Annotated in this window: 49 protein-coding genes (2 of these 49 cut by a window edge); 26 read left to right on the forward strand and 23 right to left on the reverse strand. The window is 55.4% G+C overall.

What is annotated here, in order from left to right:
* On the reverse strand, positions 1-552 hold the beginning of the coding sequence (locus CLV58_RS04075; protein WP_106136506.1) for a tetratricopeptide repeat-containing sensor histidine kinase. The gene continues 1,398 nt to the left of window position 1, outside the view; only the first 552 of its 1,950 coding nucleotides appear in the window; it begins with the start codon at positions 550-552; the stop codon falls past the left edge of the window.
* Positions 553-727: 175 nt separating this feature from the next.
* The gene (locus tag CLV58_RS04080; protein ID WP_106136507.1) at positions 728-2,290 is read right to left on the reverse strand and encodes a S8 family serine peptidase; all 1,563 of its coding nucleotides are present in this window, start codon (positions 2,288-2,290) and stop codon (positions 728-730) included.
* A 113-nt stretch (positions 2,291-2,403) separates the two neighbouring features.
* On the opposite strand from CLV58_RS04080, the gene CLV58_RS04085 reads away from it, so the two are divergent.
* On the forward strand, positions 2,404-3,699 hold the full coding sequence (locus CLV58_RS04085) for an aminopeptidase P N-terminal domain-containing protein (RefSeq protein ID WP_106136508.1): 1,296 nt from the start codon (positions 2,404-2,406) through the stop codon (positions 3,697-3,699).
* 76 nt (positions 3,700-3,775) lie between these two features.
* Here the strand turns inward: CLV58_RS04085 and CLV58_RS04090 are convergent, their stop codons facing one another.
* The 3 genes from CLV58_RS04090 to CLV58_RS04100 all read right to left on the reverse strand — a co-directional run bounded on the left by CLV58_RS04090 (position 3,776) and on the right by CLV58_RS04100 (position 5,540).
* Complete coding sequence (locus CLV58_RS04090; RefSeq protein ID WP_106136726.1) at positions 3,776-4,396, reverse strand: TetR/AcrR family transcriptional regulator; 621 nt, start codon at positions 4,394-4,396, stop codon at positions 3,776-3,778.
* Positions 4,397-4,556: 160 nt separating this feature from the next.
* Complete coding sequence (locus CLV58_RS04095; RefSeq protein ID WP_106136509.1) at positions 4,557-5,000, reverse strand: WapI family immunity protein; 444 nt, start codon at positions 4,998-5,000, stop codon at positions 4,557-4,559.
* A gap of 108 nt (positions 5,001-5,108) precedes the next feature.
* Entirely contained in the window at positions 5,109-5,540 is a 432-nt protein-coding gene (locus CLV58_RS04100; protein WP_106136510.1) for a WapI family immunity protein, read from the reverse strand.
* Positions 5,541-5,751: 211 nt separating this feature from the next.
* On the opposite strand from CLV58_RS04100, the gene CLV58_RS04105 reads away from it, so the two are divergent.
* The 3 genes from CLV58_RS04105 to CLV58_RS04115 all read left to right on the forward strand — a co-directional run bounded on the left by CLV58_RS04105 (position 5,752) and on the right by CLV58_RS04115 (position 8,161).
* Positions 5,752-6,960, forward strand: a complete 1,209-nt coding sequence (locus CLV58_RS04105) for a saccharopine dehydrogenase family protein (RefSeq protein WP_106136511.1) — start codon at positions 5,752-5,754, stop codon at positions 6,958-6,960.
* 71 nt (positions 6,961-7,031) lie between these two features.
* On the forward strand, positions 7,032-7,229 hold the full coding sequence (locus CLV58_RS04110; protein ID WP_106136512.1) for a hypothetical protein: 198 nt from the start codon (positions 7,032-7,034) through the stop codon (positions 7,227-7,229).
* A gap of 200 nt (positions 7,230-7,429) precedes the next feature.
* Positions 7,430-8,161 (forward strand): hypothetical protein, encoded by a 732-nt coding sequence (locus tag CLV58_RS04115; protein ID WP_106136513.1) that lies wholly within the window; start codon positions 7,430-7,432, stop codon positions 8,159-8,161.
* A 76-nt stretch (positions 8,162-8,237) separates the two neighbouring features.
* Here the strand turns inward: CLV58_RS04115 and CLV58_RS04120 are convergent, their stop codons facing one another.
* From CLV58_RS04120 to CLV58_RS04130, 3 genes are all read right to left on the reverse strand, one after another.
* Complete coding sequence (locus CLV58_RS04120) at positions 8,238-9,515, reverse strand: DUF5009 domain-containing protein (protein ID WP_245882200.1); 1,278 nt, start codon at positions 9,513-9,515, stop codon at positions 8,238-8,240.
* A gap of 79 nt (positions 9,516-9,594) precedes the next feature.
* On the reverse strand, positions 9,595-10,173 hold the full coding sequence (locus CLV58_RS04125; protein WP_106136514.1) for a hypothetical protein: 579 nt from the start codon (positions 10,171-10,173) through the stop codon (positions 9,595-9,597).
* A 12-nt stretch (positions 10,174-10,185) separates the two neighbouring features.
* Complete coding sequence (locus tag CLV58_RS04130) at positions 10,186-10,578, reverse strand: hypothetical protein (protein WP_106136515.1); 393 nt, start codon at positions 10,576-10,578, stop codon at positions 10,186-10,188.
* Between the two features lie 339 nt (positions 10,579-10,917).
* Here CLV58_RS04130 and CLV58_RS04135 point away from each other — a divergent pair, with 339 nt between their 5' ends.
* The 4 genes from CLV58_RS04135 (at position 10,918) to CLV58_RS04150 (ending at position 17,544) form a co-directional block, all read left to right on the forward strand.
* Positions 10,918-12,033, forward strand: coding sequence for a glutaminyl-peptide cyclotransferase (locus CLV58_RS04135; protein WP_106136516.1), 1,116 nt, complete (start codon positions 10,918-10,920; stop codon positions 12,031-12,033).
* Between the two features lie 178 nt (positions 12,034-12,211).
* Entirely contained in the window at positions 12,212-15,235 is a 3,024-nt protein-coding gene (locus tag CLV58_RS04140; RefSeq protein WP_106136517.1) for a SusC/RagA family TonB-linked outer membrane protein, read from the forward strand.
* A gap of 19 nt (positions 15,236-15,254) precedes the next feature.
* Entirely contained in the window at positions 15,255-16,643 is a 1,389-nt protein-coding gene (locus tag CLV58_RS04145) for a SusD/RagB family nutrient-binding outer membrane lipoprotein (protein ID WP_106136518.1), read from the forward strand.
* Between the two features lie 253 nt (positions 16,644-16,896).
* Positions 16,897-17,544, forward strand: coding sequence for a class I SAM-dependent methyltransferase (locus CLV58_RS04150; protein WP_106136519.1), 648 nt, complete (start codon positions 16,897-16,899; stop codon positions 17,542-17,544).
* Between the two features lie 44 nt (positions 17,545-17,588).
* Here CLV58_RS04150 and CLV58_RS04155 read toward each other — a convergent pair whose 3' ends face one another.
* The 4 genes from CLV58_RS04155 to CLV58_RS04170 all read right to left on the reverse strand — a co-directional run bounded on the left by CLV58_RS04155 (position 17,589) and on the right by CLV58_RS04170 (position 21,116).
* Positions 17,589-18,506, reverse strand: coding sequence for a helix-turn-helix domain-containing protein (locus tag CLV58_RS04155; protein WP_106136520.1), 918 nt, complete (start codon positions 18,504-18,506; stop codon positions 17,589-17,591).
* Between the two features lie 4 nt (positions 18,507-18,510).
* On the reverse strand, positions 18,511-19,485 hold the full coding sequence (locus CLV58_RS04160) for an NADP-dependent oxidoreductase (RefSeq protein ID WP_106136521.1): 975 nt from the start codon (positions 19,483-19,485) through the stop codon (positions 18,511-18,513).
* A gap of 209 nt (positions 19,486-19,694) precedes the next feature.
* Complete coding sequence (locus tag CLV58_RS04165; protein WP_106136522.1) at positions 19,695-20,210, reverse strand: DinB family protein; 516 nt, start codon at positions 20,208-20,210, stop codon at positions 19,695-19,697.
* A gap of 150 nt (positions 20,211-20,360) precedes the next feature.
* Positions 20,361-21,116 carry a ThuA domain-containing protein gene (locus CLV58_RS04170; RefSeq protein WP_245882201.1) on the reverse strand — a complete coding sequence of 252 codons (756 nt, stop codon included), beginning with the start codon at positions 21,114-21,116 and terminating at the stop codon, positions 20,361-20,363.
* A 416-nt stretch (positions 21,117-21,532) separates the two neighbouring features.
* Between CLV58_RS04170 and CLV58_RS04175 the strand changes: the two genes are divergently transcribed.
* From CLV58_RS04175 to nspC, 7 genes are all read left to right on the forward strand, one after another.
* Entirely contained in the window at positions 21,533-24,739 is a 3,207-nt protein-coding gene (locus tag CLV58_RS04175) for a SusC/RagA family TonB-linked outer membrane protein (protein WP_106136523.1), read from the forward strand.
* A 69-nt stretch (positions 24,740-24,808) separates the two neighbouring features.
* Complete coding sequence (locus CLV58_RS04180) at positions 24,809-26,458, forward strand: SusD/RagB family nutrient-binding outer membrane lipoprotein (RefSeq protein ID WP_106136524.1); 1,650 nt, start codon at positions 24,809-24,811, stop codon at positions 26,456-26,458.
* Between the two features lie 35 nt (positions 26,459-26,493).
* Positions 26,494-27,060, forward strand: a complete 567-nt coding sequence (locus tag CLV58_RS04185; protein ID WP_106136525.1) for a hypothetical protein — start codon at positions 26,494-26,496, stop codon at positions 27,058-27,060.
* A gap of 113 nt (positions 27,061-27,173) precedes the next feature.
* The gene (locus CLV58_RS04190; RefSeq protein ID WP_106136526.1) at positions 27,174-27,611 is read left to right on the forward strand and encodes an energy transducer TonB; all 438 of its coding nucleotides are present in this window, start codon (positions 27,174-27,176) and stop codon (positions 27,609-27,611) included.
* Positions 27,612-27,622: 11 nt separating this feature from the next.
* Positions 27,623-28,063 carry an energy transducer TonB gene (locus CLV58_RS04195; RefSeq protein ID WP_106136527.1) on the forward strand — a complete coding sequence of 147 codons (441 nt, stop codon included), beginning with the start codon at positions 27,623-27,625 and terminating at the stop codon, positions 28,061-28,063.
* Positions 28,064-28,073: 10 nt separating this feature from the next.
* The gene (locus tag CLV58_RS04200) at positions 28,074-28,514 is read left to right on the forward strand and encodes an energy transducer TonB (RefSeq protein ID WP_106136528.1); all 441 of its coding nucleotides are present in this window, start codon (positions 28,074-28,076) and stop codon (positions 28,512-28,514) included.
* Between the two features lie 36 nt (positions 28,515-28,550).
* Positions 28,551-29,744 (forward strand): carboxynorspermidine decarboxylase, encoded by a 1,194-nt coding sequence (nspC, locus tag CLV58_RS04205; protein ID WP_106136529.1) that lies wholly within the window; start codon positions 28,551-28,553, stop codon positions 29,742-29,744.
* Between the two features lie 59 nt (positions 29,745-29,803).
* Here the strand turns inward: nspC and CLV58_RS04210 are convergent, their stop codons facing one another.
* From CLV58_RS04210 to CLV58_RS04245, 8 genes are all read right to left on the reverse strand, one after another.
* Positions 29,804-31,291 carry a reverse transcriptase family protein gene (locus CLV58_RS04210; RefSeq protein WP_106136530.1) on the reverse strand — a complete coding sequence of 496 codons (1,488 nt, stop codon included), beginning with the start codon at positions 31,289-31,291 and terminating at the stop codon, positions 29,804-29,806.
* 403 nt (positions 31,292-31,694) lie between these two features.
* Positions 31,695-33,338, reverse strand: a complete 1,644-nt coding sequence (locus tag CLV58_RS04215; RefSeq protein ID WP_106136531.1) for an SWIM zinc finger family protein — start codon at positions 33,336-33,338, stop codon at positions 31,695-31,697.
* A gap of 13 nt (positions 33,339-33,351) precedes the next feature.
* Positions 33,352-34,791 carry a WGR domain-containing protein gene (locus tag CLV58_RS04220; RefSeq protein WP_106136532.1) on the reverse strand — a complete coding sequence of 480 codons (1,440 nt, stop codon included), beginning with the start codon at positions 34,789-34,791 and terminating at the stop codon, positions 33,352-33,354.
* Between the two features lie 29 nt (positions 34,792-34,820).
* A complete protein-coding gene (locus tag CLV58_RS04225; protein WP_106136533.1) occupies positions 34,821-38,006 on the reverse strand; it encodes a WGR domain-containing protein in 3,186 nt (1,061 codons plus the stop codon).
* A gap of 394 nt (positions 38,007-38,400) precedes the next feature.
* A complete protein-coding gene (locus CLV58_RS04230; protein WP_106136534.1) occupies positions 38,401-39,099 on the reverse strand; it encodes a hypothetical protein in 699 nt (232 codons plus the stop codon).
* 75 nt (positions 39,100-39,174) lie between these two features.
* Positions 39,175-39,570: a hypothetical protein gene (locus CLV58_RS04235; protein ID WP_146141355.1), complete on the reverse strand. Its 396-nt coding sequence runs from the start codon at positions 39,568-39,570 to the stop codon at positions 39,175-39,177.
* A gap of 277 nt (positions 39,571-39,847) precedes the next feature.
* The gene (locus CLV58_RS04240) at positions 39,848-40,828 is read right to left on the reverse strand and encodes a UDP-glucuronic acid decarboxylase family protein (protein ID WP_106136536.1); all 981 of its coding nucleotides are present in this window, start codon (positions 40,826-40,828) and stop codon (positions 39,848-39,850) included.
* 99 nt (positions 40,829-40,927) lie between these two features.
* Positions 40,928-42,259: a UDP-glucose dehydrogenase family protein gene (locus CLV58_RS04245; protein ID WP_106136537.1), complete on the reverse strand. Its 1,332-nt coding sequence runs from the start codon at positions 42,257-42,259 to the stop codon at positions 40,928-40,930.
* Positions 42,260-42,628: 369 nt separating this feature from the next.
* Between CLV58_RS04245 and CLV58_RS04250 the strand changes: the two genes are divergently transcribed.
* On the forward strand, positions 42,629-43,768 hold the full coding sequence (locus CLV58_RS04250; protein ID WP_106136538.1) for an acyl-CoA dehydrogenase family protein: 1,140 nt from the start codon (positions 42,629-42,631) through the stop codon (positions 43,766-43,768).
* A gap of 228 nt (positions 43,769-43,996) precedes the next feature.
* On the opposite strand, the gene CLV58_RS04255 is transcribed toward CLV58_RS04250, so the two are convergent.
* Positions 43,997-44,239, reverse strand: coding sequence for a GlsB/YeaQ/YmgE family stress response membrane protein (locus CLV58_RS04255; protein ID WP_106136539.1), 243 nt, complete (start codon positions 44,237-44,239; stop codon positions 43,997-43,999).
* A 59-nt stretch (positions 44,240-44,298) separates the two neighbouring features.
* Positions 44,299-45,081, reverse strand: coding sequence for a peptidoglycan editing factor PgeF (gene pgeF, locus CLV58_RS04260; RefSeq protein WP_245882202.1), 783 nt, complete (start codon positions 45,079-45,081; stop codon positions 44,299-44,301).
* A 173-nt stretch (positions 45,082-45,254) separates the two neighbouring features.
* Between pgeF and CLV58_RS04265 the strand changes: the two genes are divergently transcribed.
* The 7 genes from CLV58_RS04265 to CLV58_RS04295 all read left to right on the forward strand — a co-directional run bounded on the left by CLV58_RS04265 (position 45,255) and on the right by CLV58_RS04295 (position 53,366).
* Complete coding sequence (locus CLV58_RS04265; protein ID WP_106136541.1) at positions 45,255-45,650, forward strand: T9SS type A sorting domain-containing protein; 396 nt, start codon at positions 45,255-45,257, stop codon at positions 45,648-45,650.
* Positions 45,651-45,774: 124 nt separating this feature from the next.
* On the forward strand, positions 45,775-47,286 hold the full coding sequence (locus CLV58_RS04270) for a S8 family serine peptidase (RefSeq protein ID WP_106136542.1): 1,512 nt from the start codon (positions 45,775-45,777) through the stop codon (positions 47,284-47,286).
* Between the two features lie 99 nt (positions 47,287-47,385).
* Complete coding sequence (locus CLV58_RS04275) at positions 47,386-47,622, forward strand: hypothetical protein (protein ID WP_106136543.1); 237 nt, start codon at positions 47,386-47,388, stop codon at positions 47,620-47,622.
* Positions 47,623-47,721: 99 nt separating this feature from the next.
* A complete protein-coding gene (locus tag CLV58_RS04280) occupies positions 47,722-49,377 on the forward strand; it encodes a putative maltokinase (RefSeq protein WP_106136544.1) in 1,656 nt (551 codons plus the stop codon).
* Positions 49,378-49,418: 41 nt separating this feature from the next.
* On the forward strand, positions 49,419-50,252 hold the full coding sequence (locus CLV58_RS04285) for an SDR family NAD(P)-dependent oxidoreductase (protein ID WP_106136545.1): 834 nt from the start codon (positions 49,419-49,421) through the stop codon (positions 50,250-50,252).
* Positions 50,253-50,312: 60 nt separating this feature from the next.
* Positions 50,313-52,454, forward strand: coding sequence for a 1,4-alpha-glucan branching protein GlgB (glgB, locus tag CLV58_RS04290; RefSeq protein WP_425443491.1), 2,142 nt, complete (start codon positions 50,313-50,315; stop codon positions 52,452-52,454).
* Between the two features lie 153 nt (positions 52,455-52,607).
* Entirely contained in the window at positions 52,608-53,366 is a 759-nt protein-coding gene (locus CLV58_RS04295) for a hypothetical protein (RefSeq protein ID WP_106136547.1), read from the forward strand.
* 98 nt (positions 53,367-53,464) lie between these two features.
* Here CLV58_RS04295 and CLV58_RS04300 read toward each other — a convergent pair whose 3' ends face one another.
* Positions 53,465-54,427: an alpha-E domain-containing protein gene (locus CLV58_RS04300; RefSeq protein ID WP_106136548.1), complete on the reverse strand. Its 963-nt coding sequence runs from the start codon at positions 54,425-54,427 to the stop codon at positions 53,465-53,467.
* Positions 54,428-54,576: 149 nt separating this feature from the next.
* Between CLV58_RS04300 and CLV58_RS04305 the strand changes: the two genes are divergently transcribed.
* From CLV58_RS04305 to CLV58_RS04315, 3 genes are all read left to right on the forward strand, one after another.
* Positions 54,577-55,347 carry an NIPSNAP family protein gene (locus tag CLV58_RS04305; RefSeq protein WP_106136549.1) on the forward strand — a complete coding sequence of 257 codons (771 nt, stop codon included), beginning with the start codon at positions 54,577-54,579 and terminating at the stop codon, positions 55,345-55,347.
* A 438-nt stretch (positions 55,348-55,785) separates the two neighbouring features.
* Entirely contained in the window at positions 55,786-57,165 is a 1,380-nt protein-coding gene (locus tag CLV58_RS04310) for a Gfo/Idh/MocA family protein (protein WP_106136550.1), read from the forward strand.
* Between the two features lie 135 nt (positions 57,166-57,300).
* Positions 57,301-57,671, forward strand: the 5' end (the start) of a protein-coding gene (locus tag CLV58_RS04315) for a DNA polymerase III subunit gamma/tau (RefSeq protein ID WP_106136551.1). It continues 1,516 nt past the right edge of the window; the window shows 371 of its 1,887 coding nt (coding positions 1-371); the start codon lies at positions 57,301-57,303; its stop codon lies beyond the right edge, outside the window.

Genomic DNA, 57,671 nt, shown 5'->3' on the forward strand with positions numbered 1-57,671 from the left:
TTTCTTCCCCATCTTCACCAGCGCCCCCCCGATCAGCCGGTATACAACGGGAGACCGGGGGCGATAATCGTACTTTTCCTGCCATTGAATCGCCCGTAATGCAGTCTGGAAAACCATGGGGGGGTTACCCATCCGGTCGTAGGCTGCGGCCATATTACTCAGCAGCCCGCCAATGATTACCGGGGGCATGTTGTGCTGTTCGGCGATCTCCAGCGCCTTTTTCGAGTTGGCCACCGACTGTTCGTAGTTGGCCGACATGAGGTTTAGGATCATCTTGCTGCGGTAGCCCCGGACCACACCATTCCAGTCGTGCAGCCGGGTCGCCAGGTCGATCATCTGCTTACTCATCGAGTCCGCACGGGCGTACTCCGCTTTTTTGTAGATCAGGTCGATAATCACCGGGTCCATGGCCCGTACGTAGGCTGTGTCGGCTGGCGCATGCGTTTTCAGGTAGCGGGTCAACGAATCGACATCGCCCGATTGCGCGCTTGCCGACAGCGTCAGGAATAGGATAATCAGGCCAGCAATCAGCGGTACGTAGGGATTTCTCATAACTAGTCACGGGTTTACACGAATTACCTCTTTCCTGACTGTCAATGCAATAGCGATTTTATTATTCGGTCGACGGGCTTACGATACGGCAAAAAAACGCTCCCGCAGCCAACCCATTCATGAGTCGCGCTGCGGGAGCGGTTGGAAAACAGACTGATCGCGATTTTTCGACCGGTTACGGCCAGACCACTTCGATGACTTCGTTTTTCAGGTCGACCGTCGTGCGGGCTTCGTGGCTGTCCCGGCGCAGGGTAACCTTTCCTTTGACTACCTTCACCACTTCCTGCCGGATGACGTGCGTTGCGTCTTTCTTCCGAAAGACCGACACCGCCGGATCGTTCGTATCGACGACCAGATCGATCGTTTTACCGGTTGCTTTCACCAGCCGGGCGGTGTTGGGCAGCGGCTGATTCTTCAGCAGGGCCAGCGCCCGCGACGCCAGCGGTACGCCGTAGCCGACGTAGTTGTTGCCGTACGGATACAGGTGCGCCGACTTTTCGATGATCGCCATCAGTTCTTTATTATTCAAGTCTGGGCGGGCCTGCATCAGACAGGCGGCAAAGCCCGTGATTACCGGTGCCGACAGCGAGGTGCCGTAGAGCGAAAAACAGGCAACGTTCGGTTTCAGGTACGGCAGCGGTTCGGGGCCGATACTGCTGTAGCCGATGCGATTCCAGTATTTGGCGTTGGTCGCGCCGACAGCCAGTACGCCCTGTGCGTCGGCGGGGGTGCTGATGATGCGCCAGCCCCGGTCCTCCCCTTCGTTACCCGCCGACACGATAATCAGCATCCCTTTCTTATCGGCCGCCAGTTGCGCGGCCCGGCTAATCAGGCTGGTGTGCCCGTCCATCTCGACCGGCTTGTAGTTTTCTTTCGGGTTGCTCATGCCCCGCGCGTAACCCAGCGACGTGTTGATCAGCCGTACGCCCAGGCTGTCCATCCATTCGATAGCCGCCACCCAGTTATCTTCTTCGCCCCGGTATTCGCGGTTACCCTGATCGCTGCGGGCCAGGTAAAATGTCGCATCGGTGGCCAGGCCGTACTGCCGGTTTTCCTGCAAATCGTTGCCGGCAATGGCCGCCAGTACTTCCGTACCGTGAAAATCCGACATGGCATCCAGCGACCGGTAGAGATCGACGCCGGGACGGTCGCGGTGCACGTAGTCACGGATGGACCGCACGCCCTGCCGGGCAAAAATCGGCTTGAGCGCGTTCGCTGAGTCGGCCCCGAAAAAGCCGGCATCGACGACCCCGATGGTGACGAAACGGCCCGTCAGCCCGGCCCGCGCAAAGTCGGGAGCCTGAATCTGCGTCATCACCGGTGCCAGTTGCGCCTGACCGGGCTCGTCAGCAGCGACCGGTACGTTCAGGCTGGAAATAACGAGGTTCGGATCGATCGGCCGTACGTCCGTTACGAAGGGCAACCGTTTCACCCGGTCTACCTGCTCCACCGTCAGGCGGGCCGAGACGGCATTGAGCCACCGCGACCGGCTTAGTGGCACAATACCCGACTGGCTCAGGGCTGTCAGGTAAGCCGACGATACGGGTCGGTCGGTATCGTCGACCGTCAGGTGTTGGATCGTTCGCCGGTGCCGGGCCACTGCCGACAGCGCCGGGGCGGTATTCGGATCTTTGGCCGTGAATAAAATCCAGTATTTGGGGGTTGGATCGCTGACATGGTCTGTTGCCTGCCCCCAGAAAGGCAGACCGACCAGCAGCGCAGCTACGAAAAATCGCATAAGCGCGTGTGTACCGGGAAGTAAGGTTAAGCGGGAAGAACGGGCCGCAACTGTGACGGCTTTTCGTTTCCTTTGCAAACGTAAACCCTAAACGGGGTTTCATCATTCCCGCTATGCGTTATTTGCCCATTGCCAACCAGCTTTTCGTCCGCAACCGCGAACGGCTGGCCGCGCTACTTAAGCCTAAATCGCTGGTCATTGTCAATGCCAACGATATTTTACCCACCAATGCTGATGGCACGATGGCGTTCCGCCAGAACAACGACCTGTTCTATCTGACGGGCGTCGATCAGGAAGAAACGCGCTTTCTGCTATTCCCCGAACATCCCGATCCAAAGTTTCGGGCAGTACTGTTTCTGCGGGAAACGAGTGAACTGATCGAAATCTGGGAAGGTCACAAACTGACCAAAGCCGAAGCCGCTCAGACGACCGGCCTGCCCGAATCACAGATCTACTGGACGCACCAGTTCGACACGATCTTCGCGCAGATCGTCTTTGAGGCCGAGCACGTGTACCTCAACGCCAACGAGCATACCCGCGCCGACGTGGTCGTACAGACGCAGGATGCCCGCTACATCGAGCAGTTCCGCAACCGCTACCCGCTGCACCGGCTCGAACGGCTGGCTCCGCTGATGCACAACCTCCGGGCCATTAAGCAACCCGAAGAAATGCCGCTACTCCAGACCGCCATCGACACGACCGACGCGATGTTTCGCCGGCTGCTGACGTTTGTCAAACCGGGCGTTTGGGAATACGAAATCGAAGCGGAGATGATGCACGAGTTTCTGCGCCGGCGGTCGCGGGGAGCGGCCTATAACCCGATCATCGCATCGGGTGCCAACGCCTGTGTGCTACATTACATCGACAACAGCGCGCAGTGCCAGGACGGCGACGTGATCCTGCTGGATCTGGGCGCTGAATACGCCAACTACAATGCCGACATGACCCGCTCGATTCCGGTCAATGGTCGTTACACACCCCGGCAGCGGGCCGTTTACGACGCCGTGCTACGGGTACTGCGCGAATCCAGCGCGATGCTGAAACCGGGCAATCTGTGGGATGAATACCACCGCGAAGTGGGTAAGATTATGGAATCGGAACTGATCGGGCTCGGTTTGCTCGACCGCGATGCGGTTGCCGCCCAGGACCCCGACGCTCCGCTCTACAAGAAGTACTTCATGCACGGCACGTCGCACTTCCTCGGTCTGGACGTACACGACGTCGGCAACAAATACCGGCGGATGGAACCCGGTATGGTCTTCACCGTCGAGCCGGGTATTTATATTCGGGAAGAAGGATTGGGTATCCGGCTGGAAAACAACGTGGTAATCACAGAAACCGGCAACATCGACCTGATGGCCAACATCCCCATCGAAGCCGATGAGATTGAGGAGTTGATGAACAAATAAGTGCACGGTTTTCAGTATACGGTTTACGGTGGTTTGCCGTCGCGGTAGCCACCGTAAACCGTATACTGAAAACTCTTTACGCTTCCGACAGCTTCTTGCTGTTTTCGCGCTCCAAGGCGATGTTGAGACCGGCGTAGATGCGTCGGATCGCCGTTTCGAGCCGCGCCCAGCCCTCGTCGGTGTGCAGATCGATGTCGAGGATTTTCTCGTTCTGACTGCTTAACAGCACCATGTGGGTCACCGCCGACACCATCAGGCTCGTGATGGCCATCGGGTCGTAGTCGGAAAATGGCGCGATTTTATTGATCAGACTCTTGAACGATTCATTGCGGAACGACGCCAGGCGCTGCGCCAGTTCGGTTTCACCATGGGTCATCTCCCATCGAATCAGCTCCTGCGACGACTTGCGCGTTCGGAATTCCTGCATGAACTGGATCGTATAGTCAGACCACAGCCGGCTTCGCGTTTCGGACGAAGGTGCTTCGGGTGCCGCTTCTAAAAACTTCTCGTTGAAAATCGACAGAAAAAAACCCCGCTGGACGTAGGCTTCCAGCAGGCCATTCCAGCCGCCAAAATAGCGGTAGATCAATACTTTGTTGACGTCGGCCCGTTCAGCGACGGCGTTGATTCCCGCCTTTTCCGTCCCGCGTTCCGCCATTACTTCGCCCATGGCCCGCAGGATGCGTTCCATGGTCAATTGTCGATTCCTACGTTTGACAACTTTCATTCCTGTTCAGTTTTGATGGTTTAATCGGGTTAGCCGGTCGCACCGCGACCTGGACGTAGCCCGAAAGAGGATTATCAGCTAGTCAGCAGACAAATATGCGACTTACGAATGATGTTACCAAGTGGTAACGTCATTCATACCCAGCAAGCTGCATAAATTGAGCGTACAGATCGTCGGCGGCTTGCTGAACGGCCAGGCGGCTCGTCAAAATGGGAATCCAGAACGGCGTTAATGGGTTGACGTGCCAGGCCGGGGTAAAATCGTGATCGAGTTTGATCTGTAGTAAACACTCATCGGCATCCGCCGTCAGACAGTCGAATGCCAGACTGGCATCCTGAAACAGAAGCCGGGGTAACCGCGTGTGCGGCTGTCCCATCTGCCGAAGCCAGCCAACGAGTTGGTCGAGTTCATCGGTACGCAAGGTGGCTCCCAGCGCAACGGAGCGGTGTCGCTGCCAGCCCGACCGTACGGCCAGCTCAAGCAGGGATGGCCGGTGCCGCTCTGTCGACAGACGGCTGGGCTGCACAGCGAGCAATTGCAACTCAAAAAAACTTTGGTTACCCGTCAGAATCATAGCGTCAGTTTATACAACACAAAGCCCGGCTCTGCACGTGGCGAAGCCGGGCTTTTATTTAGGATGCGCCACACGAAGTATGTACGCTAATTAGGTCATTTTCGTTGCTTACCGCTCCGGATATGTAGCCAGTTGCGTAGAAAGCTCTTGAATGGCTTCCTGCAATTGCTTGTGACTAAGCAGCATGTCCATTTCCAGCGGAAAATCCGGGTATGGATGCCAAGCGGGGGTTATTGACTGACTAAACTGAAAGTGCAGCCGGTACTGATCATTCGGAAGCGCAACACCATCGACCGCCAGACCCGGACTGGCAAACGACATCGACGCCCGGTTGGCTGCTTTCGACCAGAGCGATTTCATCACGTTGACCAGTCGGCGCACTTCCCAGGTGTGCATCGGCGCAGCCTGCGTATCGCGCTGTTGCCGCCACATCGTAGAGATATTGCAGGAGAGGCTATTGCGCTCACGCCAGTTGGCCGTCTGCGCGGTATAACCGTTGATCGACAGTTCGAATGAGCTAGTGGACGAGTTGAGTTTCATGATGACGATTTGGAGGTGCCCGTATTATCTACCAAACAAATATAGTAATCGATTGTTTAGCGACCAACTAAAAAGCTACGTAATTGCTTCATTGTCAATTAGTAGTCCATAAAAACTTACCGAGTGGGCTGGCCGACTGATTTGATAACATCCCCGGCTGGGTTGTTTCCTTATCTTTGCGGGCAAAACTGGAATTTAACCTAGCAAGTACATGGCAACAGTGCTCATCATTGGAGCAGGCGGTGTCGGTAGTGTTGTGGCGCACAAATGCGCCATGAACAGCGACGTATTTACCAACATCATTCTGGCAAGTCGCACGAAAGCAAAGTGCGACCGCATTGCCGCCGAAATTAAGGAATTACACGGCGTTACGATTCAGACGGCGCAGGTCGATGCCGACGTCGTGTCGGAGACGGTAGCCCTGATTCGGTCGTGCAACCCCAAACTCGTTATCAACGTTGCCCTTCCCTACCAGGATCTGCCGATCATGGACGCCTGTCTGGAAGCCGGTGTTCATTACATGGACACGGCCAACTACGAGCCCAAAGACGTTGCCAAATTTGAGTACAGCTGGCAGTGGGCGTACAGGGAGCGCTTTGAACAGGCGGGTCTGATGGCTCTGCTCGGCTGCGGCTTCGACCCCGGCGCGACGCAGGTGTTTACGGCCTACGCCAACAAGCACTACTTCGACCGGATGGACTACCTCGACATCGTCGATTGTAACGCCGGTAACCACGGAAAGGCATTCGCCACCAACTTCAACCCCGAGATCAACATCCGCGAGATTACGCAGCCAGGTCGTTACTGGGAAAACGGCGAGTGGGTGGAGATTCCGGCGATGAGCATCCACAAACCGATTGAATATCCCGAAATCGGTCCCCGTGAGTCGTACGTACTATACCACGAAGAGCTGGAGTCACTGGTGAAAAACTTCCCGACGCTCAAGCGCGCCCGCTTCTGGATGACCTTCGGACAGGCCTACCTGACTCACCTGGAAGTACTGCAAAACGTCGGGATGACCCGCATCGATTCGGTGAAGTTTCAGGGAATGGACATCGTCCCGCTCGAATTCCTGAAAGCGGTGTTACCTGCCCCCGATTCGCTGGGTGAAAACTACACCGGCCAAACCAGCATCGGCTGTCAGATCAAGGGCATCAAGGACGGTGCCGACCGGACCTACTACATCTGGAACAACTGCGACCACGCGGAAACCTACAAAGAAGTACGCGGACAGGCCGTTAGCTACACGACGGGCGTGCCGGCCATGATCGGTGCCATGCTGATGCTGACCGGTGTCTGGATGAAACCCGGCGTCTGGAACTGCGAAGAACTAGACCCCGATCCGTTTATCGAGCAGATGAACAAGCAGGGGCTACCCGTTCAGGAGCGTGTCGACGTTCCGCTGCCGCACGAATACTAAATAATCTGAAATTCATCGGTAGCAGCTGTTTTTTTACGACTTTTAGCCGTCGTCTAAATTGACTGCTACCGATGAAAACTATTCTCATTCTAAGTCTCGTCATCAGCCTCCCCGGCCTCGCTCAAAAAACAGATTCCCTGCGGACATCTTCCGCGCAACCGAAGCGAACGGATTATGTCATCAGTCAGCAGGAACGGCAGCAGATGGTCGATATGGCAGCCGGTCCGGCAGCGGGGGTAGGCAACGTCAATCATCGCTACCAGGGTTAGTTCACGACAAGAATCTACTGTCAGCGCTGACCGACGACCCGTCGACGCAACTGCCGGCCAACGTTCTTGACGACCTGCGGAAGCGCACCGTCGATACAGAGGCCCAGGCTGTCAAGCTGGTCAATGATTTTGACAGTAGCGGAGCAGCATCATCTAACTAATTTTCCGACCTTGGCGGTGAACAAACCAGTCAATTTTCGATGCACCGCACTTCCCTATTGTACACCCTGGCTAGCTTACTCCTGACCGGCTCACTGACCATGGCGCAGGACGCTGATCCAACGGCAAGCCTGCGCTTAAACAATTTAAGCAGTCCGGGCGGGAGTCCACTTATTTTCCGTATCGACAACCGCTACGAAGGCCAGCATGGTACCCCCTATCTGATCGATACCTGGACGCCGGGGCAGATCGCCCTGACCGATGGACGACAGTACAAGGACGTGCCCCTGAAGTTCGACGCTTACCGGCAGGAGGTACTGATGCTACGCCCCAAACAGAACAACGACTCGATCATCGTCGATAAAAACACGGTCAGCCGGTTTCTGCTGGCGGGGCCCGATGGTCAGTCCTATCTGTTCGGTCGTTACCCATCGGCGCAGACGACCGATAATCTGCTGAAGAACGGCTACTTCCTGATTCTGTACGCGGGCAAAAACGCGCTGCTCAAACGCATCGCCAAAACGTTCAAACCAGCGGACTACAAGGGCGGCTACTCGGCCAACGTCCGCTACGACGCCTACAGCGACGCGAATTCATACTACCTGCTCAAGCCCGATCAGACGCTGACCAAGCTGAAACTTTCGAAGAAAGCGCTGCTGGAAGCCATGAGCGACCGCGCCGACGTCCTCGGCGCGTATGCCGACAAAGAAAAGCTGGACCTGAAAACCGAAGATGGTGTCACGGCGCTGGTGAAGCAGTACGATAGTCTGTAACCCGTACGCGCGCAGCTTTCTGCGACGGTTACTCAATCATCGCAGAAAGCTGCAATCAGGCTGAATACCACCACACTTACAGTTTCAGGCGAATACCGAATTGGTTAAGACGACCGGCTGCCCAGACGCACAGGAGCGCAAACAGTATCGATTTGACTAGACCGACACCACCCGTCAGCAGAACCGCCGGCAGATGCAAGCCGGCCAACACAACGACCGCATAGGCGAAATACGGTATCAGGTAGCACAGCAAAGTATCAGTCCCGGCGGGTTTGAGCGCTCGAAACCAATCACCCTTGCCCCCGATATCGGCCAGCCAATGCAGCGCCGTGAACGCCAGCAGCGTGAACGCACTGCACAGAAATAGCCAGGCGGGCGTCGCCCCCAGCTTCGCCAGTACCCAGATCGGGTGGGTATAGATCGATAGCCCAATCAGCAACAGGCTGGCGATAACGAAGCCGATGGTCATCCGTTGCGTCTGCCCCCGGTCAAGGCAGGCCCGAAAAACAGTGGCGGTCAGGGCACCGCCCAGCGTTAGCCCAGCCAGCGTTCCACCACTGATTGCGTCGGGAATAAGCCGGATCGCCGACGGCAGCAGATTCGCTTTGGCCAGCATACTCAGCGCGCAGAAGAAAAGCCAGATCAGCGTCAGCAGCCCAATTCGATCGCGGGCGATCAGCGTTGCGAGCGCCCCGACCAGATACGACCAGCCGATCAACCCGAGTATACCCCACCAATGCGGCTGAAACCGGCCCGATGCTTCGCCCCGATATATAATCGCCAGCGTCAGCAGGATTAGCCAGCCCGTGATTTTCAGCCCCGTCACCAGCGGCTTTGCGGTCGTATTCGGGTAACTGTTCCAGATCAGGATAAACGATCCACAGGCCAGCACGTTCCAGACGACCCGCTTCAGCCCCGTTACCGCTTCGTCGATATACTCCCCGTTGACCAGCCACAGCCCCATGACCAGTAAGGCAACCGTTCGGCTCAGTATGTGCCCGACGAGTTGCCCATCGGAGTCGCCCCGGCTGCGTCGGTGCTGAATGGCGAAGGGCGCTGACAACCCCACAATGAACAGAAAAGCCGGGAAGACCACGTCGGCCAGGCCGATACCGTCGACACCAGCCGGTACGTGTTCCAGCCAGCCCGGAATCGCTGTCAGCGACCCTAAATCATTGACAAAAATCATCAGCACCATCGTCAGGGCGCGCAGCACGTCGATCGAGTCGACACGGGTAAGTAGCCGATGAGTCGGGCGGTTAGTCATTGAACCGGTTGTTGCGTGCATCATGATAGCCGCGTCGGGAAATAGTGTCGAAACGAGTCGGTCGGTGTTAGCGAAAGTACGAAACAAAACGGCTTATGAAGTACCGGCCTTACCTGCCGAAACTGACTATAAATCGCTAAAAAAGAACCCATCACGCCACTATTCCTCAGAATCGGTAGCTGATGCCCATACCCAGCATGGAACTTATGCCGGCGGCACCAAGGCTAGCGACCCGAAACCGGCCATCAACACCCCAATCCGGAGAAAATAACCATTCGTATTCAGCAGTCAGATGCCAGCCCGTATTCACTTCACGCCACGAACGCCGATCAATCGCCACGTTGTCCAGACCGATTCGGGTAGCCCCCCTATAGATGTCGTCCCGGCGGTACCAGGCCGATAAACCACCCCCCAGTCGCAGGGCATGACTGGCGCTGGGCAACAGATCGGCTAGCACCGTCACGTCGGCCGTGAGTCGGGTGCGTCGGTTATCCCCCGGATCGAATCCGTTAAAAGGCTGGTTGGTCGTCGCAAGGCGCATATAGCCGGCTTCGGCGGTGAACAGTAACCGGTCCTGACGAAAGTGTCTGGCAAAGCGGCCAACGTAGCGGGGGCCAACCGCGTCTGGTGCGTCAAGTGAGGTCAGATCGACACCCAGGCGAACGGAGTTGCGGCCCATCTGCGCCTGCGCCCGAAGTGAACCTGCCAGCAGCAACGCGGTGTACAGGAAGAGAAAACGATTCATACGGCTAGCTTCTTACTGACGATACCATTCAATGTCGAGCGAGCCGGTTGTGGCCGGCGATCCACTCACTTGTAGTTCGACTTCGTCGCGCGAATAAAAATCCTGCCTTAGCGAACGATTCGTATGCGTACCGGCCGGCAACGAATCCGTCAGAACGGGGTAGCGCGTCTGACCGGATAGCTGGTAGATCGACAGGACAACCGGGCGGTCGACAGTACCACTGACCCGTAGTGTCATCGAGCCAGGATACGTCTCACGTCCAGGCATCAGCGACCGGATCGGTACGGAGAAATTAGCGACATGAACGCGCTGATAGGATTGATCGGTCAGGGTAAGATCCTTGCAGCTCAGTAACAGGGAAGCCGCACCTACGGTACAGCCTTTAAGGAAAGACGATAGTGTCATTAAGTTGGATTTTCTACGGTAGTGGCCGTCTGGAACGGTAAACGGCACCGACCCCCACTGGTTGTTGCAGCCGGTAATCTTACCAGCTGTTTTGCCCTTATCTGCGAACCAACAGATTAATAAATCATTAAAGACAGTAGGCTGCTTTACTTACTTCCTGCGACGAAATTGAATCGAGTCAAGCTGTCTATGCCCGCTATAGCCTTCTTCTGTCCTTACCAGAGTTAGGTTAGTGGCATGCTAGTTGGCAAGTACCAAAAACAAGTTAGCTGGCAGCACGCGACTTACCGTGTGGAGTGCCGATTATTGTACGAAGACTTCCCATTGCCCATTACAACCATGCGCCGTACCTACACGTTTCTATTGCTGTTACTGATTGGCCTTACCATCGGATCATGCCGCCAAAAGCAGGAGACAACCAGCCCCACCCCGACACCGTCATTGGTCCGGGCCACGAAAACGGCTTACGCCATCGGCGACTCCATCACGCTACAGCTAGACCCGTCGTTCCGTGTTAACGCTGTTGGTTGGGACAACAGGCCCGTTCAGCCGATCATCAGCAGCGGCCTACTCTCCTTCAAGCCCGCGACGGCGACCGTTGGCTACCACCAGCTGGTGATTACGGGGCAGACAACGACCCAGAAACAGGTGTCCGACACATTGCAGATCGACGTATGGTCTGACGTTATACCACGACGGCTGGCGTATACGGTTTTACAGACCTACCCGCACCAGCGCAGCAGCTTCACGCAAGGGCTTGCGTTTTACAACGACGTGCTGTACGAAGGAACAGGTCTGAACGGTCAGTCCAAATTGATGAAGGTGAATCTGTCCGATGGTGCTACTATTCAGTCGATTGACTTGCCCAGCCAGTTTTTCGGCGAAGGCATTACGGTTGTCAACGACCATATCTACCAACTGACCTGGACATCGGGCCAGTGTTTTTATTACACAACGGATCTGGTCCTGAAAAAGACCTTCGTCTACCATACGCAGGGTTGGGGAATCACGCATCGGGATACCACCCTGATCGTTAGTGACGGGTCGAATCGGCTAACGTATTACTCGCTCGATTTTCAGAAACTCGGCGAGACCGCTGTGTACGACAACCAGGGCCCGGTGACGAATCTAAACGAACTGGAATACGTCAACGGCTACGTACTGGCCAATGTGTGGCAGACCAATCGCATCGTTCAGATCGATCCGGCATCCGGAAAAGTCGTCGGCGAATTACGCATCGACCCCAACCTACCCGCCGGGGTGAACACGAACAATGACGTGTTAAATGGCATCGCCTACCGGCCCGGTGAGCAGGCGCTGTACATCACGGGAAAGAACTGGCCCAGCCTGTTCAGGATACAGGTAAAGGCACTGTTTGAGCAAGGGCGTCGGCAAACGCTAGTGCTCCAGGACGCCCCTCCCGCATCAAAGCCGCTGTCAGTTGATCGGACGTAAGCGAAACCCACCCGAACCCAATAATATTCTATTCAATAGGACAAGTACTAATTTTTCGTCTGGTTGCACTGGTAAACATACTATTATATTCGGCTAATCTCTGGTAAGACACCCACTAGGGGAAGCGGTAATTTTGCTTGTTCGCTAAGTAAATTATCAACCTCTTTCGTTCGACCAGATGAAGAATAGACTACTACATGGGTGTCTGTATCTGCTGTTTTGCCTGATAGCCGGTCAAAGCTGGGCACAGGCCGTAAAGCTTACCGTCACGGGTAAAGTAACCGAGACCGGTGGGTCGCCCATACCGGGTGCCACCGTTGTTCTGAAAAATTCGCAGGCTACCGGAACGACAACGGCTGTCGACGGCAGTTTCAGTATCAGTGTACCATCCAATAGCACGCTGGTAATCAGCGCCATTGGCTTCGGCAAGCAGGAAGTCGCGCTACAGAACCGTACCGCCATCGACGTACAGTTGACCCAGAGCAGCAGCGTCCTGAACGAGGTCGTGGTCACGGCGCTGGGCGTTAGTCAGGAAAAGCGGACGCTGACCTACAGCACGCAGGAAGTGAAAAGCGAACAGCTCATGAAGGCGAAGGAGCCCAACGTGCTGAACGCCCTGACGGGTAAAGTAGCCGGAGTGCAGATCACCAGTTCGTCGGGCATGCCGGGCGCATCGGCCCGCATCGTCGTGCGGGGGGCCACGTCACTGCTGGGCAACAACCAGGCGCTGATTGTCCTCGACGGGATTCCAATCAATAACGACGAAACCGGCAATGCCGATCAGGGTGGCGGTGGTAGTCGACTGGTCGACCTGGACCCATCGATTATCGAAAGCGTGAACGTCCTCAAAGGGGCAGCGGCTACGACCCTGTACGGATCGGCAGGCGCGCGCGGGGTCGTCATCATAACGACCAAAAGCGGGTCGGGTAATCGGAAACCGACGGTCGCCGTTTCGTCCGACCTGTCGTTCGACAAAGCTTTGTATCCGAATCTGCAACAGAAATACGCCCAGGGTAGCCGGGGTGTGTTCTTCAACGGCGAAGACCAGAAAACAAGCCTGTCGTGGGGTCCGCTGATGGATACGTTGCGCATCAATGGGCAACCCGCCCCCCGCTATTTCCTGCCCGACCTGTTTTTTCGCACCGGGATGAGCACCAACAACTCGGTCAGTATCAGTGGCAGTAGTGGCGACCGCTCGACGTATTTCACGTCCTACACATTCTTCAAGCAACTGGGTACGATTCCAACGACCGACCTGCTCCGGCATACGCTTTTTGCCAAATACACGACCCAGATTTCGCCGACCGTCAACGCTACCTTTCAGCTAAACTATTCCAGCACCGACAACAACCGCGTGCCAGAGGGCTACGGCCTGCAAAGTCCGCTCTGGACCGTGTACGCAGGCCCGGTCTCCTGGAACCCCTTTCCGACGACCAACGCCGATGGTAGTCAGCGCGTGTTCCGGTTTTCGCGCAACAACCCGTTCTGGGGGCTCGACAACATCCACAACCGGTCACTCGTCAACCGGTACATTCCGGTCGTAACGATCAACTACCAGCCCACAAGCTGGCTGACGATCACGGAGCGGGCCGGGGCCGACATGTACGGCGAGCAGGTGAAATATTCCGAAGCACGGGGGTCGACCAACGTGCCGACCGGACAGATTGTCGATCAGGTCAACACGTTCCGGCAATTCAACAACGACCTGATTATCCGGGCCAACAAACAGTACGGTGACCTGGACATGGGCCTGACGCTGGGAAACAACCTCTACTCCTCGTACGGACAGTATATCAGCACGCGGGGTGTCGGGGTAGCCATTGCCAACTTCGACAATATGTCGAACACCGAAAAGCAAACGTATTCGGAAGGGCACTACCTCACCCGCAAGATTGGCTTCTACGGCCAGGCCAACTTCGATTACCGCCGGACGCTGGTGCTGGCACTGACGGGCCGCTACGACGGTAGCTCGGTGCTGTCGCAGGAGCGGCAATTTTATCCGTATGGCTCCGCAGCTTTTGCGTTTATCTTCTCGGAACTGCTGCCGGCCAGTCTGTCGTCGGCGATCAGCTTCGGGAAGCTGCGTCTGTCGCTGGCCAGCGTTGGTAACGATAACATCGGGGCTTACCGGCTTAACACACCGTTTCAGTCGGCGGCCATCGGAGCTTATGCTTTTCCGTTTCAGGGGCAGAATGGGTTTCTGCTGAGTTCAAACCTGGGGAATGCCAACCTGCGCAACGAACGCACCAACGAGGTGGAAGTAGGGCTGGAAATGCGTTTCCTGAAGAACCGTCTGAGCTTTGAAACGTCGTATTTCCGCAAAAACAGCATCGACCTGCTCACCGATGGCATTCCGGTTTCGGCAGCGTCGGGCTACGGCAGTACGATTCTGAACGCCGGCTCGATGCAGACCAAAGGGTTTGAGTTTCTCCTGAATGCGACGCCCGTTCGAACTGGCAAGTTCGCCTGGGACATGACCTACACCTTTACCCGGATTCGCAGCATCGTTACGCAGGTCAACAGTGGTCTGGATCGGGTGCAGATCGGAACCTCCTGGGCCGTTGTCGGGCAGCAGTACGGCGTTCTGATCGACAATCAGTTTGCCCGGAACGAAAAAGGCCAGTTGCTGATCGACGGGCAGGGACTGCCGTACAGTGGCAGCACGGGCATGCTGGGGAACCTGTCGCCCGATTGGCTGATGGGGCTTAACAACAGCCTGCGCTACGGGGCGTTCTCGCTCAATGCCTTCGCCGACATGCGTAAGGGTGGCGACATCATCAACTCCGACGACCGCTACGGCTATTTCTACGGTACGCCCAAGGTCACCGAAAACCGCGAACCGCGCGTAGTCGAAGGGGTCAGTGCCGCCGATGGCAGTCCGAACACCAAAGTAGTGCAGGCGCAGGATTACTACCAGCGGCTGAATGGCATCGGCGAGTCGGTGATTCAGGACGTTACGTACCTCAAACTCCGCACCCTGGGCCTGACCTACGCCGTTCCGTCCGCGCTACTGGTCAAGACCCCGTTTAAAACGGCTTCGCTGAGCGTAACGGGTCGTAACCTGTTTATCTACCGGCCGCATTTTACCGGTCCTGACCCGGAGGTAAGTTCCTACGGTTCGTCGAACTCAGCGCAGGGCATGTACGCCAATTCCGCGCCTACGGCCCGCTCGGTTATGTTTTCGCTTCGTTTCAGCTTCTAACGATTCAGCCAACCCAGTCATGAAAAAACACCTTATTACCTTGGGAAGCCTGCTGCTGAGTCTGACGGGCTGCCAGACCTATATCGACGTCAATAAAAATCCGAATCAGCCGCTTACCGTTCAGCCCGCGCTGCTGCTGGCCCCGCTGGAACTGACCGTGGCCAACGAGCTGATGGCGGGGGATGCCGCCCGGTTTACCAACCACTGGACCCAGATGATTGCGTCTAACCAGCCGGCTCCCAACGAGGGCACGTATCGGCAGTTGAACGAAGACCTCAATGGGCAGTGGGGAACCAATTACACCACCTGCCTGCAAAACATGCGGGTACTGCGTGAGCGGGCCGAAGCCGACAAGAGCTACAACTATTCGGCCATTGCCGACATACTGACCGCGCTGACGCTGGGGATGACAACGGATCTTTGGGGTGATGTGCCGTACTCGCAGGCGTTTCAGGGCAGCGACAATTTCCGCCCTTCCTACGACAAGCAGGAGGACATCTACAAAACCCTCGATTTGCTGCTGGACCGGGCCATCGCCAGTATCGACAAGAAGGCGTCGCTGAAACCGGGTGGCGACGATTATTACTACGGTGGTGATATGAGCAAATGGCGTCGGGCAGCCTATACGCTCAAAGCCCGCTTTGCCATGCACCTGATCAAAGCGCCCGGCCATACAGCCGCGTCACAGGCGGACCTGGCCCTGGCCGCGTTGCAGAACGGAATGAGCTCGAACAGCGACGACATGAAGATGTTCTACCTCGGCGGTGCCGGTCAGCAGAACAAGCAGAACCAGAACTTCTTACCGGTATCGACACAGGTTATGGCGAAACCGGCAGTCGATACGCTGGTACTTCGCAACGACCCCCGGCTGAGTAAAATCATTGCGCCGGCGGAAGAAACGGGCAAATACACGGGCCGGGCAATTGGGCTACAGGACATCGGCTCACTGGCGTCCTACTCGATCCTGGGCGATTTCTACGGAGCTACCGGCGCAAACCTGTACATCCTGACCTATGCCGAAGCCCAGTTCCTGAAGGCGGAAGCGACCCTGTACAAGTCCGGGGCAGCAGCGGCCGAACCCATCTACCAGAACGCCGTGAAAACCAACATGAGCGCGTTGGGCGTATCCGATGCGGATGCGAGTGACTACCTGAGCCGGCGGGGTAAACTCACCAGCAGCAACGCCCTGCGCCTGATTATCGAAGAGAAAGTAATCGCCGATTACCTATCGCCCGAAAATTATACGGACTGGCGTCGGACGGGGTATCCACTGCTCACCAAGGTGCCAAACGCGTTATCCGACATTCCCCGCCGGTTCCTGTATCCTCGTTCGGAGCTGACAACGAATCCGCAACCCGAACAGAACGCCAAACTAACCGACCGGGTGTGGTGGGACGTCAATAAGTAGGCATCAGCGCATACTCTTCACGGTTTCACGATAGCGTGAACTATAGTAGTACCCTGCCCTCGGCGGTCATCGACTCGGAAGCCAGTTTTCGAGTCGATGACCGCCGAGTGTTTATACTGAAAGGCGGTTTTACGATACCTGTCTCACCAGCAGTAGGCTGCCATCATCGCAGGCCTTTGTAAGATCTCGGTCGGGTTATCTGTCCGGGTACGGGTCACCGCAATTGAGCAGCCCGCTTGCGGGATTATGCACAATGTGTTTCTTGCCCACGAACTACCTGACCATGGCGAACGACGCGACCGATTGGGGTGATGCAGAGACAATATTTCGGTATCACAAACGACTTATCGATCAGTACGGAGCGGGAACGACCCGGGCACAGGGCTGGCGTAGCTTCGACGGTCAGCGGGCGCGCTTCGACGTGTTGTGCCAGATAGCAAACCTCAGCGGTCACTCCGTACTGGATGCGGGCTGTGGGCACGCGGATCTATTCCCCTTCCTGACCAAACGCTTTTCGTCGCTTACCTACTACGGATGCGAGCAAATCCCTGACTTACTCGACGTGGCCATTCAGCGTTATCGACGCGCATCTCAGGTTACCCTGCTACCGGGCGACTTTCTTGCTGATACGGTGCCCATGACCGACTTTGTGCTGGCGAGTGGCTCGCTGAACTACCGGCATAGCGACGCGCGATTTATCTATAAAGCCATCGAAACACTGTTCGACAACTGTCGTATCGGCCTTGGATTTAACCTGCTGAGTGGCGGGGTCGAAGCGGGTAACCTGCTTCAGACGTACGACCCCGAGGATATTAGTAGTTTTTGTGAACGTCTTGCCAAATCAGTGACGCTTCGAACTGGCTACTGGCCGGATGATTTTACGCTGTTTCTCTACAAGTAAGCCAAAACGCATCTATCATGCGGAAACAGGCAACGCAACGCAGTTCAGTGAAAGGAGGCTCTGAAATCCAGCGGAGACTGAGCCGTTTTTGCTTTGAACAGTTTACTGAACGATGGCAAATGTTCAAAGCCCAGTTCGTACGCAATTTCACTGACGCTTGACTCAGTAGTCGACAGCTTTTCCTTTGCCCGCTCGATTAGCTTGTCGTGGATATGCTGTTGGGCCGTTTGCCCAGTCAACACTTTGAGCAAACTGCTCAGGTATTTGGGAGAAACGTGTAAGGCGTCAGCCAGGTAACCAACGGTTGGCAATCCATGAATGGCTAAATCAGGGTGGTTAAAATAAGTTGTCAACACGCTTTCCACCCGTTCCAGCAGTTGATGGTTCGTCTTCTCGCGGGTCATGAACTGCCGATGGTAAAACCGGTCGGCATAGTTTAGCAACGTTTCCAACTGCGAGCCGATAATCCGCTTGCTGAACGCGTCCAGGTTGGCACGACACTCCTGCTGAATTGTTTGCAGAATCGTCGTCAACACAGTCTCTTCGTATTCGGAAAGAAACAACGCTTCGTGTACCGAGTAGCCCCAGAAATCGTACTGACTGATTGTTTTGGCCAAAGGTGTATGCCAAAGAAAATCGGGGTGGACGAGCAGCACCCACCCCGATTGGTTCAGTTGGACTGCCCCCTGATCGACAGAAAACCGTAATACCTGACCGGGCGCGACGAAGGACAGGATACCCTCATCATAATCATAGGTTTGCTGGCCGTATTTCAGTTTAATCTGCTGTGCGTTAACAACCCGTTTGAGCGCTATACAGTAAAAATCATAGCACCAGGCTGCGGCCTCGCTCAGCGTTTCACTGTCGACGGACTCTACCTTGAACACGCTGATCAGCGGATGGTCGGGGCGGGGTAACTGCCGAAACTGGAGGAATTCGCTGATGGTGCTGAAGCGTTTCATGGACTTAGGATTCGGCTCGTATTTCCAGTACTAATTTACCCCGCACATGCTTGGTTTCGCTTTGCCGATGGGCCTCGGCCACGGCCTCCATCGGATACACCTGACTGATGACGGCTTTTACCTGTCCGTCGTCAATGAGTTGCGTGACCCCGTCCAGCGACGCACTGTACGTCGTTATGCGACCGGACCCAACCATGACTGCTGTCGCATCTCTGCCAGCCAGAGCCTGCAAAAAAGCCGGGCTGAAGGGCTCATCCAGATGCGTACAGACAAACAAGCCCCCTACTTTGAGTACGTCAACCGATTTTAGTCGGATCTGTTCGTCACGAACAGGCGAGGCATTGAACACCACATCGATATCTTGCAGTAACTCTTCGAATCGCTGGTTACGGTAGTCGATCACCTCATCGGCCCCCAGTTCGCGTAAAAAATCACCATTGTGAGCCGATGCCGTTCCAATCACATAAGCGCCTTTCGCTTTGGCAAACTGCACCGCCAGATTACCCACCCCACCGGCCGCCCCGTGAATCAGCACCCGCTTCCCCAGCCCGACCTTACCCAGATCGACGATACCATCCCAGGCAATGAGCGCACAGGAAGGCAGCGCACCCGCTTCGTTGAATGAACTACGCTGCGGCATGAGCCAGAACTGGTCGGCCTTAGCCGCAACGTATTCCGCGTAGCTGCCATCGCCCGGAAAATTAGGAACGCCATAGACCTTGTCCCCTTTTTTAAATCGGGTGACGTCACTACCGATTTCTTCGACCCGTCCGGCCACGTCTAACCCCAGACCGAGGGGCAGGTGGAGTAAGGCCCGTAATGCATCATTACCGCCTTCCCGCATAATGTAATCGGCCGGATTGACGCTGCTGGCGTACACCTTGACCAGAATTTCGTCTGCGGCAGGCACGGGCCGCTCCACCTCGACCAGTTGCATCACGTCTGGCCCACCAAATGCATATACTCGAATCGCTTTCATCGTGCTGCTTTTTGTTTAGGCAAAGGTGAGTACTACCAGTTGGACCAATTTAGCCGAACTACGGTTTGGTTTAGTCAAAAGTCAGGTGGCGCTACTTAGTATACATACAGCCCGCGAGTCGATCTGGAACTCGTGGGCTGTACGGTCTGGTACGCTGCTCGTGTATACCCGAAGCAGCTATCTGTTGGCAGCGATAAGCTTATCGCAGACTACGCCTGAGGGCGGTCCCAGAACGCGGGCGGTTCTACGCCCAGGGTGCGCAGGTAAACATACGCCTGCCCCCGGTGGTGAATTTCGTTGTCGATCAGGTAGAGCAGAAACCAGTAGATAGGCCCTTCGTATAACCCAAACGCCTTGTCGACTTCCTGAAAACGAGCGGGCGGAATCTGTGGCCAGTACGCGTTGATTTTCTCGGTCACCTGATCCCACCGCGCCAGTACCTGTTCTTTCGTCGTGGCGCGTTCCCCTTCAGAATCTGCTGTGAACGCGGGCCACTCACCCGAACGAACACCCGGCATACTCAGGTCGGCCATGTTCAGCACTTCCTCAATCAGCGCCGAGCAGGGCCGCATGCCGCCCAGCGTGTACGAAAAAAAGTGTTCATCGGGATAGATCTCGATCAACCGACGGGTAAGCCCCCGGTGGGCCTGCCAGTGGGCACGAAGTTGCTCGGGCGAGAGAACGATCGGGGGCATCGTCGGGGTAGGCTGTGCTGTATTTTCCATAATCGGCTGGTGATTGACGTTGTCGATTTAATGACGACACGAAGTAAAGCCGACCGAGTGACAGCCCTATGTCAGTAGTGAAGTCGGATGGTGAAAGCGGTACAACCAGCCGGTGGGAAGTCGGTGTATGCCGTCGAGCCAGTGACGGTGCTAGTTCGATGGTAAGCGGGCGGCCCATCGAATGGCATTGCGTACCATAGTCGTATAGGCTGTATTTCGGAACAGGTCGGGATGGTGTCCCATGAAGAAATAAACGTTTCGCGCCTTGACCCGCCCATTCGACCAGATCACCGGATGGTCGCCCATCTTCTTCGGTGAATCGGGCTGGTAGGTCGACTCATCGACGGTCGCCAGCACGTCAACAGTCTGACGTGGGCTCCTGTCGTACGTGTACCATTCTTCCCGCTCAACCGTAAACGACGCCGGTACGCCCTGCATCACCGGGTGCTGCCGGTTCTCGACCCGCACCGTCGCCGTGACAAAGCTGGCGATGTAATCCTTATAGCGGATACCGCCCATAAACTGCGAAAACCACGGCCACAGCCCATAACCATCGAACTCACCCAGCAGACTGGCATGGTGAAAGCCGATCCACCCGCCCCGCCCCTGTTCGATGTAGTCGACGAGCGCTGCCTTTGCCCGGTCGGTCCACCGGTAAGGGGGATAGTCCAGCTGAATGAATAACTGATACTGATCCAGAAACTGGCGGTCAATGGAATCGGTCGTCGTGATGTAATCAACGGAGAACACCTGCTCGCGGCCCAGCATTGCCAGCCACTGTTTGGCCGCCATCACAAACGGCTGATGGACGCCCCCCGCTTCGGCGATAGCCAGCACCCGAATCGACGGCTTTACCTGTGCCAGCGCGACGCTGCCCATCAGTAGCCAGAGCCCTATAACGCTCATCAAAAAACGACCCGTTTGTCTAGCCATGTTGCTGCTGGTATCGAACATAAAGCAGAATACCTGCCCCATCATACCGGGCCATTGCGGATTTCTGGCCTTTATGACCGCATCAGTCCGTTATAGTAACTGCGCCTGTCTGCGCCTGTATCGCATGCTAAGTAAGCATCAGCTTGTAATTTATACGTGATAACCGCAAAATACTACTCAGTAATTACACTTATCTACTTTTAGTACCCAATACCCACAAACAAACTATAGTATCGCCTTTACCACTATTATTAGAATATTATGTCCATAGAAGTATAATTTAACGAATTTTCTTTTATCAGTTTTTAAGCTACTTTTAATCTTTTCCCAATTTTCATCTATTTTTAACATTCATTAATGCTCACCCAACAATTCAACATGACGTGCTTATGGCAAAACGTTTATTAATGTGCTTACTGGGGATCTGGCTCCTGGGCACAACCGCCTACGGTCAGTCCCGGCGAATCACCGGCAAGGTCACCTCTGGTGAAGATGGAACCGACATTCCGGGAGTATCCGTCGTCGTAAAAGGAACGACGGTCGGTGCCACAACCGACGCGGACGGACAGTATTCGATCAACGTACCCAACGATAATACCACGCTGGTATTCAGCTTTGTAGGGATGACCTCGCGGGAGGTTCAGGTTGGTACCCGGTCGGTACTCGACGTGGTGCTGTCACCCGATAACAAGCAGCTCCAGGAGGTGGTCATTACTGCCCAGGGGATTGCCCGCGAGAAAAAGGCCCTCGGCTATGCCGTTACCGCGCTCGACAAGAAGCTCATCGAAGATCGCCCGCAGGCCGACGTTGGTCGTATTTTGCAGGGTAAGATTCCGGGCGTCAACATCACGGCAACGTCGGGCGTATCCGGAACGGGCACCAACATCACCATCCGGGGTTATTCGTCGATCACCGGTTCGACGCAGCCCCTGTTTGTGGTCGATGGCGTGCCGTTCAACTCGAACACCAACACGCGTGATGGTTTTACGCAGGGCGGTCAGTCGGCTTCCAGCCGCTTTCTGGACCTCGATCCCAATAATATCGAAAACGTAACCGTACTGAAGGGGCTGGCTGCTACCGTGACCTACGGCGATCAGGGTCGTAACGGCGTTATTCTGGTGACGACCAAAAACGGCACCCGCTCGGCCCGGCCGACGGAAGTAGCCGTAACCCAGTCGTTCTTTACCAATACCGCTAATCTGCCCACCTATCAGAACGATTACGTGGGTGGTTTCCAGCAAAACCTGGGGTACTTCTTCAGCAACTTCGGCCCCACCCTACCCGAAGCCTACGCCTATCCCTCGCAGAATACCAATACAGCGCTGACTAACCACCCCTACGCCTTCTTCAGTCTGGCGTCGTTGCGGGAAGCGATGGCCCCCTATGTATCGTCGCTGGGGAAATATCAGATGCAGATCTACCCCAACAACGTGAAAGATTTCTTCCGTACGGGTCAGGTCGCGACAACCTCGCTCAACCTGTCGGGTGGCGGTGAAAAGGTAAGCTACAACATATCGGCGGGCTACCACAACGAGCAAGGCTACATCCCGAACAACGGCCTGCGCAAGCTGAACCTGGGTCTGGGTATCAACGCGCAGCTGAGCAAGAAGGTGAGCATCGTTACGTCGCTTAACTTCGCCAATACCGATCAGTACTCGCCCCCACTCAACGCCGGACAGGGCAATAACACGCTGGGCGGCTTTCCGTCGGTACTCGCCAACGTAATGTACACCCCCCGGCAGGTCGACCTGATGGGCTGGCCGTACGAAAACCCCATTACGGGTGGCTCGGTCTACTTCCGCAGCGGTAACGACATTCCGAACCCACGCTGGATTCTGGACAATTACAAGACGACGGGCGTCGTCAATCGCCTGTTTGCCTCGACATCGCTGACCTACGACATTGCCAAAGACCTGACCTTCCTCTACAAAGTCGGGCTGGATACGTACTCGGAAAATCAGCAGTACATGTTCAACAAAGGTGGCGCTGACCTGGTCAACGGTTTCTACAACACCTTCGACGTTCGGAATACGATCTGGGACAACAGCGCGATTCTGTCGTACTCAAAAGCCGTCAACGACAAGTTTACGCTCTCGGCCCGGCTGGGTGCCAACATGCGGAACGACCGCTATAACTCGACCTCGGTTATCAGTCAGAATCAGCTGGCCCGCAACCTGTTCCGGCACAACAACTTTATCGACAACGTAGCCTATAATGGTTCTAACGAGCAAACCCGGATCGGTATTTTCGGGGAAGTAACGGCGGATTTCAATAACTACCTCTTCCTGAACCTGGCCGGCCGGAACGACTGGACCTCGACAGTGGAAGTACCAAACCGGGAAATCTTCTACCCCTCGGCCAGTTTGTCATTCGTTCCGACGACGGCCTTTACGGGTATGCAGGGCGGTGGCGTGCTGAACTTCCTGAAACTGCGGGCCGGTGTCGGTACGTCAGCGGGTTTCCCCTTCCCGTACAGCACCCGGAATGTACTGAACCAGAGTGCACGGGCTTGGCTCAACTCGTCTGGAACTACAGTACAGACGCACTCGGTCGACAACACGCTGGGTAATCCCAACCTGATGCCGGAGCTGCATACCGAATACGAAGCGGGCGTAGAAGGACGGATGTTCAACAACACGCTGAACTTCGACCTCACCGTTTACCAGCGCAACACCAGCAACCTGATCACGTATAGCCCACTCGACGCATCGACGGGCTACACCAACACGACAATCAATATCGGTAAGATTCGTAACGAAGGGATCGAGCTGAACCTGAGCGGCACGTTCTTCAAAACGGCGTCATTCGCCTGGACACCGACGCTCGTCTTCTCGCGCAACCGCCCCAAAGTGCTTGACCTGGGTGGTACCCTGCAGGAAGTACAGGTGGCTGGTTTCGGCAGCGCACTCGGTAACTACGCCGTGGTCGGTCAACCCTTCAACGTGATCAAAGGCACCGGTTTCCGGCGCAACGAGCAGGGCCAATACCTGATCGACGGGGGTGGCTACCTGCTGACGACGACCTCGCCGATCGTGCTGGGTGATCCGAACCCGGCCTTTACCTCCAGTCTGATTAACAACTTCACCTACAAGGATCTGTCGCTGGAAGTGATGGTGTCGTACCGCCACGGTGGTGCCATGTATTCGACTACGGCAGGTGCCCTGCTGGGTCGCGGTCTGACGATCGACAATGCGCTGGCGGGTGGTATCGACCGGGCGCAGACGATGATTATTCCCGGTGTCAAACTGGCCGACGGTACGCCGAACACCACGCAGATCACCGCGTCGGATTTCTACTTCAACAACTATTACTTCTTCGGCGACGAAGGTCGGATCTTCGACGGATCGACGGTCCGCCTACAGGAAGTGTCGCTGTCGTACCGCCTACCCAAGCGGCTGCTGAACAAAGTCGGTATCAAAGGTGCATCGATCGCGCTGACGGGTAATAACCTCTGGTACCGGGCACTCTACTTCCCCAAAGGACTCAATTTCGATACCGACAACCTGGGCCTTGGCGTAGGCAACGGTATGGGTTTTGAATTCCTGACGGGCCCCAGCTCACGGCGGCTGGGTGGTACCCTGCGGCTGACGTTCTAATCGGATTTGATTTCGACGCGCACCGGGTTCGCTCCTGCGCGTCGGATCTACTAAAACAAGCCTTATCAAATGCTGAAACGATATATAGGAATTACGTTACTGGCGGCTAGCATGCTGGGGGCGGGTGCCTGCAAACTCGACTTGCTCGACAACCCCAACGCCGTAACGACCAGCAATACCGACATCAACTACCTGCTCAACTCCATCGAGTTGACGTACCGGGACCATTTCAACGGTATCGGTGACTCGGGCATGCGGCTGACCCGGATGCTCAACCAGGCATCGGCTATTTATGACAACGCCGTGTCGCCGGCGGGCTACAACGGTGTCTGGGAAACGGCCTATGCCGGCCTGCTGACCGATGTCAAGACGCTTATCCCGCTCGCTGAATCGCGGCAACTGTTCGTCCACGCCGGTATCGCCCGGACGCTGCGGGCGTCGACGATGGTGAACCTGGTCGATGCATTCGGCGACGTGCCGTACACGGAAGCGATTGACCCCACCAATTTCAACCCGAAAACGGACGCAGGGTCTTCGATTTACACGGCAGCACTGGCTGAACTCGACAAAGCCATCGAGAACTTTTCGGCTACCTCCAGCGCTGGCGCTACCGGTGACCTGATCTTCGGAGGGACGACGGATAGCTGGATTCGTACGGCCAACACGCTGAAGCTGAAAATCTATCTGAACCGACGGCTGATCGACAAGTCGGGTTCGACGGCGGCTATCAATACGCTGATCGCGGGCAACAAGCTGATTTCGACCAACGCGCAGAACTTCGTGTTCAAGTTCGGCACGAACCTGACCAACCCCGACACGCGGCATCCCCGCTACCGGGATCAGTACTCGCCATCGGGCGGTGGCGACTACCAGTCGAACTCGTACATGGGCACAATGTACTCCGCGAAAGGCTTTCCCGACCCACGTATGCGGTTCTATTTTTACCGGCAGACGGTGCGGAACCCGACGGACGTCAACGTACTACGGTGTATTACGAACAGTAAGCCATCGCACTATTCGGACGCCGACGTCTTCTGTCTGCCGACCAGCGTAGGGTACTGGGGGCGCGACCACCTGAGCAACGAGGGGATTCCACCAGATGGGCTGCTGCGTACAGCCTGGGGCGTTTATCCCGCTGGCGGCCTGTATGACAACAACGCCGGGGTACCGGTATCGCTGGGTGCCGGAGCCGGTGGCGCGGGTATTCACCCGATGATGATGCGCTCGTTTGTCGACTTTATGCTGGCCGAATCAGCCCTGACACTGGGCACGACCGGCTCAGCCCGCGACCTGCTGAAATCAGCTATCGAGAAGTCGATGGCCGACGTCCGTACAATGGTCCTCGGCACGACGGAAAGCAGCAAAATCGCAACCTACGAGTCGGCGAATGAAATCGTCTGGTCGAATGAGGTGACGAAGTATGTCAATGCCGTACTGGCCCGCTACGACGCAGCCACCACCGACGATGCACGGCTCAACGTGATCGGTACCGAGTACTGGCTGGCGCTCTACGGCAACGGTATCGAGTCGTATAACCTGTACCGCCGGACGGGTAAACCCGCCAATCAGCAGCCGGCCCTCGACCCCAGCCCCGGTGCGTTTGCCCGCTCGTTCTACTACCCGGCCTCGTACATCACCCGCAACGCCAACGCCAAGCAGAAAGCCAGCGTAACGGTACCCGTGTTCTGGGATAACAACCCGACCAGCCTGTTCCGATAGGTCACATTCCCGATTCAAACGATACGTATCTGTTCATGAAAAAGATCATATCCTTTTTGTTTGTCGGCCTTGCCATCGCAGCCTGTCAGACAGACATCGTCAGCCGCATTGACGATAAGACGCTGGAGAACGGCGGCTACATGCGGACGGTTACGCCATACCCGGCTGGCAATAGCACGTTCAGCGTCAGCAAAGCCAACCTGAGCGGTACCAAGCTGGAGCTGGTAACCGAGGCCGTCACGCCCGACGCCGGTGCTCAGTTTGCCGCCTACGATCTGTCGATTGCTTTTGTCGACGCGACGCCGAGCAACGGCACCAAGAGCGTTGCGGCCGTAGCCCTGAAATCGCTCACGCCGACCAACTTCACCAAAGACGCCACGACGGGCTACCCCCGTGCGACGTTAACGATCACGGGTACCGAAGCCCTGAGCGCGGTGAAGCTGGCCGATACCGACATCACAGCAAGCGATTATTTCACCGTTACGGGGGTGATGCGGCTCACGAACGGCAAAACGTATTCGGCAACCAATACGGGTGCTAACATAACGGGGGGTGCTTTCTACAGCTCACCTTTCACGTACCGCATCAACGTAGCCAACTAACCGACTACGACGGTGCATCGACAGTCCGGTGGGCGCATAGCCTGCCGGACTTTTTGTGTTTATAGCTGTGCATTCGTGTCTGTTCGTGCATCTGTATTAAAACAGTTTACACCATGACATACATCCGATTTGTCCCCCTGCTGCTCTGCCTGCTGTTCTGTTTCAACAAACCCCTGTCTGCCCAGTCTGCCGTTGCACAGGATCTGCTGCTGCGTGAGCCCAAACAAACGGGTGAAATCTATACCGTCGTTGACAAACAGCCATCATTTCCGGGAGGACCGAGCGCATTACAGGACTACATCAGGCGAAATCAGATCTACCCCGAAGCGGCAAAAAAAGCAAACATCTCAGGGCGGGTCTTTGTCGCCTTTATTGTCAACACCGATGGTAGCATACAGAACGTAGACCTGCTTAAAGGCATCGGCATGGGCTGCGATGAAGAAGCTATTCGCCTGGTCAAACGTATGCCCAAATGGATACCTGGTAAACTGGACAGCAAGATTGTTCGGGTAAAGTATAATCTGCCCATCCTCTTCGACATGGCCAACTAAGCAACAGCACTATGCGAATCCGGCGAAACCTTCTCCTGTACGGTCTATTTATCTCATTTGTGTCCTGCTCGACCACATCGCTACAGCCTGATACAACACCAGTACAGCAAGAAGACATTCCAGATCCCGCTTACTTCATATGTGCCATGGTCGAAACGCAACCCGAATTTCCGGGCGGACATGAAGCATGGCTAGCCTATGTTAAGCGTTACCAACACTACCCGGCCGAAGCGGCTCGGGCTGGCATTTCCGGACGCGTATTTGTCTCGTTTACTGTCGCTGAAACGGGGCAGATTCAGGACGTGCAGGTATTGAAAGGACTTGGCTACGGTTGCGATGAGGAAGCGGCTCGGCTTGTCCGGGAGACGCCCCGCTGGAAACCCGGCACCCATAGCGGCCGAGCGGAGAGGGTGAAATTTAACATACCCGTCTTTTTCGGGCGGGGTGACTAAGCAAAGCAACATGCGAACTTGGCGAAATCTCTTCCTGTACGGTCTATTTATCTCATTTACGTCCTGCTCGGCCCCTTCGCTGCAGCCTGAACCGGCCCCAACCCAACAGGTAGAGCTTGCCCCAAATCCAAACGATATGTTTGTCACGGTCGAACGGCAACCCGAGTTTCCGGCAGGATACAACGCACTGAAAGCTTACATCAAGCGCCGGCAACGCTACCCGGCCGAAGCAGCTCGGACCGGGATTTCCGGGCGTGTGTTTGTCTCGTTTGTTATCACGGAGACAGGGCAGATTCAGGATGTGCAGGTATTGAAAGGACTCGGCTACGGTTGTGACGAGGAAGCCATTCGGCTTGTCCGGGAGATGCCCCGCTGGAAACCCGGCACCCAAAGCAACCGGATCGTGCAGGTAAAGTATAACCTACCGTTCACCTTCGGGCCGGGGAATTAACTTGGCAGGCCCTTGCGCCCTGCCTACCTTTGCGGTATGAATTCGCCCCTGCTACAGTACCTCGACAATCCAACCGGTACGAGTATTCCCTCCCCCTGTTTCGTACTCGAAGAAGCCAAACTCCGCCGGAATCTTCAGCTCATCGACTCGGTGCAGCAATCGGCCGGCATCACCATCATTCTGGCCCTGAAAGGCTTTTCGATGTACAGCGCCTTCCCGCTCGTACGCGAGTACCTGAGTGGTGCCACGGCCTCGTCGCTCAACGAAATCAGGCTGGTCAACGACTACATGCACGTACCGGCTCATACCTACATCCCGGCCTACCGCGACGACGAGTTCGACGAGGTACTGACACGCAGCAGTCACCTGACCTTTAACTCTTGGAGTCAGTGGGATCGGTTCAATGAGCGGGTGGCGGCTTACAACGCCCAACAGCAGGCCGACGGTAAGCCGACCGTTTCCTGCGGCATCCGCGTCAATCCGCAGTATTCGGAAGTAGCCACGGAGATGTACAACCCCTGCGTACCCGGCTCCCGGCTTGGTGCCACGCGCAATCAACTGCCCGATCAGCTACCCGACGGTCTGGAAGGCATTCATTTTCACACGCTTTGCGAAAACGATTCGTTTACGCTCGAACGAACGCTGACGGCGCTTGAAGAACGCTTCGATAAGCTGCTGCATCAGGCCAAATGGGTCAACTTCGGCGGTGGTCACCTGATGACCCGCGAAGGCTACGATACCGAACACCTCATCGGGCTGCTCAAGGCGTTCCGTACCAAATACAACGTCGACATCATTCTCGAACCCGGCTCGGCCATCGCCTGGCAAACGGGTGTCCTCGTCTCGACGGTTCTGGATGTTGTTGACAGTCAGGGCATCGACGTTGCTATCCTCGACACCTCGTTTGCGGCACACATGCCCGACACGCTCGAAATGCCGTACAAGCCACGCATCCTGAATGCGTACCACGAACCGGTAGCCGGTAAGCCAACGTACCGGCTCGGCGGCATGACCTGCCTGGCCGGCGACTTCATGGGCGACTATTCGTTCGACGCACCTCTGGCTATCGGCGACAAACTCGTATTCGACGATATGATTCACTACACCATGGTGAAAACAACCACGTTCAACGGCGTTAACCTGCCCAGCATTGGCGTCTGGAAAGAAGACAACAGCTTCTCACTAGTACGCTCATACGGCTACGAAAGCTTCAAAGACCGGTTGAGCTAGTCGCAACCTAATTAATAAAGAAAAGCGCCCTGTCAGTAAGTCTGACAGGGCGCTCGTTCTTACAGCACATCCCACCAATCCGTCGATAAATTCGTATCCTTCGGAGGCTGATTGATTTGACCATTAGTTGACGGTTCCTGCCTAGGCAGTTCACCTGCCGACTCGACAGCGGGCAGCATCAGTCTTTTGACCGTCTCTACGAGCCGCTTTCCCTGTTCTGGCTTCACCATAGCGACAAAATTGGCGTAACCCAATACGGTATTCTGAATCTGGCCTTTACCCCACGTTTTGCCTTGCCATCCCGACTGTTCAATCTGATGCAGCAAGGCCCGAAACTTCCGAAGCGTAGTCCGGTCGATGCCTAGCTGGTCATTCACAACCAGACCCGTCACACGTTGCTGACTTCCCTTGCGCATCACCTGCAGTTTGTCCGGGTGCAGCACAAAACCCTCCCCGTCGATCACTTGCCTGATCGACCAGAGCAGTTGCCCCACGCGCCCGGCCGCTTCGTCCGATGCAGAAAAGGTTAAATCATCAGCGTAGCGCGTGTATATATAGCCGAATTTATTCGCAACACCCCGTAACCGATGGTCAAGGCGGTAGGCGATCATATTGGTCAGGGCAGGGCTGGTCGGTGCCCCCTGTGGCAATACACGACTTCCCTTGGCAACGTAGTACGTTTTGCCATCAAGCTCGATCATGTCGCTGTCAGGTTCCGTACAAAGCAGCGCCAGGATGGTCGCTATAGTTTCGGCATACCCAATCATCACGAACAACCCTTTGACCCGCCGGTAGCTGATACTGGGAAAAAAGTTTTTTAAGTCCAGGTTCACCACCACGTCCTTGCCTGTGTGTGGCTGCGCATTGGTTACGATGGATCGATCGATCGTAAAGCCGTGCGCGTGTTCTGTGGGCTGAATTTTTCGAAGAATGTGCTCCAGAATCCAGTACTGGACCGTCTTCAGATACGGCATCGGTGCCGAAATCAAACGTTTACCACCCGATTTTTTGAGCAGGTAGAACCGCTTGTAGTGCGACACCGTCGACACCGGACGATCATACGCCAGAAAGCGCAACCGGCTAAGCGTTACACCGACTGCCTGAGCCAGCGCCAGCGGGCTGTCGAAATCCGGAAGGCCAAACCGGCGCAGTTGGTCGTTGTTGGCCGTTCCTGATTGTAAACCACCGGAGACGTTTTCGCCCAGGTAAACAATCGTCTGCTCCTGCTGCCGTTTCCACTGCGCGGCCCGTTCCTGGCGTTTTTGCTCGTTGCGTTGCTTCGTTTCCTGCTGCTTCCGTTTGGATTCGGCCATACGGGTTTTCCGCATCTCGGCCAGCATGGCTTTCCGATTTTCGTACCGGCGCTGCTTCTCCAGTAATTCGTTCAGCTCTCGTTGAAGCTGGCCCTGCCGTTCGATGAGTTGCTCCGGCAGACCGGGCATATCGGTCGTCGGCTCCCAGAAACCAAGCCGTTTCATCTCGGCTAGCACAAACGAATCTTTTGAACCCAGCCCACGGATTCGGTCATAAATTTCCTGACGAGTCATGTTACAGGGGTATTCCTGAGTTGACTGGTGCAGGCAAACAGCGATACAGATGGGAGAAAACAAAAACAGTCAGACACGGCCTTCGAACAATCTCAGGATTACGTCAATCCACTCCCGGGGGGCCGTACTAGGGGCACCTTTTAGTCCGCAGGAGTCGTACCGAAAAGGTGCCCCTAGTACGAAGCCCCCCACAGTAACGATTGCACGTAATGATGCGTGTGAAGTCAGTTGGCACGAACGACGAAACATCGTTCTTTTCCCGAAGGAAACGCAAGGTCTTTTGCGTGCCTGACCGTTTTGCTACTTGATTCCACAAATTTATACCGAACTGGTTACTCTGCAAAGAGTCAATACACTATTTGTTTTTAGTTACGTACACAGAATTTATCGCTACCCAAACCGCCTACGTCAGTTGGTTTCGATAGGCGATCCGTAGCGCCAGCATATGCTCACAAGGCCCTTTGTGAAGCTTGTTCTGCTGATAAAAACCACAATCACAGCTGCCTTTTACCTGTCGTTCGTCGGCATCGATTACCAGGCTGGGGTTATATGTCCGGCTTTCGGTTTTGACGGCACCCATCAGGCGGACCCCTTCTGATTCGGCGGTCGCTGTGACCTGAACCGCCTTGTCGTCGAACAACTGGTGCGCAGTGGCTTCACGCGGGTTGTCAAACCGCAGCTGCGCCATCGGTAGTGGGGCCTGCGTCAGTTCCCGAACCCGGTAAACCCCCTGCTGTAAATCGAAAATGGCCCGCCCCGCCTGTGTATAGGCTCCGAGTGCGCCCAGTACGACTTTCGTGTCCAACCCCATTCGTTTAGCCAGCGCTTCGGGCTTTTCGTACCAATTTTGCTTGAGCGTCTCGAATATCAGTTGGGCCGTAGCTGGCGGCACGTCGGCACGCGGGGCCATCAGGTCAAAATTACCCAGCCGCGACCAATCGTTGGCCGACCAGCCTGAAAGGCCAAGCGTAAAGCTCATATCACCCAGATCGGCTACATAAAATGAGGGCAAACCCGACCCCAGCAGGTGAACCGTGAACCGGCGACTCACCGGAATCAATCGCTCCAGAATAAGCAATCGGCGACGGCCCCAAATCCGAATTTCCCTGGCCGCAGTCCCCTCGTAAACAGACCGGCTACAGACCAGTTCTTTGCCCCAGGGGTCAAACACCAGTTTGATCGGTTTGCCGGGCGTGAGTTGGAATCGGATGGACCTTGGCCCTGTTTTTTCCTTGAACCGACGCAGCAGCGAGCAAATACCGTACACATCCATCGGATGCAATTCGAGCGTCGTTGCCGGCAGCGTCATAGCCGAACTTACCTGTAGGAATCCACGCACCCAGCTATCGGGCAGATCGATTTTTACTTCTTTATACGCGTCTTCATCAGTTGTCTGCACGTCGAAGCCACTGGGATCGATCTTGAAATCGGTTTCTTTATAGTCGCGAATTTTCTGAAACTCGTTGTAAAGCGCTGACGAGTAATCAATATTGGTGGTACCGCAGGCGTATTCGCTGATATGCTTGAATACATTGTAGTTGGCCGACAGTTTTCCGTATGACGATTCATCCTGCGAGAAACATTCGAAAAACACCTCGTCGGGATGTACAGTGATAACGGGGTCCAGCACAAACCAGGCATCCCGATCGCGTTCGTAGAGGTATTTGTAGTAGCGTTGCCGTGCCTCGTAAAACGGTTTCATAACCCGATCCTGATCGCGGTACAACGACGCCAGTTCTGTCTTAACCTTAGCAATTCGTTCTTTCCCGTCATCGATCTGCTGATCGGCCATAAATTCCGAGAGCCAGATCGCTTCCTGCTGTGCGGCCCATTCCTTATAGGCGGTCTTGTCGCGCGGAACGAAGCGCATATCCGATACGACGACATCGTGCAAGGCCGAAATAGCTTCCCGAAATGCCAGTTTCCGATGCAGTTTCCCAACAAAAAATGTAGGACTCCGATTAACGTCGGGGGCGAACGACATACCCAACGAGTTGGCGTTACTGACTACGGATGTGCTGCCACCGAATTTATAGTTGAAGCGCATGGTTTGTCTAAAATCAGTTGGGCGTATATTTCAGAATATTACCGAATACACGGTAGAAGCCACCCTGCGCGGCTTCCTTCAATTCGTCAACAACATAGGTTGTGTTTTCCTGGCGAAGGTTCCTAGGGAACTGAACGTGCCAGTCGGCATGAAAGCCTTCCGAGATTGGCCTTACCCGTAGTTTTCCGCCCTCCTTCACACAGCGTACCCGTATACCGCTTGTGTCGGCGGTTGTTTCCAGAACAGCGGTATCGGTCGACGTGATAGCCGCCGACAGCTCAGTAGCGGCAATTTTAACATCCTTCACCGCCGGTGTAATTCCGTTTTGGGCGTCGGTAATCGCTTCCTGTCGGGCATCGATACAAGCTAGTAAGCCATCTGTAGTTACGATATAGAGTCGTTCATTAAAATACTGCATCGACAGGGCCGATCCACAGCCCGTAGCTAACTTCCAGAGTCGGTTTCCAGCCGCATCGAAACAGTAAATAGCGGAATAGTTGTCGCCGGCAAATACAAAATCGCCATTGGGCGACGTGGCGCACGAATACACGACGGCGTCGGTTCGGTAATTTCGCAGGTGCTCACCCGTCTTCGTAAACGCCTGCACCAGATTTCTGACGGTAGCCGCGTAAAGTTTGTCGCTTTCAGCCCAGCCAAAGAGAACTGACCCTTCCGTAGCTACTTTCCACTCGAATTGCCCGTCAGGCCCATTGTAACAAACGATTCCGGCCGAATCACCACAGAAAATCTTACCCCGATCATCACAACGAATCATCCAGGCGGATTTACCATCCTGCTGTTTATTCCACTGTTCCTCGTCCTCGTAGTTGATGATCGTTGCTTTACCGGTTGCATCCGATACACCCAACAAACCATCGTTGATGTCGAGCCAGTATATTTCAATGTTGTCATTGATTTCGTACGACAGACGCGGCCGTTTACCGGTCAAATCGTAGACGTTCCCATCGTCGCAGCCGACGTAGATCCACTCATTATCAGCGACAATGCATTTAACTCCGTCGGGCAGCCGGTAGTGTAAGCCAACATCACCATCGTGATTCAGTCGAAATACGTCGCCCCGTTGGTTACCGGCCCAGCAGTTTTGCTCGTTTACATAGATACCAAAAGCGGCAGAGCCCGTATTGAACCGCCAGAGGATGGGCAGGCTTTGCTTTACGGCAGCCGGCTTACTCTCTACGGCACGCCTGGTAACACCCCGTTTTTGACGCTGCCCCTGAACAGCCAGTGCATAGCCTTTCTTTTGTTTTTCCTTGATTTTCTTTTCGGCAAATTTTGTCGCTTCGGCGGCATCACCGAATGAGTTTGTCTGGCTTTGTCCATGATCGCCAATCCGTCCGAAGCGAATGGTCACGGCCGTTTCTTCAACCGTGACTTCATAAAATTTATGCGCAGCTCCCTGATCTTCCGAGAGTTCCAAATAATTTTTCAACATGGTAAAAGGTGAGATAGGTCAAAAAAAGCTTACCGAATTTCCAGTTGATGCTGTCGAATCGGCAAGGGTAACTCGTTGAATTGTTGCTGCAAATCCCGCATAATCTGGATGCAGCTGGCTTTGTCGCCAATGGCAGCTGTAGCCGACACGTCGGTCAGTATCCGGGCAACAAAGCGGGCATTATCTTCCGATTTAAGCCCCTCCTGCCGGAGAAAGGCGAAGACGCGGGTTTTGGCCGTTCGGCTCTGTTGGACGCGCAGCAACACCGACCGAAAGTAGAAAGCAAGCGCTTTAAGACGATCGGGCTGGTCAGTCGCATATCGCTCCAGGTAGTTGGTCGTGAATACCTGAACGGCGGCCGCTGGGTGCTGACTTAATTTGAGCAGGAATTCCGGCCCGTCGGCATCCGTGAAGAAGTGGGTAATCAGTTCACGCCCAAACGCCTGAACATCGGGTCGTACCGAATCCGCAATACCGATCAGCGTTTCTGGTGTCCAGTCGGTTTCGGTAAACGCATGGCGGAAAAAGGCCATAGCGGCCTGTCGGGTATCTTCCCAGGTAGCATCCAGCAGTCGGATCGCTTCATCGCGCTCGTAGCGGATACGCGCCACATTCTGCCGGAAGTAGTTCCAGCACCACTGCCTGATGGCCAGCAGTTCGTGGTTACCCAGGGCGATGATTTGCCGAATGGTAAGATCGTGCGGGTTCTGGTAGCGGTCCAGCATAAACAGGCCCAGTTCCTGCGCTGGCCGAAAATGAGCATAGACCAACCGCAGCGTTGTCGCCCGATCGAGTTTAGCGACCGAAGTCACCAGCGGACCACGCAATACCATGGCCAGTTCGTCGTGTATGCCCTCGGCCACTTCTTTTCGAATCAGCGCATGCACCAACAGCTCGGTCAGTTCATCAGCGTACGTCGCGTCGGTTGTCAGACCTGACACCATACCCGCATACAGCTGTTGCCCGGCCAGGCGTACGTCGGCATAGGCACTAGTAAGTAGTGCCCCCAGGACCGACGCAGAAGGTTGACTGTTTTTCAAAATCAGCAGCCTGACCGCAAACGCCTGAATGGATGCTACGGGCAGTTGCAGTAATTCAGCCACGACCTGCTGACTGAGCAACGGAAGCGCATCGGCGGTGTACCGAAGTAGGCTTTGCGTCGCATCGCCGATGAGCGCATTGGTTTCAGCCGTATTGTCGGTCAGGGTGTGCAGCCTGGCCACTGCCCGTCCAATCAGCACTTGTTGCTGCGTAGCCGTCAACGTTACGTTGGCGAGCAGGCGATTCATCCAGCGTCTCAATTCGTCATGGGGGGAAAAAAGCATCGCCACGACAAAGCCAGAATCATCGACAAAGGGTTGGCTGTTCTGTTCGATCCATTCCTGCCCCAGTTTGCGTACATCAGCAAAGGGGCTATTCAACAAAAGAAGCACCAACGAACGATCCGCTCCGTGTGGCAGCCGTTTACGCAGTAGCTCGACGCCCCACCGCGCCGGAATTTCGAACGTCGAAGTCAGCAGTTGCCGCAGTAACTGATCGTCTATTTTTTCATCAATTGCTGGGTAAGCCGCGTGTTGACACAGGTTCTGATAAGCAAACGCATGGACTTCGTCGACTCGTGCCCGTAGTAGCAGTTGGACATACGCCTGCGGCATCTGATCCCAGAGTTCCGGGAAATACTCGTCACGAACCGAAGGGGCTGGCGTGTCTGCGTGTTCAGGAGTCGTGTCTGTCGCCTGTTTACCTAGTAACTGTGAAAAACGGCTAAGCAGACTGGCGAATAAGCCCCCTTCCATCGGTTTGACAGCCTGTTGCGCATCTAACTGAACCTGAGTGTCGTATGGAACCAATTCACGGTAATGCCACAACCCCATGTAGTCGATTTCCAGCTTATCATTTCCGCCGTACAAAATCCAGTTCAGCAGGTAAGCGTTGTTGTAGGCCGGGTACTGACGAGTATACAGTATACTTCGCTGCTGTGCCTGATCCCACTTGTACGTAATCTCGCTGTGTGGTGGTCGGTAGTCGGTGGCTTTGTCGTACGACAGCAGTATAGCCGTTGCCAGTCGTACGTAGTCGACGCTTTTCTGTTTGCCAAACTGGATCAACGTCCGGAACAGCCGTTTCCGCAGATAACTGCGGGTTCGGTTAGAATACGCCAGCCGGCTCTCCGGCTTACGGAGCTCCGCCCTTATGCGAACGCGCTGCCCCAAAGCCGCGATATAGATCGATGGGTCGTTGCTATCCTCGTCGTAGTGATAATAGGCCGGCTTGCGGAAGAAAGACGTGGTGCGCTCGAAACGATAGGCCAGTAAACCCTGAACCTCGAAGTCGTCGCGCAACTCCGCCATTTTTAGTATGTGCCGAACATGCCGGAACCAGCCCGGCTTCAGCGGAATAGTTCGCAGCACGTTCAGCAACGGCGCCCGGATAATCGGCTTATTCAACGTCAACGTGTACAAGTCTTCCAGCATGGAATAGTCCGGTTGACTTTGGTTCTGCACGCTATCCGCCAGTAACGTGGTCAGCGTCGCAACATCGGGCTCGGCAAGAGCCTGCTGAACCGACGGCGGTAACCGACTTTCAATGCGTTGCGTGTGCGCCCATAATTCGTCGTCTTTCAATACGTGCAGCAACGCTTCGCCCGCCACGCGCCGGATTTTATCGGCATACTTCTGGTTTGAGAAATAGACCTGGAGCGTTCGGGCAGCCTGTGGATCAGCGCAACGCCCCAATGACCAGAGGGCGGCATAACGCTGCATTTCGTCGCCCCGGTCGACCAGCCGAATCAGGAAGGGAACGGATTCAATGAGCCGAAGCTGTCCCGCCCGCCAAATCACCCGCGACGGTTTCCAGGCCGTTCGGAACGCCGTTTGCCCACTGGCGAGTGCACTCAGTCGTTTCAGAATAGCCGCTTCACAGGTTTGTGGTTTCGAGTCATCGACTATGCCTGTCGGCATTGGCCGGAACACCTCATCTTCAGACTGATAGCCCTTTTTCCGCTTTTCGACTTCCAGGCTATTGAAGTAGTTTTCAGCAGCCAGCAGCGCTACAGGCTTGGGGGTTTTAGTCCCTTCTTTCAGCGTAGCCCCTCGTCGGCCGAAGCGAAAATTAACGACATATTGTTCAGAACCAACGTCACATAGATCGACCTCATACACCTTATCGGAATTACCTTCCTTGAAGTAGAGTTTAATTTGCTTGATCAATTTCATACACGATAAATCGTTGTGGGCAACGTAGCACTTCGTAACGAATGCAGGGGTCTATAGTCTAATTTTACCGTTCGGACGAGTTCGTCATGACAAGCATAGACAGACAAACTCAGCCCACAGGAAAGCCCGAACAGCTGCAACAATTTACAATATATATAGCTTTATTCATAAGATACGCATCGCAATAATTCTTAGTCAAAAGTGGCGTTGCAAGCCAGTGAAGGCCCCTTATGACTAGCGATTAACTCAGGCTGAGCTCCGTGGCATAAGTCAATTGCCAGCTTTTCCTACTTTTTCCAGGTACACCGCTCTCCCAGTCAGTGTGTCCTACTTATAAACAGAAACGCCCTGTCAGTGAGTCTGACAGGGCGCTCGTTGTTACGTGGATGCCTGACTAGTACTGTGAACGGCCTTCCGACTGCGACGATTCGGAGTCGGCGGTACCACCCGAAACGCCCATGCCACTGACGTACGATGCATTACTACGCGACGGCTTTTCAGCTGAATTATCGTTCTGTGGACTGTAGGCGCTGTCGTCTTCGGCTTCGCCCGCCCGGATGCCGCCGTCACTGCCGGTCGTGTCGTCCATATAATCGACGTCACTATCGTCGTCACGCGTACCACCCTGACGCTGGGTCAGATCATCCTCGTCGTCGCTCAAGGCCGACGCACCGCTTCCGCTGCGCGACGACTCCCCACCTACCGTACTGGCAATAGGCGCTTCACCCCCGGTAGGAGCCGGATGACCCGTCCCACCGATCTGCTGACTCAGGCCGTGAAGCGACCCCGCCAGCGTCGTCAGCGTCGATTTATCGTCCGCGTCGACCGAACCGGCCAGCTTTTCCGTCTGCTGCGACAGGTTCTGAAGCAGATGCTGTACCTGCGTCGTGTCGGGATTTCCGTTTGCCAGTTCTGATCGGAGGTCGTTCAGGCCGGCCAGCACGTCGTTTCCGGTCGACGGGTCCGTTTTCAGGAAACTGGTCCAGCTGTCGATCAGTGAAATACCGTCCGTCATCGATACGCTGTTGGCATCGCCCCCGAAGGCTTTGTTCGTCAGGGCAATTAAATTCTCGGCATGTTGGTCAAGTGCCATGATTTCTAAGGGTTATACTTGTTGAGCAGGGCAAACAGCCTGCTGGTGTATAGTTTCTACTACGGCAATTCGCGATTACTGCGCGGGTTCGCTGGATTCGTCGGTTTGCTCGATCTGTTGGCCAGCTTGTGGCTCAGCCAGCTTGTCAGCGAAGGTTTTCAATACAGTCGATACGTTGCGTAGCTCGGCGATGTATTCGCTCGCGGCTGCGTTGTTGGCCAGGTCGATGGTCATTCCCGACAAGCCATGCATCAGACCGTCGATTTCATGAAGATCGTTTTTGTAGATGGCGTCGCGCAGTTTTTCAAGCGGCTCGGCGACCCACTGCGTACTGACATTGGACCGAACCAGGAAGATCCATTCCTGCACCAGATCGGCTCCCTCGTCGAGCGTTGTGGCGGATAAGTCACCCCCTAAAACAGACAGGGTGCGCTCGACCATACTGTCTATTTTTTCTTTTTCCTGAGACATAACGTTGCTGAGTTTGTGTTGAGACAGAACCGGCAACGGGGGCAAATGTTCGGCAGGCAGCACTGTTTTCGCCCAACGGGTAGCATTCGGCGAACGACCGTTTTGCGGGCTCATGTCGGTCGGAAACGCCGTATGCTGACGGAGCGAAAATCGCTGTAAAACAAAAAACCTGCATGCCAGCAAGCGCGCAGGTTTTTAAAGACAGCTAAAGTATTACTGCTCAACGCAGTAAGGCGACAAATATACGGCTTCGCTGACTACCGCGAAGCCGTTCGCTTTATTTTTTCTCGAACTCCCGGTGATAGGCTGCGCGGTACAGTTCTTCTTCGGGCAGGCTTTTGAAATAATCGTACGTGATCCGTAGTCCTTCAGCACGAGATACTTTCGGCTCCCAGTCGAGAATGGCTTTAGCCTTCGTGATGTCGGGTTGGCGCTGCTTCGGATCGTCTTTCGGCAGGTCTTTCAACACCAGTTTCTGGCTTGTACCCGTCAGTTTGATGATCTCTTCGCCAAATTCCTTGATCGTGATCTCCGACGGGTTACCGATATTGACCGGATACGCGTAATCACTCAGCAGCAGGCGGTAGATCCCCTCGACCAGATCATCGACGTAGCAGAACGAACGCGTCTGACTACCGTCGCCGAACACCGTCAGGTCTTCCCCGCGCAATGCCTGACCGATGAAGGCGGGCAATACCCGACCGTCGTTCAGACGCATACGCGGCCCGTAGGTGTTGAAAATCCGAACGATCCGTGTTTCCAGCCCGTGGTAGGTATGGTACGCCATCGTCATGGCTTCCTGGAATCGCTTGGCTTCGTCGTACACGCCACGCGGGCCAACCGGGTTCACGTTACCCCAGTACTCTTCGGGTTGTGGGTGAACGGTTGGGTCACCGTAGATTTCCGAGGTCGACGCGATCAGTACGCGGGCTTTCTTTACCCGGGCCAGACCCAGGCAATTGTGAATACCCAGCGAGCCCACTTTCAGGGTCTGAATCGGGATTTTCAGGTAGTCGATCGGGCTGGCCGGCGACGCAAAGTGCAGGATATAATCCAGCTCACCCGGTACGTGGATGAACTTCGATACGTCGTGGTGATAGAACTCAAAGTTTGGCAGCTTGAACAGGTGCTCGATGTTGCGGATGTCGCCTGTGATCAGGTTGTCCATCGCAATTACGTGATACCCTTCCTTGATAAACCGGTCACACAGGTGCGACCCCAGAAAACCGGCTCCACCGGTAATAAGTACTCGTTTCATTTGTTCGGTTTAAGTAGTTTACGGTATTCGGTTCACAGTATCCGGTTCACAGCAGCAGCGCCAACCGTGAACCGGATACTGTAAACCGTAAACCGATAATTAGGCTTTCTGCTCGACGGGGGTCGTAACCGCTTCGCGACCGACACTGTAGTAGGTGTAGTTCATCTCGCGCATCTGATCGAGTTCGTATACGTTACGACCGTCGAAGATCACCCGGTTTTTCATCAGCAGGTTCATCTTGTCGAAGTCGGGCGTACGGAACAGCGGCCACTCGGTCACGATCATCAGGGCGTCGGCGTCGTCCAGGGCAGCGTACTGCGTGTGCGCGTACACGATGCTGTTACCCATGATATTACGCACGTTTTCCATCGCTTCCGGATCGTACACGGTAACTTTCGCACCGGCTTCCAGCAGGGCCCGAATGTTATCGAGGGCGGGCGCTTCGCGGATATCGTCGGTATATGGTTTGAAGGCCAGTCCCCACACGGCAATGGTTTTGCCCGTCAGGTCACTACCGAAGTGGTTCATCACGTACGGCAACATCTTCACCTTCTGCTTGTCGTTGACTTCCATCACCGACTTCAGCACTTTGAAATCGTAGTCGAAATCCTTCGCCGTTTTAGCCAGCGCCTGCACGTCTTTGGGGAAGCAGCTACCGCCATAACCGATACCGGCAAACAGGAACCGCTTGCCGATACGGCTGTCGGTACCGATACCACGACGAATATCGTCGACGTTGGCACCAGCCCGCTCGCAGAGGTTAGCGATTTCGTTCATGAACGTAATCTTCGTTGCCAGGAACGCGTTGGCGGCATACTTGGTCATTTCAGCCGACCGCTCGTCCATGAAGATGACGGGGTTACCCTGCCGCACGAGCGGAGCGTACAGACGGTTCATCACGGTCTTGGCCCGCTCTGATTTCGTACCGATAACCACGCGATCCGGCTTCATGAAATCTTCGACGGCTACCCCTTCACGCAGGAACTCGGGGTTCGATACCACGTCGAAATCAACCTTGGCGTTGTCGGCGATGTGCGCGTGTACTTTCTCGGCCGTACCGACCGGTACCGTGCTCTTGTCGACGATTACCGCGTACTGACTCAGGATCGGGCCGAGGTCCGACGCTACTTTCAGAATGTATTTCAGGTCGGCAGAGCCATCTTCACCCGGCGGGGTGGGGAGCGCCAGGAAGATCACTTCCGCGCCTTTGATGCCTTCTTCCAGATCGGTCGTGAACGTCAGCCGGCCCTGTTCAACATTACGGTTGAAGAGGATGTCCAGGCCGGGTTCATAAATGGGGATAATACCGTTGTTAAGTTTCTCAACTTTCCGTACGTCGATATCGACGCAGGTAACCTGATTGCCGGTTTCGGCAAAACAGGTCCCCGTCACAAGTCCTACGTACCCGGTTCCTACGACTGCCAGTTTCATATAAGTTTGTTAAAAGTAATGTCTTGGTTAGGGCTACATTGGCCAGTCGCCCAACTGACTGGTATGCGCAAAAATAGGAGTTTTTCAATAAGTGCTCTCGGTTGGCCGCTTATAGTGACTAAGTGGTTCAGGTGATCATCGAGTCTGTTGCCGGTTCCGCCCCCTCAAATTTGCTCGTCAGCACGTAAAAAGGAGGTTGTGGATGTAGCTAAAAACCGAATTATCAATCGCTAAACTGCTTACCAGCAAGAAAATATTCCTTTTCTGACATAACTACAGCATAGCGCAATTCTGGGTCCAAAATAGTTTGCGACCTCCGTATTTTTTTGCATATTAGGGTATTATCACTTCATCAATACCAATTCGTACATGGTTAGCGAAATTGCAGAAAACCAAGAATTAATAGCCCAATCCGTGCGTGATTTGAGCGAGCGACTGATCCGCCCAAACGTTCGGCAATGGGACGAAAGTCAGTATTTCCCGGCCGATCTGTTTCGGCAACTGGGTGAACAGGGTCTCATGGGTATGCTGGTTCCCGAAGCCTATGGCGGGGCAGGGCTTGGCTACCGCGAATACGTAACGGCGATCGTCGAACTGTCGCGGGTCGACGGAGCTGTTGGCCTGTCGATGGCGGCCCACAATTCCCTGTGTACCAACCATATTCTCCTGTTTGGCAACGAAGCGCAGAAAGAGCACTACCTGCCCCGGCTGGCAACGGGCGAATGGCTCGGTGCCTGGGGACTGACGGAACCAAATACGGGCTCCGACGCGGGCAACATGCGTACGACTGCCGTACGCGACGGCGACGACTGGGTGCTGAACGGGGCCAAAAACTTCATTACGCACGGACGCAGCGGTCAGGTTGCCGTAGTCGTTGCCCGCACCGGCGAACCCAACACCCCGCACAACGCGACGGCCTTTATCATCGAACGGAATACGCCCGGCTTCGCGGGGGGTAAGAAAGAAGACAAATTGGGCATGCGGGCGTCCGAAACCGCAGAGCTGATTTTTACCGACTGCCGGATTCCGGACAGCCAGCGGCTGGGTGCGGTCGGCGATGGATTTGTGCAGTCGCTGAAAGTTCTCGACGGCGGCCGTATTTCGATTGCGGCCCTCAGCCTGGGCATTGCCTGGGGCGCGTACGACGCAGCTTTAGCCTACGCGCAGGAACGGCAACAGTTCGGGCAGCCCATTGCCAGTTTTCAGGGCATCAGTTTCAAGCTGGCCGATATGGCAACGGACGTAGAAGCGGCTAGACTGCTGACCTATCAGGCTGCGGACCTGAAAGACGAAGGCAAGACGGTGACCAAGCAGTCGGCGATGGCCAAGCTGTTTGCGTCGGAAGCGGCCGTACGAGTTGCCAACGAAGCGGTACAGATTTTTGGTGGTTACGGTTATATCAAAGATTTTCCGGTCGAGAAGTTTTACCGCGACGCCAAGCTCTGCACGATTGGCGAAGGCACGAGCGAGATTCAGAAACTCGTTATCTCGCGGCAAATCTTGAAATAGAAAAAAGAGGTAAGAAGAAAGAGAAAAGATAGAGTTCTGGCTTTTTGACTTACCTAACACATATGCTCACCACAGTGAGCCGACCGACAGACCTAAAAGGTTTTAAAAACCTTTTAGGTCTAAAAAAAGACGTTGGCAGAGCGATACTGTGTCCCAACTCGGGCTATACAGTGTCGCTCTGCCAACGTCTTTTTTCTTTCTTCTTACAATCTATTGTCTCCCTAAATTCTATACCGCTCTTTGCCGACCTTTGATCAGCGCTGCGATACCCAGTACAATTACGGCACCGACGAACGAGGTTAAAATGCTATCCAGAACTCCTTCGGACTTCCCGAAGAGCATACCGCCCACAAAACCGCCGACGATACCGAGCAGAATTTGTACGATCAGTGAAAACGAAAATCGCTTGAAAACAAGGTCAGCCAGCCACCCGGCTACCGCCCCGACGAGAATAGATACCAGAATGCCCATTGTAGTAAGTGTGTTTAGTGTTATTAATTAGTCCTATAACACTACTCACCCGGCATTGTTTAAGCAGCCTTTAATCCGATAACGGCCAGCATCCGGCCTGTTTGCCCGTGTTCGGCCCGGTACGAGAAGTAATCCTGATTGTGTAGCACGGTCGAAAAGGGTGAGACCTCAATCTGCGACGCGGGCACACCCATTGCCAGACATAATTCGGCATTCGCCCGTTTCAGATCGGCGCAGGTACGGCCCGTTTGCGGGTCAGTCTGCAGCAGCGACAGGGCGAACTGTTTGGCAACGTCCGGTCCGATTTCGAACGCATTTTCGTCGATACACGTACCGATATAAACAAGGCAATCGGCCGGGCGGGTGCCGAACTGCTGCTGCATGTTCGCCAGGGTACTCTGTACGATCCGCCCAACCGTACCGCGCCAGCCGGCATGGACAGCCGCTACCGCCCGCTGTACCTTGTCGTAAATCAGAACGGGTACACAGTCGGCGACGGTGACGCCCACCAGCAAACCGGGCTGATTGGTCATCAGCGCATCGTACCCGTCGTACCGCCCCGCTTCGGTTGCGTGCAGTACGGCCGTCCCATGTACCTGATACGACGAGGCAAAGTCCAGGCCGTCGGCACCGATAGCCGAGAAAAAGCGGAGTCGGTTTTCGTCGACATTAGCCCGTGTGTCGTCGGTATTGATACCCAGATTCAGCGATGCAAACGGTGCCGGACTAACGCCCCCATGCCGCGTACTTTCGGCAGCAATCAGCCCGTCGACAGACGCCAGTAGTGCCGGGGTTCGGTAAAGCGGCAGCCGTTGCACTTCAGCCGGTGTGTAGCTCATCATAGTCCGAAGATACGGCGTTCAGCCCAGTTTATTGGCAGAAAAACCACTCATCCCGATTATAAACCGTTCCGGTAGTTTGCAATGCATAGTACCCATCGTAACCTATATCTTTGTTTCACCAATCAGGAAGTAAAGCACACAAAACATAGTCAACCCCAAAAACACACAACACCATGAAAACGCTCGTAAACACCCTGCTCATTGCCCTGACCCTTGTTTCATCGGCTGCTACGCTCAGCACTGCCAAGCCCATCGTTCGCCCGGTCAAACAGGCGGCTGCCTATGAAGTCGGCATCTACACGGCCATCGATGGCAACCTTCGTCTGGCCCTCGACAAACAAAAAGGCGGCCGCGTAACGATCTGCATCAAAAATGCACAAGGACGGAAACTACTGACGGAATACGCCGGCAAAGGTGAAACCAAATCTCGCTATAACTTCAATGTCAACGAGTTGCCCGACGGTGTCTACACGGTCGAAATCTCGAACGGCGTGCAGACGACAACCCACGAACTCACGATAAATACGCCGAAAGCAGAAACGCCATCCCGGCAGATCGCGCTGAACTAATCCGCTACCCACCATCACTAAAGAAATCCGCCGGAAATAGGCGGATTTCTTTGTTTATACCCCCATCCGTGCAGCCATACCCGCCGAAATGGCGTTATTACAGAGACTGTAGACAATCGCTCCCATGGCTAAACTCCCACCCCGCAACTACATCATTCTACCCCGTACGGGTCTTCGGTTTTCCGACACTACCCCCGCCACCAACGAAACGCTCAGCAGCCTGAACGTCGACACGCGCCTGAGCGATATCCTGCCGGTCGATCTGACCAATCAGGCCGTGGTGCTGGATGCTACCAGTGCGCAGGGCGCTAAGCTGGTACAACTGTCCGAATCGGAAGTACCGCTGCTGCGGGCGCAGTTACCGGGTGTGCTGATCGTACCGGAAGTCTTCTATTACCCCCAGCTCTTTCGGGAAACCATTCGCACAGTCGTCCGCCCGTTGCAGGGGCAGGCCAAGGTGGCCCTGAAAATTCAGCTGGTCGAAGCGAAAAGTACGAAGCCGGTCGTTGGCGCTACGGTTGTCGCGTTCACGAATTTTGCCGATCGGACGGGTGAACAGGCAACGTCAGACGCCAAAGGGGTTGTCTCCTTCAAGAACATTACCAACCAGACCATCGATCAACTGTACGTTTATCCGAAAGTTGGGTACTGGAGTTACTGGAAGCAGAAAGTGACGCTCAAGACCGGCGACAAACTCCCCATCCAACCGGTTAAACTCGACTACCAGGACGCGAAGTCGTTTTTCTACCCCGCCCCGGCCGACGGCGAGCCGAACGGTACCGGCCTGACGGTGGGCGTTATCGATACCGGTGCCGGACCGCATCCCGACCTGACCATCGCTGGTGGGGCCTGCACCGTGACGGGCGACGATCCAAAGGACTTTGCCGACGTCGACGAACACGGGTCGCACGTATCGGGGATTATTGCTGCCCAGGGTACCCCGCCGACGGGTGTACGTGGGGTTGCCCCCGGTGCGACGCTACGGGCCTATCGCGTCTTTGGCCGTAACAGTCAGGGGGCGTCTAACTTCGCCATTATCAAAGCGATTGAGCAGGCGGTCGCCGATGGCTGCGATATTCTGAATATGAGCCTGGGTGGTGGCCCGGTGGATACGGCGACGCAGGAAGCGATCACCTTTGCTTACCAGAATGGCACGATCTGTTTTGTCGCGACGGGCAACGACGGGCGGCAACCGGTTAGTTTTCCGGCGTCTTTTTCCCTGTCACTAGCCGTCAGTGCGATGGGGCGCAAAGGTACGTTTCCGGCGAACACAACCGATGCACCCAATGTCGCGGCTCCCTACGGCACTGACAAAAAGAATTTCATTGCCGCTTTCTCGAACGTTGGCCCAAACGTCGATTTCACGGCACCGGGCGTTGGGATTGTCTCGACCGTACCGGGCGGCTACTCCCCCCTGAGCGGCACGTCGATGGCCTGCCCGGCGGCAGCGGGTATGGCGGCCCGGCTCCTGTCGGGCCATACGGATCTGCTGGCCATGCCCCGGACAGCCGCCCGTGCCGACGCCATGATTCAGCGGCTGGCGCAGTATGTCCGGCCAATGGGTTTTGGTCCGACCTTCGAGGGCACCGGTATGCCCCTCCTGCCCGACGGAACAACCAAACCCACTCTTTCGTAGCAGAACGGATTACTTGAAGTCCCCGACAGCTTCCAGCCGCTTCGGCGGACCGATGTCGGGGACTTCAAGTCCGTTCATTACTACCTACTCCCCTTTCCTATGGCACGCTACCTCTTTGCTTTCAACGGGCCGCTGCCCTTACCGGCCGACGATCTGCGGCTGATTCAGCAACAAACTCAATTACTCGACACCAGCCGCCGGACCGTATTGGTCGACGCTGATACCGAACAGCATATACAAAGCCTGGCACAGCAACTTCCCGACTGGACAGTCAGCCCGGAAATCGTTGTACCGATTCCAGGCACTCGCCCAACCGTTCGTAGCACTCCAGATTAATTCTTTTTAGCATACAACCAAGATTTATTTGCCCCTAACCCAGTACAGCTAGCACGATAAGTGAGATATTGCCGTGTCTGACTGGCTTTCCTTTACTTCATGACAACTCATCCACCGTTTATCTCCCCTATTGCCTGGTCTGACGCGGTTCGGCAGCCAGCTTTCTGGGCCGAACTTTGTCAGTCGTTACTACCGTCTTATATCAATACCTGCCGCTGGTTTGCCGGTAAAGCCAGGCAGCAGACGGGCCTGCACATACGAACGGCCATGCCGTTATCAATCGACGCCGAGTCCGGTAAGCTCGCGTACCTGACCATTCTGTCGGTGAGCTATGCCGAAGGAGCCCCGGAAAATTATTTATTGCCGCTTTCGTTCGTCTCCGACCGGGCCACCCAGGGACGTCCTTTCAGCGTAGCCGACGTACCGGACAAAGGCCGTATCGGCGACGTGCAACTGGCCGGTCAGGCGGGGTTGCTGATCGACGCAATCTATGACGACCGATTTCGCCGTGCGCTGTTCGAAGCTATTTATGCCAGTCAGGTAATTCCCATGCCGGAAGGACAGCTCCGGTTTCAGCGGGGCCGGGGGCTGGAAGACGGCGACGCGAACCTGCCGTCGCGCGTACTCCCCGTCGATTCGAGCAACTCGGCCATGACGTTCGGCGACAAGTATTTCGTGAAACTGTACCGCAAGCTGTTTCGCGAAACCAACCCCGAAGTCGACATGGTGGCGTTCCTGACGGATGTGAGTTATTTCCCGAACATACCCGCTTTCGGCGGTAGCTTCGTCTGGCAGCGCGACGGGATCGCCGATGTGACACTGGGCATGGTGCAGCGCATGGTACCCAACGACAAAGACTCGTGGGGGCAAACCGGCGACTACCTCAACGATTTTCTGTATGCCGTACCCCAGCGGTTGTTTACCATTCGGGAAGACGTCTTCGAAAAAGTAGAATTGCTGGGTCGGCGGACGGGCGAAATGCATAATGCGCTCTACAAAACGGGGGCAGATACCGATTTTGCGCCCGAACCGTTCACCGATAACTACCGCACCTTCATCATCAACCGGTTCGAGTCGTTACTCGCCCAACGATACGCGCTGCTGATCGACAAGTATACCGAACTCGATCCGCTGGCGCAACGGCTGGCCTGGGTGTTTATGGAAGCCCGCGAGATGATCGACGCCTTCATCAATGACTTCCGCACCCGGCCGCTTGGCTCGCTGCGCACGCGCATTCACGGAGACTACCACCTGGGGCAGGTACTGGCCACGGAGAACGACTTTGTCATTATCGATTTCGAAGGGGAGCCCGAAAGCAGCATCGCCGACCGCAAAATCAAGCATTCGCCCCTGAAAGACGTAGCCGGCATGATTCGTTCATATCATTACGCGGTCTGCGCCAAGCTGTTCAACTCGGCAGAAACCGAAGACCTTGATCCGGCGTATCTGCAACGCGTGTCGGACCGGTGGTTCTACCTCATCCGGGACACGTATCTGGACGCTTATTTCGATACGTTCGGTAGTCCGCATCCACTCTTTAAAAACAACAATGAGATCAATTTTCTGCTGTTGATTTATCTGTTGGAAAAAGCGGTGTACGAACTGGGCTACGAAATCAGTTACCGGCCATCGTGGGTCAAGATTCCGCTGAAAGGCATCATCGACGTAGTCACGGAGATCGAGAAGATCCGCATCAGCGACGGCACGTCCCAACCGACCGACATCCCCATGCTACAGAAGGGGCTGCTGCGCTAACAGACGGCATTCAGTTTCCGGTATACCCTCAACCAAAACCCATGTCCTCACTACGTACACATAGCATCCTTATCACCGGAGCCGGTTCGGGTATCGGGCGGCAGCTGACGATTCAGGCGGCCGCTACCGGTGCGCCGGTCATCGCGACCGACATCAACCTCGACGGACTGGCGGAAACGGCACGGCTGGCCGGCGGTACCGTAACGACTCACCAACTCGACGTATCGGATGCCGCAGCCATCCGGCAGTTCGCCACCGACACGATACCCACGCTGAACGGACGGCCGCTGCTGCTGGTCAACAATGCGGGGGTTGCGCTGGCCAGTGGCCCGTTTTCGACGACCGAACTGGACGATTTCGAGTGGTTGCTCAACATCAACCTATGGGGAGTCATTCGCATGACGAAAGCCTTTTTACCGTACATGATCGAGCAGAACGCCGGTCACATCGTCAACCTGTCGAGCGTGTTTGGGCTGGCGGGCGTGATGAACCAGTCGGCCTACTGCACGGCCAAGTTCGGCGTCCGGGGTTTCAGCGACGTACTGCGCATGGAACTGCTCGACACACCGATTCAGGTTACCTGCGTACATCCCGGTGGTATCAAAACCAACATTGCGGCCAGCGCCCGGCAGGGTATCAACACGCCGGTGACCGACGATATGAAGCGACGCATCGTCAGCAGCTTCGAAAGAGCCGCCCGCACCACGCCCGACGAAGCCGCCCGGCAGATCTGGCGGGGCGTCGAACAGAACAAAGCGCGCGTATTGATCGGGGCCGACGCCCGACAAATCGAATGGGTGACGCGGCTGCTGCCTACGCGTTATGTGAACATTATTCGCAGTAAGATTGACCGCACCTTCACTACGGAAGGCTGAGATTTTTCTAACTTTCCGCCCGATCACCGGGTTCAACCAGTAACTCCGAATCGCTACCTAATGGCAAAACGTACGACTAGCACTACCCCTGACGGCACTCAGCCTGACCCGCAGACCGAGTCTGTTCAGTCCTCTTCCACCAGCGACGCCAAACCCAAAACGGCCCGCAAACCAAAACCCGTAGATCCTTCCAAGGTAATGTCGCCCGGCCTGGACGCACCGACCGCCGAATTACCGGCTCAAAACACACCTACCCAACCCGCCGAAATGCCTGACACCACCCAGCCCGCTGCTTCTGAATCGACGGGTACTTACTCCCGCTTCACTGATTTCGACGTCCACCTGTTTCGGGCGGGTAAGCACCAGCGGCTGTACGAAAAGTTTGGCTCGCACGTAGTCGAACATAACGGTGTAGCGGGTACATATTTCGCGGTCTGGGCCCCCTCCGCGCGTTACGTGGCCGTCATCGGCGATTTCAACGGCTGGGACAAGGGGAGTCATTCGATGAACGTTCGCTGGGACTCATCGGGCATCTGGGAAATTTTCGTTCCCAACATTGGCCGGGGTACCGTTTACAAATACTTTATCGTCCACGAAGGCGGTCGCGAACTGGAGAAAGGCGACCCGTACGCCCACTACTGGGAAGTACCGCCCAAAACGGCCTCGCTGGTCTGGGACACCTATTACGAATGGAACGACCAGGACTGGATGACGGAGCGCGGGGCTAAAAACGCGCTGAACGCGCCCATTTCGGTTTACGAAGTTCACCTGGCATCGTGGCGTCGTGATCCGGGCAACCCGGAGCGCGAACTAAGCTTCGGCGAAATTGCCGACGCGCTGGTACCCTACGTGCAGGAGATGGGCTTTACCCACGTCGAATTCATGCCCGTCATGCAGTACCCATATGCACCGTCGTGGGGCTACCAGATCACGGGCTATTTCGCGCCGAGTAGCCGTTTCGGGTCACCCCAGGACTTTATGCGGCTGGTCGAACGGTTCCACCAGGCCGGTATCGGCGTGTTGCTCGACTGGGTGCCCAGCCACTTCCCCGGCGACGCGCACGGGCTGTACGAGTTCGACGGATCGCATCTCTATGAACACCCGGACATGCGGAAGGGCTACCACCCCGACTGGAAGAGCTATATCTTCAACTACGGTCGGCCGGAGGTACGTTCGTTCCTGCTGTCGAACGCGCTGTTCTGGCTCGACCGCTGCCATGCCGACGGGCTGCGCGTCGATGCCGTAGCGTCGATGCTGTACCTCGACTACTCGCGCAACGCGGGCGAGTGGGAGCCGAATATGTTTGGCGGTCGTGAAAACCTGGAAGCCATTTCGCTGCTGAAGGAGATCAATGAAGCCGTCTATGCAGCCTTCCCGGATGTACAAACCATCGCCGAAGAATCGACCTCGTTCCCCGGCGTATCGCGCCCCCTGTATACGGGTGGCCTGGGCTTCGGTATGAAGTGGATGATGGGCTGGATGAACGATACGCTCAGCTACTTCGAGCGCGATCCGGCTTTCCGCAAATTCCACCAGGACAATCTGACATTCAGCACGATATATGCCTTCACGGAAAACTTCATGCTGCCTCTGTCGCACGACGAAGTGGTATACGGCAAGCATTCGCTGGTAGGTAAGATGCCCGGCGACGAGTGGCAGCGGTTTGCGAACCTGCGTCTGCTGTTCTCGTATATGTTTACTCACTCGGGCACTAAGCTGCTTTTCATGGGTGGTGAATTCGGGCAGACCGAGGAGTGGAAGTTCGACAGCAGTCTCGACTGGCACCTGCTTCAGTACGCACCCCACAGTGGCATGGCCGCCTGCGTGAAAGCGTTGAACAAACTGTACCGCAGCGAACCGGGACTGTACGACCGTAACTTTACGGCTGACGGCTTCGAATGGATCGACACGGCCGATCGCGAAAATAGCGTCATCACCTACGCCCGAAAAGGCAACCGCCCGGAAGATACGCTGCTGATTGTGTTGAACATGACCCCCGTTCCGCGTAATGGCTACCGCATCGGCGTGCCAACGGCGGGCGTTTATCACGAACTGTTCAACAGCGATGCCACCGAGTTTTACGGCAGTGGCGTCACCAACCCGAACGACATCACCGCCGATGCGGAAGCCTGGCAGGGTCGTACGCAGTCGCTACAGCTCAACATCCCCCCGCTGGGCGCGGTCGTGTTGAAGATGAAGTAATTTTTTAGACAGGATTACAGGATTAACAAGATTGTTATCCGGGCGCACCGATTCCATTAGTATGCGAATTGGTGCGCTTGTTTGTCGAAAAATCCTGCTAATCCTGTAATCCTGTCCAATATCTTTGCCCCTCAATCATCACGTTACGCCTGAATGAAGAAAATTTTGCTGGCCGCCTGCCTGTTGGGCGCGGTCTCTTCGTTTGCGCAGTCGCCCGTATCGGCGCGGCTTAGCAGCGGTTACGATCTTGGTATGGCCTATTCGACCGACCGCTACAATCCGTCTTTTCAATACTATCAGTTGCTCAATATTGGCAGTCGGAAGCTTATCTCGTTGGGCTGGAACTTTCGGGTGGGCGCTTTCTACGGCGACAACATCAATTATTACACCGCCCCTGCCCGCCTGACGCGGGGTAAATCGGGCTTCGGTGCACTGGGTGCTCCCCTCATTGAGGACAATATCGACCGGGTTCGCTTCGATTACGCAACAATGACGTCGGCGAACATCGGCATTCGGGGACAGATCAACCTGGGACGCGTTGAGATTGGTGCCACGGCCGACCTGGTTGGCCTGACACTGGGGCGTACACGCATTGGGCGGGTTTCATCAGCGAATGGCCGTTATCGGATCGATTCGGTAACGACGCGCGCGTTTACGGGCGTCTATGCCGAGCAGTCGGCTCGCCCGACGCGGCTCAATGCGCAGTTGCTGGGCGACAACGCCATGGGGACACTGTCGACCGAAGTCTATGCCCGCGTTCGCATCAGTCAGCGCGTCGGAATCAAAGTTGGCTATCAATGGCTGACGTCCGAAATGCGCCTGAGCAACCGCGACGTCGTTGCCGACAACGATCGCTACCGCAACCGCTCCGGCATGGCCTACCTGGCCGTCACGCTGCCGATATTTCAGTAAGTTATAAAGTTGCAAAGTTGTAGGGTTGTAAAGTTGCCATCCGGCGTCAGCTACGACGCGCCAGCAACTTTACAACCCTACAACTTTGCAACCCCCTTCTACACCTCCAGTGGCTTCAAATCGAAGTAGGTTTCAAAGATAGCGGCACCGACTTCGTTGGTCCGGGTCTGGAAACTATCGAGATACTGGTGCAGCCCTTTTTTGAAAATGTCGGTGGTTTCGGTGAACTCGATTTCCGACCGTAGCTTACTCAGCCGCCGTTCGGCCATGTTACCGAAGCCACTGGTAATGTTGTTACCCGATATTTCGTAGAGCGACAGTTCGGCCTGCCGGATGCAGTGCGCCACCGATCGGGGAAACGCCTTGCTCAGAATCAGAAATTCAACGATACTGGCGGGTGTCAGCGTGCGGTATTGCTGCCGGTGCATGTTGTACGCGCTGACCGACTTCAGTACGGCCGACCAGATCATCAGGTCGAGCGTCGACCCAACGGCTTCGACCTGCGGCAAGAGCGTAAAATATTTTACGTCCAGAAAGCGCGACGTTTTATCCGCCCTTTCCAGGAAACGGCCCAGCCGACCGAAATGCCAGGCATCGTTCCGCGTGATCGTCGCATCGATGATACCGTAGAATAACTGGATGGCGTTACGAATTTCGTTGAAGTAAGTCTGTGTCTGCGTTTGCTCCTGCTGCTGCCGGGGGTCGGTATCGCGCACCATCAGGTAGAACTGGTTCAGGTGCTCCCACATTTCCTTTGAAATCACTTCGCGGATCGTCCGGGCGTTTTCGCGGGCATTGCTCAAACACGAAATAATCGAGTTCGGGTTGCGCTTATCGAACGTCATAAACTGAATGACGTTCTCCCGCGTCGCGGCCTTGTAATAGTCCGCAAACAGGTCATTATCAGCCGTTGCAATCAGCAGCGGTTCCCATTGCTGATTGACGGTCGGGGGCAGATCCAGTTCGAGATTGAAGTTGACGCTCATGAATCGAGCGTAATTTTCGGCCCGCTCAATATAGCGGTGCATCCAGTAAACAGAGTTGGCAACGCGACTCAGCATGGTGTCAGACGGTTAGTAATAACGGAGGGGTATCGACAAAAATAGGTTTCTGCTGCTGTTTTGCAAGCCAATGGTGCATCTGCCCCGTATATTTGTTTGCATCCACGCCGAATCACTTTCATTATCTCCTGTTCCTAAACCCTTATTGTATGAGTCGTTTTAGTACCCTGCTGACGATGGGTCTGCTGGCAGTTTCTGCATTTGCCGCAACGTTTGCGTCGCCCCCCGCCAAGCCCAGCACGAAGCTGTACGAAGTGCGTATCTATCACCCAACGCCCGGCAATTACGCCAACATCGTCGATCGGTTCCGGCAGTATACAACCAAGCTGTTCGAAAAACACGGTATGGAAAACATCGGCTATTGGACCCCCACCGACACGACCGACAAGCGACTTATTTACATCCTGGCGTACCCCGACCGGGCCGCCCGTGACGCATCGTGGAAAGCTTTTGGGAACGACCCGGACTGGAAAGCGGTGGTCGCCAAGACGGAGGCTAACGGCAGGATCGTCGCGAAAGTCGACCAGATCTTTATGACCGAAGCCGACATCTCACCGGCCCTCAAGCTCAAAAAAGCGTCGCCCACCCGCGTATTCGAGATGCGTACGTACTTCCCGGCACCCGGCAAGCTCGCCGACCTGCTCAGCCGCTTCCGCGATCACACAATCAAGCTGTTCAGCAAACACGGCATGACGAACGTCGCCTACTGGCTCACCGAAGACAAGGATGCCGACGGTCAGTCGAAGCTGGTTTATATTCTGGCGCACCCCAGCGAAGCGGAAGGGAAACAGCATTTCGATGAATTCCGCAAGGATGTCAAGTGGGTAAAGGCCAAAGCCGACTCCGAAAAGAACGGCTCGCTAACGACGAAGGTCGAATCGGTATATATGGTCCCGACGGATTATTCGCCGATCCAATAGTCGTCCTGAACCGCCGGGCGGCCCCGTGTGATTTATACTGATTGATTTGATAGACTGTGATTTTCTGCTACTGGAAGAATCAGTGAAATCATCTCAATCACACGAATCACAGTCCGGATTGTCTGAACTGTGATTGACCCTGATTGATTTGATAGGCTGTGATTTTCCGCTACTGAAAGGATCAGTGAAATCAAGTCAATCACATGAATCACAGTTCGAGACAATCTTGAACTGTGATTCATGTGATTGACTTGATGGACTATGATTATTTCTACTTCTCCATAAATCAGCGAAATCATAAAAATCAAACGAATCATAGTTCAGACAATCACATGAATCACACGGGGCCGCCCGGCGGTTCAGAACGTGAACAATCATAGTCTATCTGTGTAATCATAAAAATCACAGTTCAAGACAGACACAGTTCAAGACGACGTTATGAAACCCATTGACTCAATAACCGAGCAGGTCGCGGTCAACCGCCTGTCGCGCAGTCAGTTTTTAGCCACCGCCGGACGGGGTCTGGCTATTGGGGCACTGAGCAGCGCCCTGGCTTCCTGCGCGAAGCAGGTCGCCCAACCGGTGACGGCGCAGACGACGCCAACGCCCAACGGTCCCGTTCCCAAGCTGCCGGCGGTATCGCCCCCCGCCACCGTTCCGTCGGACCCGGCCAAGCCAATCGAGCTGGAGCCGATCAAAGCGAAAACAGAGCAGAAAAACCCACCAACGCCAACACCCCTGCCACCCGGTCAGCGCGTCGGTTATGCCGTTGTCGGGCTGGGTCACCTGACGCTCGACGAAATTCTGCCGGCGCTGAGCATGAGCAAAAAATCGAAGATCGTTGCGTTGGTAAGCGGCAGTCCGGAGAAGATGAAGAAGGTGGCCGAACAGTATGGCGTTCGCAACGACTATTGCTACAGCTATGCCGATTACGACAAGCTGAAAGACAATGAAGACGTCCAGGTTATTTACATCGTGCTACCCAACGGCATGCATGCCGAATACACCGTTCGGGGGGCGCAGGCCGGCAAACACATTCTGTGCGAGAAACCGATGGCCAACACAGTGGCCGAATGCCAGACGATGATCGACGCCTGTAAGCAGGCCAACGTCAAACTGATGATCGCCTACCGGATTCAGTACGAGCCGCACAATCGCAAGGTGCGCGAAATGGTGCAGGCCAACCAGTTCGGTAAGGTCAAATCGATTATCGCCAACAACGGGCAGAACTCCGACAACCCCAAACACTGGCGGTTCAACAAAGCGCTGGCCGGGGGCGGCTCATTGCCCGACGTAGGGCTGTACTGCCTGAACACGATTCGCTTTGTACTGGCCGAAGAGCCCACGGAAGTGTCGGCCATGATACACAGCACACCGGGCGATCCGCGCTTTACCGAAGTCGAAGAGCAGGTCAACTGGCTGATGAGGTTTCCCAGTGGCGTACAGGCTAGTTGTGCGACCAGCTACGGGCACCACGACGAAAAGAGTTACCGTGTGCTGGCCGATACCGGCTGGATCAAAATGGACCCCGCATTTCCCTATCAGGGCCTTAAACTGATGACCAGTCAGGCGCAGGGTAAGGAGAACCGGGTCATCGAACACGATATGGGGCAGAAAAATCATTTCATGGCCGAGATGGACCATTTTTCCGACTGCGTGAAGAATAACAAGACGCCCTTTACGCCCGGTGAGGAAGGCCTGCAGGACCAGAAAATCATGGAAGCCATCTACCAGTCGGCGCGGGAAGGACGCCCCGTCAAACTGGCCAGAATCGACAAAAAAGACGCCTTCCGGGGGACACCACCCGCCGAGGAGTAGCCGCCGAAAGGCACCGTCTACGGCAAGGTCCGCCCGATTTACCACCGGCTCGTGTCGGTCAAATTGGGCGGACCTTGCCGTGTCCGACGGGTCGAAACGGGTTTGAAGTCTGGTTGGGAAACGGTATCTTTGAGTATGGAAAATTTCGTGGTTTCGGCCCGCAAGTACCGCCCCGCTACCTTCGACACCGTTGTTGGTCAGGAGCATATTACGACCACACTCAAGAATGCCATCAGGACCAATCACTTAGCCTCGGCCTTCCTGTTTTGCGGGCCGCGCGGTGTCGGCAAAACGACCTGCGCCCGGATTCTGGCCAAGACCATCAACTGCCAGCACCTGACCGACGAGGGCGAAGCCTGCGATCACTGTGACTCGTGCGTCAGCTTCAACCAGAGCGCATCGTTTAATATCCATGAACTCGATGCAGCCTCCAACAACTCGGTCGAGGACATTCGCAACCTGATCGATCAGGTGCGGTATCCGCCCCAGTCCGGCAAATACAAGAT

Source organism: Spirosoma oryzae (assembly GCF_003002825.1).
GTDB lineage: Bacteria > Bacteroidota > Bacteroidia > Cytophagales > Spirosomataceae > Spirosoma > Spirosoma oryzae.

What these genes read in the sequence shown, in the direction of transcription:
- CLV58_RS04095 (WP_106136509.1), bottom strand. Translation starts at nt 5,000, where the DNA reads ATGATTCTGACGGGTAACCAAAGTTTTTTTGAGTTGCAATTGCTCGCT.
- CLV58_RS04115 (WP_106136513.1), top strand. Translation starts at nt 7,430, where the DNA reads ATGCACCGCACTTCCCTATTGTACACCCTGGCTAGCTTACTCCTGACC.
- glgB (WP_425443491.1), top strand. Translation starts at nt 50,313, where the DNA reads ATGGCAAAACGTACGACTAGCACTACCCCTGACGGCACTCAGCCTGAC.
- CLV58_RS04215 (WP_106136531.1), bottom strand. Translation starts at nt 33,338, where the DNA reads ATGCGCTTCAACTATAAATTCGGTGGCAGCACATCCGTAGTCAGTAAC.
- CLV58_RS04295 (WP_106136547.1), top strand. Translation starts at nt 52,608, where the DNA reads ATGAAGAAAATTTTGCTGGCCGCCTGCCTGTTGGGCGCGGTCTCTTCG.
- CLV58_RS04245 (WP_106136537.1), bottom strand. Translation starts at nt 42,259, where the DNA reads ATGAAACTGGCAGTCGTAGGAACCGGGTACGTAGGACTTGTGACGGGG.
- CLV58_RS04160 (WP_106136521.1), bottom strand. Translation starts at nt 19,485, where the DNA reads ATGAAAGCGATTCGAGTATATGCATTTGGTGGGCCAGACGTGATGCAA.
- CLV58_RS04255 (WP_106136539.1), bottom strand. Translation starts at nt 44,239, where the DNA reads ATGGGCATTCTGGTATCTATTCTCGTCGGGGCGGTAGCCGGGTGGCTG.
- CLV58_RS04285 (WP_106136545.1), top strand. Translation starts at nt 49,419, where the DNA reads ATGTCCTCACTACGTACACATAGCATCCTTATCACCGGAGCCGGTTCG.
- CLV58_RS04080 (WP_106136507.1), bottom strand. Translation starts at nt 2,290, where the DNA reads ATGCGATTTTTCGTAGCTGCGCTGCTGGTCGGTCTGCCTTTCTGGGGG.
- CLV58_RS04145 (WP_106136518.1), top strand. Translation starts at nt 15,255, where the DNA reads ATGAAAAAACACCTTATTACCTTGGGAAGCCTGCTGCTGAGTCTGACG.
- CLV58_RS04210 (WP_106136530.1), bottom strand. Translation starts at nt 31,291, where the DNA reads ATGACTCGTCAGGAAATTTATGACCGAATCCGTGGGCTGGGTTCAAAA.
- CLV58_RS04125 (WP_106136514.1), bottom strand. Translation starts at nt 10,173, where the DNA reads ATGAATCGTTTTCTCTTCCTGTACACCGCGTTGCTGCTGGCAGGTTCA.
- CLV58_RS04240 (WP_106136536.1), bottom strand. Translation starts at nt 40,828, where the DNA reads ATGAAACGAGTACTTATTACCGGTGGAGCCGGTTTTCTGGGGTCGCAC.
- pgeF (WP_245882202.1), bottom strand. Translation starts at nt 45,081, where the DNA reads ATGATGAGCTACACACCGGCTGAAGTGCAACGGCTGCCGCTTTACCGA.
- nspC (WP_106136529.1), top strand. Translation starts at nt 28,551, where the DNA reads ATGAATTCGCCCCTGCTACAGTACCTCGACAATCCAACCGGTACGAGT.
- CLV58_RS04305 (WP_106136549.1), top strand. Translation starts at nt 54,577, where the DNA reads ATGAGTCGTTTTAGTACCCTGCTGACGATGGGTCTGCTGGCAGTTTCT.
- CLV58_RS04230 (WP_106136534.1), bottom strand. Translation starts at nt 39,099, where the DNA reads ATGGCACTTGACCAACATGCCGAGAATTTAATTGCCCTGACGAACAAA.
- CLV58_RS04220 (WP_106136532.1), bottom strand. Translation starts at nt 34,791, where the DNA reads ATGTTGAAAAATTATTTGGAACTCTCGGAAGATCAGGGAGCTGCGCAT.
- CLV58_RS04175 (WP_106136523.1), top strand. Translation starts at nt 21,533, where the DNA reads ATGGCAAAACGTTTATTAATGTGCTTACTGGGGATCTGGCTCCTGGGC.
- CLV58_RS04200 (WP_106136528.1), top strand. Translation starts at nt 28,074, where the DNA reads ATGCGAACTTGGCGAAATCTCTTCCTGTACGGTCTATTTATCTCATTT.
- CLV58_RS04155 (WP_106136520.1), bottom strand. Translation starts at nt 18,506, where the DNA reads ATGAAACGCTTCAGCACCATCAGCGAATTCCTCCAGTTTCGGCAGTTA.
- CLV58_RS04280 (WP_106136544.1), top strand. Translation starts at nt 47,722, where the DNA reads ATGACAACTCATCCACCGTTTATCTCCCCTATTGCCTGGTCTGACGCG.
- CLV58_RS04265 (WP_106136541.1), top strand. Translation starts at nt 45,255, where the DNA reads ATGAAAACGCTCGTAAACACCCTGCTCATTGCCCTGACCCTTGTTTCA.
- CLV58_RS04100 (WP_106136510.1), bottom strand. Translation starts at nt 5,540, where the DNA reads ATGAAACTCAACTCGTCCACTAGCTCATTCGAACTGTCGATCAACGGT.
- CLV58_RS04250 (WP_106136538.1), top strand. Translation starts at nt 42,629, where the DNA reads ATGGTTAGCGAAATTGCAGAAAACCAAGAATTAATAGCCCAATCCGTG.
- CLV58_RS04225 (WP_106136533.1), bottom strand. Translation starts at nt 38,006, where the DNA reads ATGAAATTGATCAAGCAAATTAAACTCTACTTCAAGGAAGGTAATTCC.
- CLV58_RS04170 (WP_245882201.1), bottom strand. Translation starts at nt 21,116, where the DNA reads ATGAGCGTTATAGGGCTCTGGCTACTGATGGGCAGCGTCGCGCTGGCA.
- CLV58_RS04275 (WP_106136543.1), top strand. Translation starts at nt 47,386, where the DNA reads ATGGCACGCTACCTCTTTGCTTTCAACGGGCCGCTGCCCTTACCGGCC.
- CLV58_RS04185 (WP_106136525.1), top strand. Translation starts at nt 26,494, where the DNA reads ATGAAAAAGATCATATCCTTTTTGTTTGTCGGCCTTGCCATCGCAGCC.
- CLV58_RS04085 (WP_106136508.1), top strand. Translation starts at nt 2,404, where the DNA reads ATGCGTTATTTGCCCATTGCCAACCAGCTTTTCGTCCGCAACCGCGAA.
- CLV58_RS04150 (WP_106136519.1), top strand. Translation starts at nt 16,897, where the DNA reads ATGTGTTTCTTGCCCACGAACTACCTGACCATGGCGAACGACGCGACC.
- CLV58_RS04270 (WP_106136542.1), top strand. Translation starts at nt 45,775, where the DNA reads ATGGCTAAACTCCCACCCCGCAACTACATCATTCTACCCCGTACGGGT.
- CLV58_RS04190 (WP_106136526.1), top strand. Translation starts at nt 27,174, where the DNA reads ATGACATACATCCGATTTGTCCCCCTGCTGCTCTGCCTGCTGTTCTGT.
- CLV58_RS04180 (WP_106136524.1), top strand. Translation starts at nt 24,809, where the DNA reads ATGCTGAAACGATATATAGGAATTACGTTACTGGCGGCTAGCATGCTG.
- CLV58_RS04110 (WP_106136512.1), top strand. Translation starts at nt 7,032, where the DNA reads ATGAAAACTATTCTCATTCTAAGTCTCGTCATCAGCCTCCCCGGCCTC.
- CLV58_RS04195 (WP_106136527.1), top strand. Translation starts at nt 27,623, where the DNA reads ATGCGAATCCGGCGAAACCTTCTCCTGTACGGTCTATTTATCTCATTT.
- CLV58_RS04300 (WP_106136548.1), bottom strand. Translation starts at nt 54,427, where the DNA reads ATGCTGAGTCGCGTTGCCAACTCTGTTTACTGGATGCACCGCTATATT.
- CLV58_RS04140 (WP_106136517.1), top strand. Translation starts at nt 12,212, where the DNA reads ATGAAGAATAGACTACTACATGGGTGTCTGTATCTGCTGTTTTGCCTG.
- CLV58_RS04310 (WP_106136550.1), top strand. Translation starts at nt 55,786, where the DNA reads ATGAAACCCATTGACTCAATAACCGAGCAGGTCGCGGTCAACCGCCTG.
- CLV58_RS04165 (WP_106136522.1), bottom strand. Translation starts at nt 20,210, where the DNA reads ATGGAAAATACAGCACAGCCTACCCCGACGATGCCCCCGATCGTTCTC.
- CLV58_RS04130 (WP_106136515.1), bottom strand. Translation starts at nt 10,578, where the DNA reads ATGACACTATCGTCTTTCCTTAAAGGCTGTACCGTAGGTGCGGCTTCC.
- CLV58_RS04105 (WP_106136511.1), top strand. Translation starts at nt 5,752, where the DNA reads ATGGCAACAGTGCTCATCATTGGAGCAGGCGGTGTCGGTAGTGTTGTG.
- CLV58_RS04135 (WP_106136516.1), top strand. Translation starts at nt 10,918, where the DNA reads ATGCGCCGTACCTACACGTTTCTATTGCTGTTACTGATTGGCCTTACC.
- CLV58_RS04235 (WP_146141355.1), bottom strand. Translation starts at nt 39,570, where the DNA reads ATGTCTCAGGAAAAAGAAAAAATAGACAGTATGGTCGAGCGCACCCTG.